Below are 57,671 nucleotides of genomic sequence, written 5' to 3' on the forward strand. Positions count from 1 at the left end.
CAAAGACCTCGTGGCCAACTCTCGTATCATCGACGAAAGCAAGCTCAACAACGAGGAAGTGCAGATTCTCAACCGTGTTAAAATCAAGAACACCGCCAACGGTATGATGATGGAATATACTATCGTCGCTGACTCCGAGGCCGACCTCAAGGACAAGAAAATCGGTTCGAGCACTCCCATCGCCCAAGGTCTTCTCGGTCACAAGCTCGGTGAGGTTGTCGAGATAAAAGTTCCTGCCGGCTTGATGAAATTTGAAATTGTTGAAATCAATTTCTAAAATACGCAGGTAATGTCGACAATCTTCAGTAAAATTGCAGCCGGCGAGATTCCGTCTTACCGTATTGCAGCCGACGAACGTCACTACGCATTTCTCGACATCAATCCGGTCGCTCCGGGGCATGTCCTTGTGATTCCGCGCGTGGAGGACGACTATATCTTCAATCTGTCGGATGATGACTATAGCGCGCTGACTCTTTTTGCAAAGCGAGTGGCCAAGGCTATGGAGCAGGCTGTTCCTTGCAAGCGTGTCGGAGTGGCTGTCATCGGTCTTGAAGTGCCTCATACCCATATCCATCTCATTCCCATAAATTCGGAATCCGACATGGATTTTCACAACAAGACCCAGCTCCCCGCTGATGAGATGGAGGCGATTGCAAAGGCTATATCGTCGAAATACGAAGAGCTTTATCCCGCGAAATAAGAAACGCATATAAAAGAAGATGGGCAGAAGTAAGGTTGCATGCTGGATTGAAGCGATGAGACTTCGGACACTTCCCGTGTCGCTTGCGGGGGTCATATATGCCGTCGGTCTCGGAATCAATACGGACCATTTCCGTCTCATGCCTGCGATGCTATGCCTGATATTTGCCCTTCTGGCTCAGATTGCGTCGAACTTTGCCAATGAATATTATGACTTCAAGAGCGGACTTGACCGTGTAGGTCGTGACGGTCCTCGACGTGGAGTCACCGAAGGTGATATTTCACCTGAATCAATGAAATATGCCACATTCGCAACCCTTGGCGTAGCATGCGTCACGGGTTGTGTTCTTGTGGCTGTTTTTGGTTATTGGTGGATGTTTATCGTCGGTATTCTCACGGCTCTTGGGGCTATGGCCTACAGTACCGGGCCATATCCTCTTTCACATCATGGTCTTGGCGAAGTCGCGGTTGTTTGTTTTTTCGGCATTATCCCTGTCTGCCTGACATATCTCCTGATGGGCGGAGAATGGGGTTGGTGGCTGGGTGTCGCCTCGGTCGGTATCGGACTGATGGGGGCGAATGTGCTCATTGTCAATAACTATCGCGATATTGACGACGACAGGGCTGTCGGAAAGCAGACTCTTGCAGTCAGACTTGGACGGCTGTCAATGAGAGTGATCTATTGTTCAAATGGCATCTATGCTCTTGCATTCACTTTGCCTGCGTGGCTGTCGACCGGCAGATTCTGGTGGATTGTACCTGCGGTCTATCTTCTCGGACATATATTCCTGTGTTTACGTCTGAAGCGGTTTTCGGGCCGTGAGCTCAATCCGCTGCTTGGAATGACGGCGGTACTTATGCTTGTCTATGCTGTAGGATTTCTTCTGACAGTTATAATCTCCTGACATTAAAAATCTCAATCCTCATACTATTCTCTTATGGCAATGAACAACTTTTATGCATGGTGTAAGCGCTATCTTTCTTTCACATTGCTCGCTTCGGTGACAGTGGCTGTGCTTGTGTTGTTTGTCAATGAAAACTCGTTGCTGCGCACTGTCGAGCAGGAGCGCCGCATAACCGAACTGGAAGCCGCCATCAGTGAATCGACTGATACTCTTGAATATTACCGCGGACTTAACCATTCGCTCGATACTGACAAGGAGACGATGGAACGTATAGTCCGTGAACAATACCACATGCAACATCCTGACGAAGACGTCTATATTTATGAGTGATAATAAAAAGAAATCATCAGGACGGGAAACCGTCTCTACCGTAATGGTGACAGTCGGACTGCTTTCGGTCATGATTGCCGCTTTTCTGCCGCTGATTCATGTGGCTCAGGACTGGATGCGCTATCTCTATGCGGCAGGAGCACTGATACTGCTGATAGGGCGTTTTGTCGCTCCGAGTGTCAAAGATGCGCCCTTGCGCCTGCGCCGTCTGTTGCATATGGAGATATGGACAGCGCTTATTTTTATCGTAGGAGCTGTATTCCTTTTCCTCCCTTCCGCCGGTGGTAAGGACTGGCTTGCGTTTACTCTGGCCGGTGGATTCCTGACGCTCTATACTTCAATAATGATTCCGCGTCAGAAGCTTAAATGATTGCGGCAAGAGGGGTGGCGTTTTAGCCTGATAGGTTTCTTGACGAAAGTAAAATGCCATCGCATAGTTCATCACTTGCACACGTTTGCAGTCAAATCGTTAAAAATCTTCTTATTTTGAGGTGAAATTACCGCAATTTGACTAATTTTGCCCCCAAATAATCAACAATGGCCAATTATTTAACCATCGATCAGGGAAATTCCGAAGCCAAGATTACATTTTGGAATGATACAGAGCTCGTTGACTCAGTCATCGAAGACCGTCTTACACCCTCGTCGGTTGAAAGTTTTGTGAATGGTCGCCCATTGTCGGGTGCTATATATTGTTCCGTAGTTCAGAATAACGGACCTGTCATAAATAAACTCAGCCATCTTTCACGCTGCGTCTATCGTCTCAGTCCATCGACACCTTTGCCGATAAAAATCGACTATGCCACGCCAAACACTCTTGGGAGCGACCGCGTCGCGGCGGCTGTCGGGGCATGGAGCGATTTCAAGGGTCGTGACATCCTTGTCATAGATGCAGGAACAGCGGTGACGTATGACTATGTGGATGCTTCCGGGACTTTCCGTGGTGGCAATATTGCGCCGGGTATCACGATGGAACTGAAGGCTCTCAATCAGTTTACAGCACGTCTCCCTCTTGTCCCTTTTCCTGAACAGATGGGTTTACTCCGCGACACAATCATAGGCCGCGATACAGCCGAAGCCATAACCTTGGGCGCGGTCTACAGTGTTGTCGCCTCAATAGGATATTATCGTAGCCGTCTCCCGAAGGATACAGTCGTTGTCCTTGGCGGAGGATGCGGCCATCATCTCGCATCTCTTTGCGACTTTGAAGTTCACGTCGATGAACATCTGGCCAGCAAGGGGTTAAACAGAATTTTGCTATACAATGAAAATTAAGTCACTTCTCATCCTCGCTCTTATTGCAGTAGCGACCGCCTCAGGGCTCTCAGCACAGAACACCTCAAGTCCGTATTCGAAGTTTGGCTATGGCCTTCTCCGTGACAATGCAACCTCTGCTCAGCGTCAGATGGGTGGAGTCGGCTACGCCATGCGTTCAGGCAGGCAAGTCAATGTAATGAACCCTGCCGCATATGCAGGAATGGACTCTCTGACATTCCTGTTCGATATGGGAACGGATGTGTCACTCTTCTGGCGCAAGGACAACACCGGCAGCAATCATGACTGGGGCGGTGGTCTTGACTATGTGACCATGCAGTTTCCTGTCGGTAAGATTGTCGGTGTGAGTGCCGGTCTTCTCCCTTATTCATCGGTCGGCTATTCGTTTGGTTCGGAGATTACTAACGGAGTTTCAACCCATCAGGGAACAGGCGGTCTTAACCAGCTTTACATCGGTGCAGGTGTGATGCCGTTGAAGAATCTCTCGCTCGGTGTCAACATCAGTTATCTGTTCGGAACCATCTACAATGACGTATATGCGAGCCAGACCGGATCGACATCCCAGTCTCTGTTCGAACAGATTATGGAGGTGAAGGACTATCATTTGCAGTTCGGTCTTCAATACACCTACCGTATTTCGCGCAAGAATGCTCTTACGCTCGGTGTGACATATTCGCCCTCCAAGTCTCTTCTTGGAAAAACTTATGTGCTGAAATATCACGATACAAGCTCCGGTACGCCCGACACTATCGCTCCGGGTGTGGTCAAGCTGCGCGACAAGTTCTCTCTTCCCGAGACATGGGGCGCGGGTCTTGCCTATGACTGGAACGACCGTCTGCAGGCCGAGGTCGATGTGACCTATCAGAACTGGTCGAAAGCGAAGTATCATCAGATTGAAAACTTCTCAGCCGGAAAATTTGACAACCGTTGGCGCATCGGCGCAGGTTTGAGCTATCGTCCTGATCCGCGTGGCGGATATTTCAAGCGTGTCACCTACCGTGCCGGTGGCTATTACAACCGTGACTATATCATGGTCGAAGGTAACCATGTCCGTGATTACGGTATTTCATGCGGTGTCGGATTGCCCGCCGCTTCAGAGAAGACTGTCATAAATCTCGGTTTCGAGTATATCAATCGGCAGGCGACTCCCAATCCATTGCTGAAGGAGCAGTATTTCCATGTGACACTTGGTATTAACTTCAATCAGGTCTGGTTCTTCCAGAGTAAGTTGCGTTGATGCGTGGCAGTCTCGTTCGGATAATGAAGAAACGTTCCGCTACACTTCGGACCATGCGTTCGCTCCCGGTCATAGCCGTGGCGTGTCTGCTGCTTGTCTCTGTCGTTGTGTCAGGATGTAAGGACAGCGACCCGGTAGGGATGGGCAACGTGGATGCCTCAAAGACTCCGACTATGCTCACACGCGATGTCGAGACTCTTATTTCGGATTCCGGGGTCACGCGCTTCCGCATCGTCACACCGATATGGTATGTCTACGATGAGGTTGATGAGCCTTACTGGAGTTTCCCTGAAGGACTGAATCTGGATAAATATGACAATTTCTTCCGTCGTGAGGCGACGGTCGAGGCCGATTCTGCTGTCTACTTCAAGAACAAGCAGCTTTGGCGTCTTGACGGGAATGTCAACATCACCAATGTGATGAACGAGAAGTTCCTCACCAATCAGCTTTATTGGGATCAACGTCAGCACAAGCTCTATTCCGATTCGTTCATCCATATAGAACGGCCTGACAAGGTGCTTGAGGGCTATGGATTTGATTCCAATGAGCAGCTGACCCGCTATACTATCCGGAAAGTGTCGGGAATCTTTCCTGCGGGAGCTTTCCGTCCGGGTGGCCGTGGAGCGGTATCAGCCTCTCAAAGTGAAGATAGTGAGCCCGAGGAGTCAGATGATGACAATCCGGTGCAAGATAATGACAGCATAACAAAAGCATCTGAAAAATGACACTTACAGCGTGGATTATCCTATCCGTAGTCTCTCTCTGTTTTTCGGCTCTCTTTTCGGGTGTCGAGATTGCCTATATCTCGGCTGACCGTGTGAGGGTCGGACTTGATACAAACAGAGGCGGACTGATCAACAATATCATAGGTCGCTACTATTCCCATTCCGATTTCTTTATATCCACCATACTCGTTGGCAACAATATTATGCTTGTCATCTACGGTATGGGGGCGGCTGCACTGCTCGAACCGTGGATTGAAGCAAATATATCCGACAATCAGGCTGTAATACTTGTGTTGCAGACCATAGTCTCCACTTTGGTGATTCTTTTTACGGGTGAGTTTCTTCCGAAATCCATTTTCCGCATCAATCCGAACACTTCGTTAAAAATATCCGCTTTGCCGGTTTATTTTTTCTACATCGTGCTCTATCCCGTCTCATGGTTCACTTCATGGCTGTCGAAGATGTTGATGAAGCTCGCCGGCATAAAGGCGGAGGACACGCGTCTCGGCGTGTTGTCAATAACCGATCTTAACGATTATCTTGAGACTAAAATCGACGACCTTGAGAATCCTCAGGAGGTGGAGGTTGAAAACGAAGTGAAGATTTTTCACAATGCGCTCGATTTCTCGACCACACAGCTTCGCGACTGTATGGCTCCGCGCAATGAGCTTGTGGCCGTCGACATCGACACCACGACACGCGAAGAACTCTCGGAACTATTCACCTCGTCCGGACGAAGCAAGATTCTGGTCTACAAGGAGGATATTGACAATGTCGTTGGCTATGTGCATGTGTCTGAGCTTTTCGATCCCGGGAGGAATTGGAAAGAGCATATAAAAGAAGTCCTTTATGCACCCGACACACTCCTTGCAAATACGATGATGCGCCGTCTGCTCAGTGAAAAGCGTTCGATGGCAGTTGTCGTCGATGAGTTCGGCGGGACAGCCGGTCTTGTGACGCTCGAGGATCTCGTCGAGGAAATCTTCGGTGATATTCAGGATGAGCACGACAAAACCAGATTTACGGCCACGGAAATCGAGCCCGGTGTGTTTGAATTTTCAGGCCGTATCGAAGTCCGTACTCTCCGCGACGAGTTCCGCTTGGATATTCCGGAAGATGATGAATATCAGACACTGGCAGGATATATCATCCATGAGACAGGCTCTCTTCCCGCTCAGGATGAGAGAATTGAGATTGACGGCATCACCTTCACCATCAAGGCCAGAAGTGCCACACGTCTTGACCTGATACGGGTAGAGACTGAGCAGCCGGCAGACAAGGAGTGAGACCGAATCTCTTTGATTGAAAAATCCCCCGTCCGCAGGATGGTGGTGGATAGTTGCGGGCGGAGGATAAAAATGTGTAAATTATGATATTAGAGAGAATCTAATCGAGTTTGTCGGCAAGATTGGAGGCGGTGTCTGCAATCGAGTTGAGTGCGCTTGCAGCCCCTGATTTGATTTTGTCCAGCAGAGGTGAGGCCTTCTCTTTGAGATCGTCAACCTTGTCAGAGATAGAATCCTTGGCATCCGACAGCTTGTCGGAGATAGAATCTTTCGCATCGGAAAGTTTGTCGGCAATGCTTTCCTTGGCATTATTGAGATTGGCTTTTGCCTGCGCTTTTGCGTCGGCGGCAGTCTCTTCGATCTTCTGTTTGTCAGCTTTGAACTGGGCTTTGGCAGCGACTTCTGCAGCCTCGGCGCTTACCTTTGCAGCCTGAGCCGAAAGCTTTCCGGCACTATCTGCTATGTTCTGTTGCATTGAGCTCATAATCTTTATTCATTTAATTAGTAAAACATACCCTTATAACATCCCTTTGCGGTTGTGGGTTGCCGGGGTGATTATTAAATCTAATTAAAGAATGTTAGAGCTGACACTGCCGTCGGGCAGTATGGTTTCGATGGTCATCCCTTTTTTTAGTTCAGATATGGAGGTGACGGCATGACCGCTGACACGGGTTATGGTGTAACCGCGCTTGAGTGTTGCGGTCGGCGACAGAACCTTGATGAGTTCTCCGATAGAATCAAGACGGTGTCTGCGGCGTTCGATGATTGATGCGGTAGCTGATTTCAACCGTTCTGCAAGCATGTCGAGCCGCGATACTTCAGGGCGTAGACGTGTCCGTGCGGTTTCGCTTAGCGCGAGCATGTCGCGGTCGAGACGTTTGCGAGCATTGTCGACGGCTGCCTGAGGCAGATAGGGCAGACGTGCGCTGATATATGCGAGTTGCTCGCGCGATGCGGAAATCATGGTGGAAGCACTGTGGTGGATTTCGGATGCCAGAGCCTCAAGGTGGTCGAGTGCGGCATTGCCGCGTGCAATAAGCCATTCGGCTGCGGCTGTCGGGGTTTTCACACGCATGTTGGCTACGTAGTCGAGCACTGTCACATCACGTTCATGGCCTATACCTATTATGACAGGCAATGGGAATTGTGCGATGTTGGCTGCGAGGTCGTAGTTTTCGAAGGCAGCAAGGTCGCTTGTCGCCCCTCCGCCTCTTATGATGACGACTCCGTCCCAGTTTTCCTCTTCTAAGGCTATGGCTTCGAGGGCTGAGATTATTGATAAAGGCGCTTGCTGGCCCTGCATCACTGCGGGAAAAAGCTGTGTCGAGAATCTTAGGTTGCGCGGATTGGTGTAGAGCTGATGGATGAAATCGCCATATCCCGCCGCTCCGGGAGCGGAGATTACGGCTATTCGGAGCGGGATTTCGGTCCATTCGAGTGAGCGGTTGAGGTCGATGATTCCGTCTTTCTGTAGCTTTGCGAGAATCTCAAGGCGGAGTCTCACAAGGTCGCCCATGGTGTAGACGGGGTCTATGTCGGTGATATTAAGTGAAAGTCCGTATGACGGATGATAGTTGACCGAAACGAGTACCCTGACCTTCATTCCGCTCGCCAGACGGCTACCGGTCGTGGCCATGAAATCACTTTCGATACGTGCGAGCGCCGAACGCCAGATTGTGGCGCGTACACGGGCTATAGGCTCGCCGGTGGCAGGGTTCTTCTGGATTAGTTCGAGATAGCAGTGCATGGCACGGCGCACATCGGATGTCTCGGCCGTAATCCATACGTTGCGTAACGAGGGTTCGGATGAGATGAGTGATGACAGGCGTGAAGTGAATTCTTCAAGGGTGAGGGTGTCTGTGGTCATTGGTGTTATCTTTTATCATGCAAAATTAATGGAATTTTGGTAGGTTTGAAGTTATAATTGGTAAAACATAACACAATCAGAAATGTTAATTTTGTAGTTGTATCCGCTATGGGCGGTAATGAAACCCAAATTGAATTATAATTTTACATTTATGGATATAAATCTTAAATCACTTAGTAGCCCCGCAGATATCAAGTCGCTGACAATTGATGAATTAAATGAACTGAGCGGGGAACTGCGTGCAAATCTGTTGAAAAAGCTTTCAGCCCACGGCGGTCATGTCGGACCTAATCTCGGTGTGGTAGAGGCTACTGTCGCACTTCATTATGTCTTTGACGCTCCGGCTGACAAAATCGTGTTTGATGTCAGCCATCAGAGCTATGTCCACAAGATGCTGACAGGGCGAATCGAAGCTTTCATTGATCCGGAGCATTATGATGATGTGACAGGCTACACTTGTCCGAGAGAAAGTGAATATGACCTTTTTGAGATAGGACACACTTCGACTTCGATAGCTCTTGCGTGTGGTCTTGCCAAGGCGCGTGATCTTGAAGGAGGTAAGGAAAATGTGGTTGCCTTTATCGGAGATGCGTCTCTCGGTGGAGGCGAGGCTCTTGAAGCATTGAATTTTGCACCTACGCTGGGGACAAATTTTGTAGTCATCCTTAATGACAACCAGATGTCGATTGCCGAAAATCACGGTGCGCTCTATGAGCATCTGGCAGAGCTGCGCAAGACAAACGGAGCTTCGGCCAACAACATCTTCCGTGCGCTTGGCTACCAGTATATCTACGTGGAGGATGGCAACAATATCCAGTCTCTGATAAAAGCATTCAAGGCGGCTCGTGATGCGGATCATGCTGTGCTCATCCACATCAACACCATGAAGGGTGAGGGTCTGCCTGTGGCTGAGGCCGACAAAGAGTCTTTTCACTACACCGCACCGTTTAATCTAAAGACCGGTGCTCCGCTTGTCGATGACGAAGAGGAGGATTATGGTGAGATTTTCGCTCGCTATATGCTTGAAAGAATGCAGGCCGACCCGAAAGTCGTGACAATCACAGCCGGCACTCCCGGTGCGATTAACTTTACTCCCCAACGGCGTATGGTGGCCGGAAGCCAGTTTGTTGATGTCGGTATCTGCGAGCAGGCGGCTACGGCTCTTGCCGCCGGACTTGCCAAGGGTGGCTGTCGGCCGGTATTCGGTGTGATGGCGACCTTCATACAGCGCTCCTATGACCAGCTGTCGCAAGACATCGCCATCAACGGTCTTCCTGCCGTAATTGTGGATTTTGCAGGTGGAGTGTGGGGCATACCCGACATGACGCATCTCGGATTTTTTGATATTCCTTTGATTTCAAATATTCCTGATTTTGTCTTCCTCGCTCCTGCCTATGCCGAGGAATATGTGGCTATGCTCGATTGGGCTGTCAGTCAGACGGAGCACCCGGTGTTGCTTCGCACCCCCTCTGGAGCTGTCGTTCATTCCGACCGTCCCGTAAATATGGACATCTTTAAGTATGACGTCGTAGCAGAAGGCGAAGATATTGCAATAATCGGTGCAGGCGATTTCTTTGGTATCGCAAGTGAGGCTGCGGATATTCTTCGTCGAGAAGGCAAGAATCCGACGCTTATTAATCCGCGCAATCTCTCTCAGCTTGACAGGGAATGTCTTGACAGGCTGAAGAGCTATAAGACTGTCGTCACTCTTGAGGACGGAATCCTTGACGGTGGTTTTGGCCAGAAAGTTGCTGCATATCTTGGCGAATCTCCTGTAAAGGTCGTGACGCTTGGTCTGCAAAAGGATTTTATTGACCGCTACAATGCCGATGAGGTATTAAAAGCCAACAATCTGACTCCTGAGCAAGTGGCTTCATTGGCAAAGGCTTGAACCATTGACTTTGCATGGTTTGAGTGTTGTAAAACGCTTGGCTTCAATAGTATATGCGCTATAGGATAAAATAAATTTGGAAATTCAGGTAAAAAGTCCTATCTTTGCATTCGGAAAATATTATCCGAATGTCGCGCATGTGGCGTAATTGGTAGCCGCGTTAGACTTAGGATCTAATGTCTCAGGACGTGGGGGTTCGAGTCCCTTCATGCGCACAGAGAAAACAGTCTGATTGATTAATAATTGTCAATCAGACTGTTTTCTCTTATAATCCGTAGGATATTCTCAGATTTTCGATTTCAGGAAGTCCGGTAGAGCGGGTGAGTTGAAATGGGGGACATCGTCATGGGTGATGGGGAAATTATTTTTCGAACAGGCTGCCCCACGGGTAGCTGCCGGGTTTCATGGTGACATGCGTTCCGTTGTTGGCACGCATGCGGATTACTCCGGGGGCTATCTCCTCGGTAATCGTGAATGAGTTCCAGCCCAGTCCGCTGAGGATGGCAAATGCGGTAGCTCCGCCTTCGATGACCAGCTCGGCAGGGCGGTGGCAGCTGACAAGTGTATCGCTTATCCGCGCCATTGTCTCGCGGAGATAGACGGCGATGTGCTTGCCGGTGCGGTGGCGGTCACGGACGGCGAGAATCAGTGCGTGGGAACTGTTGTAGGCATCGGTCAGCTCTGCAGTCCAGTCATCGGCGTTCTTTTCCTCGTCGTAGACTTCGGTCGGCATATAGGCGGTAGCGATTCCGCAGTCAATCGGCTTGCTTTGGGTGCTTCCGCAGATGATGAGGCAGTCGCTGAGATCGAAGGCGCATTTTTTGTCTGAAGTTTCCTTGCAGTCCGGGAATTTCAGGCGTAGGAAAGCTGTGAACAGGTCGGCTGCTCCGGCAAGTAGTATATTGTCGGCTGCCGTCGAGACGGCTTCGGCCACATCGCTCTCGCTCTCGGCATCGGTGTAGCTGATGCCTTTCGTCTCACATTCAGGGAGGCGCTCGCTCAATTTTGACGAGAATGCGGGAAACTCAGGGTCGAATGAAAAGTCGGTCTCATGGAGGGGCTTTTGACCGATGTAGTAGACTCCGTCGCGGATTACGCGCCCTTTCGACGGATTGGCGGGAAGATAGAGCGCCTTGCAGTAACGGGTGTTGGCAAGCAGGGCTTCAAGTTCGGACACCACGTGTCCGCGCAGGGCGGAGTCGGTTTTCTTGAATATAGCTTCCACTCCGGGGATAGTCCCGAGTGCTTTGGCTACACGTGCGCTTTCGGCAGCAGCATCTTCTTCCGACATTGAGCGTGTATCGGTGGCTATGACGAGCACATCGCAGTCCGGCGCGCTTTCGGGCTGCATGGTCAGTTTTACACGAAGGCCGAGACGGTGGGCTATGCCCGCCATCTCGGCTGCTCCGGTAATGTCGTCGGCAATAACGGCAATCATTGCGGATTGTTTATTCCTTTATTCCTAAACGATATTTTGCCATACGGGTGGCATAGTCGATGCTGAGCACCATTGCGTCGTCGCTTGCCACACCCTTGCCGGCAACGTCGAAGGCTGTGCCGTGGTCGACGCTGACGCGGATGATGGGCAATCCGAGAGTGATGTTGACACCGTTGGCGCTCTCCATCTTGCCTGTCTCCTTGTTCCAGTTGAAGGCGCAGACTTTCAGGGGGATGTGGCCTTGATCGTGGTACATGGCCACACATCCGTCATATTTGCCGCATTTTGCCTTGGCGAATATGGAGTCCGGTGGTACAGGGCCGTCGACGTTGAATCCGCGCGATTTCAGTTCCTCGATTGCCGGGATGATTTCCTCGGCTTCCTCGTAGCCAAACATGCCGTTCTCGCTGCTGTGGGGGTTGAGACCGGCGATGCCGATACATGGATTTTCAATGCCGAACTGCTTGCATGCGTCGGATATGAGTTCGGTCACTTCTATGATGCGGGCTTTCTTTACGAGGTCGCATGCTTTGCGCAAGGGGACGTGGGTCGACACGTGGATCACACGGATATTCTCGTCGGCGAGCATCATGGCATATTTCTTCGTATTGGTGAAGGTGGCATATAGCTCGGTGTGGCCGTCGTAGTGGTGTCCGGCGAGGTTGAGAGCCTCTTTGTTGAGAGGAGCGGTGACAGTTCCGTCGACTTCGTTGGCCATCGCAAGCTCGATGGCTTTCTTGATGCTGACGAAGGCTGCGTTGCCGCACTGCGACTGCACTTCTCCGAATTTGAAGGTGTCCATGTCGACGCAGTGGAGGTCAAACACGTCGATTGTCCCGTATTCGAACTTTGCATCGCTCACCTTGTCGACAGCGTTGATTTTGAAATCAAATCCGAGAAGTTTCACCGCTTCCTTCATCACGGCTGCGTCGCCTGTGACGATAGGGCGGCATTTTTCGTATGTCTCCTTATGACTGAGGGCGCGGACTACGATTTCCGGTCCGATACCGGCCGGATCGCCCATTGTTATCGCTAATATAGGCTTCATGATCAGTAGAGTGAGTTGTAGATGTCCTTGGCATCCTGTTCGGTTACTTCGCGTGGATTGTTTTTCAACAGACGCTGCACTTCCATTGCCGCTTTTGCCATTCTGTCGACAGCGCTCTGCGGGATGTTGAGTTCGGAAAGCTTCTGTGGTATGCCGACGGCTTTTGAAAGCTCGTAGATGAAATCAACACCGTTCTGTGCTGTTTCGTCGTCATCCTTGCCTTGGGGCGCTCCGCAGGCAATTGCGACTTCGGCATATTTTTTCAGGTTTGCCGGACGGTTGAATTTCATCACCGAAGGAAGAAGTATGGCATTCGACAGGCCGTGGGGAATATGGAACTCTCCGCCGAGCGGATAGCTGAGCGCGTGGACAGCTGCGGTGTTGACAGGGCCGAGCACGAGACCTCCGTAGAGTGAGCCGAGAGCAAGCGCCTCGCGGGCTTCGACATCGTTGCCGTCTTTGACTGCGCGGAGCAGATTGGCTGCGATGAGCTTTATGCCCTGAAGAGCATAGATGTCTGCTGCGGGGTGGGCAAATTTATTAGTGTAGGCCTCGATGCAGTGGGTGAGGGCATCCATGCCGGTGTCGGCCGTAACCTTCGATGGTACGGTCATTGTGAGCTTCGGGTCTACATAGGCTGCATCGGCGAGCAGATATTCGCTCACGATGCCTTTCTTGAGCTTGTCGCGCTCATCGAGCAGGATGGCATTGGGCGAGACTTCGCTTCCTGTGCCGGCAGTGGTGGGCAGACAAGCAAGCCAGAGTCCTTTTTTCTTGATGAAGCCTGTGCCGAAGCAGTCTTCGGCAAGCTGGTCGCTGTCGGCGAATGCGGCAACGAGCTTCGCAACGTCGAGGACTGAGCCTCCTCCGATTCCGGCAACGCTGTCAGCTCCGAATTCGCGTGCGAGTTTGAGGATTGCGTTGAAATCGTTGAGGGTGGGTTCGGCAAGTATATTCTGGAATACTTCCACGCTGACGCCGTTCTCCTTGAGCTGAGAGAGTGAAGGCTCGATAAGAGGTATGATGGGAGGTGCGGTGAGCACGAAGAGGCGTTTGTGGCCAAGTTTAAGATAATCTTCAACAAATTTCTGAATGCAGTCTGAACCGAATACGATTTTTTGTGGCTGCAGAAGTGTGATTGGTTTCATATCCTTTTATATAGTGATTGTTTATAGAGTTGGTTCGATATCGAGCTGTGCCTGTTTTTTCTTTTCTTCAAGATAGCCGTAGATTGTCAGCTCCTTGTCGGCAAGCGGTGCTGCAAACAGGTAGCTTGCGAGATATCCGACGACGAGAACGATGATGTGGCTGTAGACTCCAAGCATGTATTTATGATGGGTGAAGTTCCACGATCCGAGATCAAGTATGGTCTCTTTGACACCTGTGCCGTGCAAGTCGACCTTGGTAGAGGTCAGGACTGCATATGCGGTGAAAATCACGGCGGCAGCAATGCCGACGTAAAGCCCCTGTTTGTTGGCGCGACGGCTGAACAGTCCGAGCAGGAAGATGCCGACTATGCCGGCCGAGAATATGGCATAGAGCGAGAACAATGCTCCGAGGACACCCTCGCCACCCCAAGAGATGTAAAGTATGGCCACGCCTACAGCTCCGATGCCTGAAAGGACCACCATTGTGCGGCCGAAGCGAAGCTGCTGACGGTCGGTCACATTCTTTTTGAACCGGACATAGTAGTCCTGCACGGCGATAGCCGAGAGGCAGTTGAGGTCGGTGTCGAGGCTTGAGATTGCGGCGGCGGCCAGAGCTGCGATTATGAGACCGCGGATGCCGACCGGAAGTTCATTGCTTATGAAGTAAGGGAAAACTTCGTCGCCTTTGATTCCGTCGGGCAGAGCAGGTGCGCCGGCTGAGTGGTAGTAGGCGAACAGACATGTGCCGATAAACATGAACATAGCCCAGATGGGGACACTCATGAGCACACCGATGTAGGCGGCTTTCTTGGCGTCGCTGTCGTTTTTGGCTGCAAGATAGCGCTGCACTATGGTCTGGTCAGTGCCATATTTCTGAAGAGCATAGAAAATGCCGTTGAGAACCATTACGATAAATGTCAGCTGGGTAAGATCCCAGTCATATGGCCCGACATCGATTTTGTTGTATTCACCGGCTATGCGTAGCACTTCCGACGGTCCTCCTTCGGGCAGGAAGAGGAGGAGCACCACGCAGATGAGTCCTCCGCCGATGAGGAGTCCTCCCTGAGCCACGTCCATCCATACGATGGCTTCCATTCCGCCAAGGAGGGTGAGAATGATGATAGTGACTCCGAGGATGAGGACTATCGCGTAGATGTTGATGTCGAGGAATGTGGAGAGGGCCATCGAGACGAGGAAGAATACTGTCCCCGCCTTGGAGAAATGACCGAGAGTGAAGGCGAATGAGCTATACATTCGGGCGAACAGTCCGAAACGTCGCTCGAAGTATTCGTAGGTCGACAGTCGGACCACTTTTCTGAACAGAGGGACGATTACTCCGATAAGAGCGAGCAGCACCAGCGGGACCATAAGGCCCTGAACGAGCAGAATCCAGTTGTCGGCGTAGGCTGCGCCGGGATAGGCAAGGAACGTGACGCTTGAGATAAGGGTGGCGAATATCGACATGCCGACAGCCCACGCCGGGATTTTACCGCCGGCAGCGAAATATGTGCTTGTGTCTTTCTGACGGCGAGCGAAATATACACCGACTCCGATCGCCGCTGCTACTGAGCACAGGACAATCGCATAGTCAATCCAGTGGATGTCGTTCATAATTTCGCGATTATGGCTTGTTCCTCATCAGCTGAAAGTCTCGTCAACGGCATGAGCATCCAAGGTTCGCAGAGTCCTTTGGTCTGCATCATCACTTTGAGTGCAGTGAGTGACTGTCCGAGAGTGCGTCCTGCCTGATAGATTTTTGCAATCTCGTTTGTTTCGTCCTGCAGGCGGTTGGCTGTGTCCATGTCGCCTTTGACAGCTGCCTCATAAAGCTCATTGAACATTTCAGGCACGTAGTTGCCTGTGCTGGGGACAATGCCGTCGCCGCCGAGCGACAGAGAATATGCCGACTGAGCGGCCCATCCGCAGAAATATGCGAAGTCTTCACGGTCTTTTGAAATGGCGATACATTGCTTCATGCGCTCAAGGTCGCGTTCGGAGTCTTTCAGTCCGACGATGTTGGGGTGGTCGGCGAGGCGCTTGACGACATCGACGGGTATTGTCATGTGGGTTGTCGCGAGAATATTGTAGAGCATAAGCGGACCGGAGATATTGTCGGCAAGTGATTTGTAGTAGCCATACATCTGTTCCTCGGTCAGTGCGTAGTAGGATGGGAGTGTGGCAACGATGACGTCAGCTCCTGCTTTGGTGTAGGCCTCAGCTTGAGAAAGCTGCTCTGAGAAGCAGTTTCCGGTCAGACCGGCGTAGATTAATATGCGTCCCTTCGCTGTTTTTACGGCGGTCTCGACAAGAGCCAGTCCGTCGGATGCCGATACGCTGTTGCCTTCGCCTGTAGTTCCCATCAGAAGCGGGGCTACATTGTTGACGGCAAAAAATTCGATGATTCTTTCTACAGCGGGGATGTCAAGTTTTCCTGTTTCTGTGACCGGTGTCACCATGGGCACTACAACGCCACGATAGTTACAATTTTTCATAAGGTTGTTATGTTTTAGATTTTAGGATTTCAATAGTTGTCGTGATTGCCGGAAGTGAGGTTGAAAAGGCTTACCGGCTGTCTGTGATGAAGTGTGTGAAACAATATATGGCAAATGTAGTAAAAAAGATTGAGCCATGAAACTATTTGGCTCTCAAAATTTCATGACTCCTTTTCTGATTTGTTGCGAGTGTGGTAAAATACAATATCCCCCCCTGTTGGACAGGCCGATTTCAGTATAGGCCTATTTTTTTGATAATAAAAAAACTCACCGCTCAATGAACGGTGAGTTTAGGTAGCCCATAGGAGAATCGAACTCCTCTTTCAAGAATGAAAATCTTGCGTCCTAGCCGATAGACGAATGGGCCGTTCCTTAACCAAGATAGCTTGTCGGGAAAATCTTCAAGAAGCCTTTCGGATTAAGCGGCGAGCTTTGCGATATGATGAGCAAGCTTGCTCTTAAGATTTGCGGCTTTGTTCTTAGAGATTGACTTCTTAGATGCAAGACGGTCAAGCATTGCGCTAACTTTGCGGTAAGCTGCTTCAGCTTCTGCCTTGTCAGTCAATTTGCGAAGATTGCGCACAGCGTTGCGGGCAGTCTTTGCGTAGTAGCGATTACGAAGTCTGCGTGATTCGGTCTGACGAATTCTCTTAAGTGATGATTTATGATTTGCCATCGGTTAATTTAATTCTTTGTTTCTTGATTAAGTCTTGTTAGTAGCCCATAGGAGAATCGAACTCCTCTTTCAAGAATGAAAATCTTGCGTCCTAGCCGATAGACGAATGGGCCTTCCCAAAAGCGATTGCAAAGTTACGCACTAAGTTTTAATCAAACAAATTTTTTAAGATATTTTTAGAATTTAATCTAAAAAAAGATGCAATAAGCGCCATAGAGCCATTATATACCTTAATTATATAGGAATTATATAGGCGATTGCAGGATAAAAACCGCATGGATAAATTTCAATTTTCAGGATTGCGGATTGTCGGTCTTGCTGTTTCCCGATGGATTCTGACATGCGTTTGGATTTTAGGATTGAGTGTTAAAAATAAAGGGCTCGAAAAAGATTGTGATGATTTTATTTGACCAATATCCAAAAAAAGAATAATTTTGCAAAAAAGTGTAAACGCATTGTTTGCTTTATATTGTAAAAACGAGACCTTAAACAACCTTTTATTATCACGTAACAAATAAAAAAGTAATGATGAAAAAATTATTAGTTGCTTTTGTGCTTGGCCTTGCCTCTTTGGGCACGACTGTATCAGCTTCTGACAATTGCTGCATGGCTCCCGCATCTGTTCCCGGCGTGAAGTCGACTTTAGGAGTTTTTAACCATCTTGGACTTGGTGTCGGTGTTGGAACCAACGGTATCAGCGTTGAGGCTGCCACTCCGATCACTCGTTTCCTTGCATTGCGTGCAGGTGTGCATTTTATGCCCGATTTCAAATTTGGAACAGATGTCGATGCTTATTATAACCATCCTGTGACAGGCGAGTCTGTTAGCGAGACTATCGATGTGGACTGCGGACTCGGACGCACGCAGGGTTCTGTCATCCTTAATGTGTATCCCATACCTTCAAGCTCGTTTTTCATTGCTGCCGGAGCTTATTTCAGTGGCGACAAGCTTGTCAAGATTAAAGGTCACAGCGATGCAATGATGAACTACGGCGGTATGATTGAGGTCGGAGACTACAACATCCCTGTCGATAAAAACGGTGACGTGCGTGGCGGTCTTAAAGTGAAAGGCTTCCGTCCATATCTCGGCCTTGGCTGGGGACGTTCGATTCCGAAGCGTCTGTTGAGCTTTAATTTCGAACTTGGTGTGCAGTTTGAGGGCAAGCCTGAGGTTTATTCTGAAACAGGCGACCTTAAGGAAATCACAGACAATGAGGCTGCAAATGATTTTCAGGATATCATAAAGAATCTCAAGCTGTATCCTAACCTCACTTTCCGTCTCAGCGGTAAGATATTCTAAAGCCACGGAGAGGAAATGAATCTTCACCTTGTGGCGTTGAGAACCACAAAATATAGCGACACCCAGACCATCCTTACGGCCTATAGCCGTGAATTGGGCCGGGTGTCGCTTGCTATGCCTGCCGGTAAGGGTAAGTCATCAGTGAGAATGAAGGCGCTTGCAATGCCGTTGAGTGTCGTCGAGTGCGTGAGTGAGCCGCGTCCCGGACGTGAGATACTGCCAATGCGTCAGGCTTCGCAGGGCGTAGTGCTCAAATCGCTGCATTCCGATCCGGTAAAGCAGATAATAGCCATGTTTCTGTCAGAAGTGCTTGCGGTGACGCTTCAGGGCGGTGCTCCGGATGAGTCCATGTTTGATTTTCTTGTCTCAAGCATTGGAATTCTTGACAATGCCGACGCTGCCGCCACTGCAAATTTCCATATATGTTTCCTTTTCAATCTTGCCCGTCATCTCGGCATTGAGCCTGATGTGTCGACCTATGGGGGTGGGTCGTTATTTGACATGGCTGACGGTCGTTGGCGTCGGTCAATGCCTCTTCACAGGAATTTTCTATCAACCGCTGACTCGGAAATCGCCCATAAGCTGTCGCGCATGACATTCTCAAATATGCACCGTTTCCGCTTTAACCGCAATGAACGCAATGCTATAGTCGATGGCATTCTCGAATATTATTCGCTTCACTATGTGTCGATGCGCTATCTTCGTTCGCTTGACATAGTCAGGATGTTGCTGTGAGGATGTTTCGCAGCCTAATGTCCCGATATTTTCGGCAATGAGGCCATGCGTTCCTGTCTGAGCGATTCAAGCGCTCTGCGGTGGGCGCGATATGTTATGTAACGGTTGATGAGTAGGCCGGTTATCGAAACGATTACGACGAGTAAGACAATGCCGAGCCATAAGAGGAGTGTGCGTTCGTCAAGAGGAGCCATAGTGAAATGTTGTTTTAGGGGAAATATGAATATTTGGGTATTTGAAGTGATACTATTACAACATTACTGGTGTTTTTTCGGTTTACGGGAATCTTATGAAAAATTGAGTTTTTCGTGATATTATTTCACATGTGACGGGGGCGATGTCGATTCCCTGTGAGGGTTACAATGTTTGGAGTTGAGAATTGAGTGTCCGGTAAAGTGCTCTATTAGCCCCTGTTTTAAGGCCGTTTATGCTGTTCGAATGAAAAAAATGAGATTTTCATGCCTGAAATTTCACTTTTTTTTGGAGGTTAAAATAAAAGTTACTACCTTTGTGGTCGCGAAAACGCCATGTTACGCATTTAATTGTTCGGGGTGTAGCACAGTTGGCAGCGCGCCACGTTCGGGACGTGGAGGTCGGAAGTTCGAGTCTTCTCACCCCGACGAAAATTTGATAAATGGGCGTAACTCAGTGAGTTACGCCCATTTATCGAAAATAGCCGGAACATGCCGTTTTTGTTCTGAAGCTTAATGATTCAACATCTGTTTGATTTATAATGTTTTATTAATATATTTTGCAGATGTAAAAACGGAACGCCACATGAAAATCATTGAATTGAATATTGAAAAGATTATTGATCTTTGTAAAAAGTTCCACGTGCGCAAGCTGTGGGTCTTTGGTTCAATTCTCACAAATCGTTTTAACGATCAGAGTGATGTGGATTTATGCGTTGATTTCGATTGGAAAAATATACCACTCTTGGATGCTGCTGACAATTTTTTTGATTTTCAACATGCTCTTGAAGACCTTCTTGGCCGTAAGATTGACATAACAGACGATAGTGCTGTGCGCAACAAATACTTCCGCGAAGAATTAAACGAAAAACGTCGGCTTATTTATGGATAGGGTGATTAAGAAATATCTTGAGGATATTTTAGCTGCAATAGATGAAATTGAAGCATTTGTAGGACAATATCCACGGAGGTATGATGTATTCTGCCAAACTCCGATATTGTTAAGAGCTGTACAGATGAATATCGCTATTATCGGAGAGGCGACAAACCGCATACTTAAAATCAGGGATGATATATCAATTACCAATGCTCGTAAAATTGTGAATACCCGCAATTATGTAATACATGGTTATGATAGTTTGCGGTATGAAATTCTTTGGGCTATTGTAATCAAAGATTTGCCGCTTTTGAAAGCGGAAGTAAAAGCCATAATAGAATAGTTCTATCATGTTTAAAATAAGTTATGTATGATAATTTCTTAAGAATCAGGATTCTTGTTGCGGGAAGATGCGAGCTTGTCAAGTTGTTCGGGTGTGAGGACGGTGTGATTTTGCGAGAGACGGAGCCGGTTCATCTCGCTTGCGCTTAGGCGAGTGGCGCTTTTTAATTGCGGGCGGTTTATCTTTTTCATCTGAAATTACTGTTGGATGATCCGTGTGGATATGTATGAGTTTCATCGAAGATTGAAGCAGTCGCAGCCCGGTCAGCTTCGATTGACGCTGTCAGCACCGCCATTGCTGTCGTTGTCCGATTTGTCGATTAATGGTAAAAGGCGGTTGAGTCCGAGCATGGCTGTAAGATAGGTGATACAAAGGACAAAGAATTCAATCCGGAGCGGGAATATGCCCTTGAACCATCCTCCGCCGGCGTAGCAGAAAAACAGCAGCCAAAGTGATGCCTGTACGCTGACGCAAAGTGTGCACCATACCTTGGCACGGAATTTCTGATACCAAATGCTCCAGAAGGTGAATGGAAGGCAGCAGGCATTGCATAGGGCGAGATAACATATCCATCGGGGGAACATTAGCAGCGTCAGCAGGCTGACTGAAAAATATGAAAAGCCGACTTCACTCCAGCCGAATATGCCAAAAAACTTAGATGCCTTCAGTTCCAGCACGCTGTCACATCCACCTGACTGAAGGACTCCGCAGACTTTGTCGGCGGTAGCGTTCTTTATTCTGACTGATTTTTGTACGAGCATATATGTGAGCCATAGACCGACGATGTCAATAGCTGCAATGAGCCATGTTGAGACTGACAGATAGAGCCGGTTGGCGATAAAAAGATAAGCTGCGAGTGCGACAGCCCCTGCTATGAGGACATATGTTTTGGCTTTTCCGATAAACCTGTCGCGGGTGTGACGTGCATAGTCAGGCTCGATGGATTTTTCATCGGGATAAGCCAATAGGACGTTTCCTGACCATGCCTGTTTGAATTCGTCGAGAGGCATGGTCTCGGAAACGCCTTGTGTAATATATGAAATCGCATTCTTGTCAATGGCTGTGACTATGACAAAACCACCGGGTGTGTGGGCCAGAAATGGAGTCGGGAGAAGGGCAATTTCATCTTTATCGTCGATGCGCAATGCTTCATTGTCGATGTCGTAGCTTTCGAGTAGCTTTGTCAGTCCGAAGAGTGATTTGAACGGCATCTCGGCAAACCGGCGGTCTGAATAGTCGGCCGTATGCTTCACGCCGAGCTGTGTCAGAAAATCGCTAAACAGATTGATATCCGTGCCCATATAAGTCCCGATTGCCACAGATTAGAGGAATGATTCCACCTTGGTTAAAAGTATATCACCATCAATTTCGCCACTGTGACGCCATTCTTCCTTGCCGTCGAGATAGATGAGGAAGGTAGGGATTGATTTCACGCCTGCCTCGTCGGCTGCGTCGTTGTTTTCGTCGATATCATATTGATAGACGGGGGCTTTGTCGCCGAGCAGTTCTTTGACTTGCGCCACAACGGGCATCATGCGCTGGCAGTGGGGACACCATGAAGCGTAGAATTCCACCAGAACTACACGGGAACTTTTGATTGCATTATCGAAATTCATAATAATAGCGTTTTAGATACAGGATTAATAATTTCAGTATCTAAAACGCTACAAAATGACCTTGAGTTGAGGCTTTTTAAATTATTAACAGCTTATGGCAATGCCGTTCGGCCGGTAAATTAACAATTGTCAGACAGATCTGATGTGTTTGATTGCCTTTATAAGCGCGCGCGTGGTCGCCGACTCGATAATCCGCTGGCGTGTGCCGGCAAAATGGAATGTCTCTGCTCTGCCGAGAGTCCCTTTGGTTGTGATTACCGATGTGGAGATGCACACTGTCCCGACCGGCTTGGCCTCGCTCCCTCCTTTCGGTCCGGCTATTCCACTGGTAGCGATTGCAACTTTCGCTCCTGTGACCCGCAGTGCGCCCGCTGACATTTCGCGGACTACGGGGAGACTGACCGCTCCGTTGTCGGCCAATGTCTTTGCGCTGACACCAAGCACTCCTGTCTTTATGTCATTGCTATAGCTGACCACCGAACCGACAAACACATCCGACGAACCGGGGACAAGTGTGATTTCATGGGCGATGTTGCCTCCAGTGCAGCTTTCGGCTGTGGCGAGAGTGAGTCCGCGTTTCCTGCATTCCTGAAGCAGAATCTGTGAGGGTGTGAGGTCCTCGGTGGCGAGGATGGCATCGCCGAGTATCCTTTTGAGTTCCGCGACCGCTCGTCTGACCTCCGAGACGATGAAATTATTATCACTGTGTGCGCCGTCTATCCGAAGTCGTATCAGACCCGGTTTGGGCAGGTAGGCGAGATGGAGATGAGGCGGGAGCGAATCTTCCCACGGAGCTAATTTCTCGGCAAGCCCGCTCTCGGTGTAGTCGGTCACCATCAGTACGGCATGCTCGATGTCCACGTCAGTGTTGAATTTCTCGCGTAGTTGCGGAAACACTTCGCTCTGAAACATCTCGCGGGTCTCAAATGGCACTCCGGGCATTGCGACAAGCACTTTCCCGTCGCGTTCAAACCACATTATCGGAGCTGTCCCGACGAGGTTCTGTATCACACGGCAGGATGTGGGCACGATAGCCTGTGCCGCCGTGAGTTTGTTGAGTTTGAAACCTTTGGCATTGATGACCTTCATCACGTTTTCGAGAACGGAATGGTCTTCGACGAGTTCTCCTCCGAAATAGTCGCACAACACGCGTTTGGTTATGTCGTCTTTCGTCGGCCCGAGACCGCCTGTGGTGAGGATGACATCTGTCAGTTCAAAAGCTCGGTCGATGGCACGGCGTATTTCATGTGCTTCGTCGCCCACGGTTTGGACATCGTTGACTTCCCAGCCGTAAGGGGTTATATGGCGGGCGATTTCTCCTGAATTTGTGTCGGTTACCTGTCCGAGCAGGAGTTCATCGCCGATAACGATTACTGATACTTGCATTTCTTATGAATGAAAATTGGAAACCAAGGATTTGAGATAAAACGACGCTCTACACTTGGACGCGTGCATAGGGAACGGCATCGTATCTGCAGAAATCCTTGTCGAGATATTTATAATAGGCGGCTATTGCAACCATTGCCGCATTGTCGGTTGTGAAGACGCGTGGGGGGATGAAGGCTGTCAACCCGTTGCGTGCGCAGTAGTCGGCCACTGCGTCGCGTACGCCTGAATTTGCCGAGACTCCGCCTCCGATAGCCACAGTCTTGACACCTGTCTGCTTTACGGCCTTGTCGAGTTTTTGCATCAGAATGTCGATGATTGTTTTCTGTAGCGAGGCTGCAAGGTCGGCTTTGTTCTGCTCGATGAATTCGGGGTTGTTCTTGAGCTCGTCGCGGAGAGTGTAGAGAAATGAGGTCTTCAAACCGCTGAAACTGTAGTCAAGACCGGGGATATGAGGTTTGGCAAATTTGAATCGGTTAGCGTCGCCTTCGGCTGCAAGCCTGTCGATGTGAGGTCCGCCGGGATAGGGGAGGCCCATCACTTTAGCGCACTTGTCGAATGCCTCGCCTGCGGCATCGTCGATTGTCTGCCCGCGGATTTCCATGTCGTTGTAGTTCCTGACAAGGATTATCTGGCTGTTGCCACCTGAAACGAGCAGGCATATGAATGGATATTCAGGGACAGCATCCTCCTCTGTGCGGCGGATGAAATGGGAGAGTACATGGCCGTGGAGATGGTTGACATCGACGATGGGTATGCGCAGTCCCAGCGACATGCCTTTGGCAAAACTCGTCCCGACAAGCAGCGAGCCAAGCAGCCCCGGTCCGCGTGTGAAGCCGATTGCTGTAAGGTCTGATTTGCTTATCCCGGCGCGCTTAAGGGCGGTGTCGACCACCGGGACAATGTTTTGCTGATGGGCGCGTGATGCCAGTTCGGGGACAACTCCGCCAAACTCTGCGTGCACTTCCTGTGAGGCTATGACGTTGCTGAGCAACACGCCGTCGCGGATAACGGCAGCTGAGGTGTCGTCGCACGACGATTCGATTCCTAATATTACGATACTCATGGAGTGAAATTTCTACAAATTCAGCTGCAAAATTAGCAAATTCCACTGACAGAAAAAAGAATAGCTTTAAAATGAGCCATGTGTCACGACTCTCTCACATCGCAAATAATGCTTAAAGTGTCCACGTGCCTTCAGTCAGGCTAAGGGATAAAGTAAACGGCCCGGAAAGCCTTGATGGCAATCCGGGCCGCAAACGTCAATTATTGTTTTTTAGAATAGAAAAAACTCAAATTTAGTTTTTGGATGTCTGATTTTCCGTTCCGGCGATATCTTCATCGGCGACTCTTCGCCGTTTTGACCTCCGCCTCTGCGGATGATGATATCATGTTTTGCAGCTTTCGGGCAACTCTTTGCCTCCGGGTTGTGTGCCTCCGCACATCTGAGCTGTCAATGCCGGTTGACGGTGTGTCAGTTGAAGTTTATTCGGGGATAGCGAAGATTACGATGCGGTTCCAGTCGTTGGTGTCGTAAACCTGAGTGTTGCTGCCGGCAGCTTCGAGAACGAGGCGGTTGGGGTTGATGCCGTAGTCACCGGTGAGGATGTCAGCGACAGCCTGAGCACGGCGTTCTGAAAGCTTCATGTTGTATTCAGATGTGCCGGTGTCCTTGTCGGCGTAGCCGCGGATGACGATAGTAGCATCGGGATTGGCCTTCATGTATTCAGCCATGTTGTAGACATTGACCATTTCCTCTGAAGATACGTAAGCAGAGTTGAGCTTGAAGCGGACAGTCGGGAGAATGGTGGTTGATGATTCTACGACAGTTTCTGATACTTCGGGGCAGGGGAGCTGTGCTTCAGCGGCTGCAAGGGCAGCAGAAGTAGTGGCGAGAGCACCGCGGAGGTCGTTGATCTGGGCGTTGGCTTTGTTGAGGTAGTCAGTGTAGTCACACGGGTTGTAGCGCTGGAACTTCGAACCTGTGAAGTAGAATGTGAAACCGCCGATTGCCGAGAGATCGATGTCGATGGGACGGCCGAAGGCCTCGTTGTTGAAGTTGTCGCCATAGAACTGAGCGCGTCCTTCTGCGAAGAAGTCAACATAGTTGCTGAGGCGGAAGCGGAGCTGCAAACCTGCGGAAACAGGGAGAAGCCACTGATTTTTCTTGATTGAACCGTCGTGGTCCTTGATGTCGCCGAGTGACGGCTTGAAATCATAGACGAATGTGCCGCCGAGACCAATGAATGGAACGATTGAGAATACTCTGTCAGGATTATATCCTCCGATCGAGTTGAACATATCCCACATGAAGTCAACATTGAGGTTGGCTACGCGGGCTTTGGCTGTCACGCCCTGATTCCAGTGCATAGCGCCATAGTAGGCTGAGAAGCGGAATCCTAAATAGGGTGAAATCCATCGGCCGACACCGAGATTATAGATGGCGGTGATACGGCGGGCGTCGTCGCCCTTTACCTTTGAGTTCTCCATGAACGGAGAACGGATGCCGGCTCCAAGCTGGAGAAACCAATTGTCTTTCCATGAACCGGGGGTGTAATGGTCCTTGCACTCAACTTCCTGTACCAGAACCGGAGTCTCTTCGACTACAATACCCGACACTGTTTCCTGTGCCTTTGCGTCATTTGCGCTCCAGAGCATACCGCCTAAAGCCGCTACGATTAACAAATTTCTTTTCATTCTCTCATAAATTAAAAATGAAACACGTTTTTTAGTAAACTCTTTTTCTTTTTTGATTAAATTTCTTTGTGCTTTTTGTTTGGCAGAAAACCTGTTTTTCCGTGACTCTTCACGACGGGAGTCCTGTCCGATGTGTGTTGTTTCACCTTGATTTTACGGTAGGTTTGGTAACTTTTCAAATCTTAGTGAATGTGTTTTGAAGCGTTTTGATTTTATAACATTAATATATTTTTATTTGTTCATTGACCATCTTTTTACAATTGAATTTTAACATTTGAATGTTAAAATTGCAAATTAGAGACTGTTTGAAAATTCTTGTAAATTTGGGGTTGTGGTTTTTATGTTAAAATATTGTGTTTCATCGGTGTTTCTCGTCAAGCCCGAAAGCGTTACGCGATAGCATGATGCCCGCATCGCTCCTTCTCAAAACAAATATCTGTAATGTTGCTGCCGATAAAATGTTTTAAGCTGTCCGTAATATACTGATGCACAGTTGATTGCGTTTTGGTCCTTGACGGTGGCGCTTGCTTGTGATAATTTTAATTGGTAATCAGGTGTTTATACGCGCTTATCGGACACTAATAATATTTACCTTAGAAACACTCCACTCAAAATTAACTATAATTTTTTAACAGCCTATTGGAATCACAAACATTGAAAAATATTTTTAGTCATGTCAAATGGGATAGAAAATGTATTTATCTGAATAATACAATTATATAGATTAATCACTACAACTCTCTGTCTTTAGGGCGATAATGTGGGAATTTTAACACATGTCTTCTTGTATCTACGTGATTTTAACTAAAGAATATATAGCTTATCGCCTCAGTTTCATTTATTTAGTTAAAATATTTAGAAATCTTTGCACTTTATAAAAAATTTAATAATTTTGTCGCAAATTAGTATCACACCCCATGAATCACAAGAGTTATGTTTTAACCATAAATTTCTAATTGTTAGCCTTTTATGTTTATTATGACTCCACAATATATAGCGAAGTAGAAAAAAAGAATTGAAAAATAGCATGAAAGAAATCTTATTTATCATTTAACACAAACATGAAAGACTTAATCTCAAGTCGTAGTCAATGGCTGCGGCACTTTTCCTTTGCGACGCACTGGAAAACAATGCTACTCCTGTTGGTGCTTTGTGTCGGCTTCAATGCCAATGCACAGAATCTCACTGTTTCAGGAACAGTGGTCGACGGCACCGATGAACCCATGATTGGAGCTACCGTACAGGTCGACGGCACTAAAAATGTGGTCGTCACCGATATCGACGGTAACTTTACCCTTAAGAACGTTGCCAAGAATGCTACTATCGTAGTTTCTTACATCGGCTACAAGACAGAAAAAATCGCCGTAAACGGTCAGACCAACATTCGCGTGGTTCTTTCGGAAGACTCTGAATCGCTCGAAGAAGTAGTTGTGATCGGTTATGGTGGTACTCGTGCCCGCCGCGACCTCACCGGTTCTGTCGGCTCTGTTTCCGGCGCCAAACTCGCTGCTGTCCCCGTGACATCTGCTGCTGTTGCCCTTCAGGGTAAGGTGGCCGGTGTGCAGGTTACCACTGTCGACGGTCAGCCCGGTGCAGATATCAACATCCGCGTGCGTGGTGCGACATCTGTAACCCAGTCAAACGACCCCCTCTACATCGTCGACGGTTTCCAGGTTGAAAACATTAATGACATTCCGCCGAGCGACATCCAGTCAATCGACATCCTCAAAGATGCCTCTCTTACAGCAATCTATGGTGCGAAGGGTGGTAACGGCGTTGTCATCGTGACCACCAAGTCGGCTGCCGAAGGCAAGACTCAGGTCAATGTAAACTTCCAGGGATCTGTCTCTCATATCTCAAAGAAGCTCGACCTGATGGACGCATATGGTTTCGTTGATTATCAGTGGGACTTCGCTACCGGTCGTTCGAAATCATCATCATCTGCCAAGCTTTTCCGCTACAACTTCGGTAATATCCGTGACCTTGACCTCTATCGTTCAGCTCCTACACACGACTGGCAGGATGAGGTTATGGGAAATGATCCGTTCTCATACTCGACCAACGTGTCGGTTGGCGGCGGTAATGACAAGACCCGCTACAATATCTCGTTCACCCAGTCGGATGACCGTGGTATCATCATGGGATCTGGCGTACGTCGTACAAACATCCACACCAAGCTCCAGACCAAAATCCTCCCTAACCTTACCCTCCAGTACAATCCCAAAATCTCTTATCGCCGTGATGAAGGTGCGGGTGGTGACAACGTAGGTACAGGCGGTATCATTGACGTGCTCCGCTACCGTCCCTCAAATGGTATCCGTGAACTTGGCAACATCTTCTGGACACCCGGTGCGGCTGACCCGGATCAGGAAGCTCTCTTCGAGTACACCAATCCTGTCAACGATATTAAGACCAACGTCCGCAAGAAGCACTCTTACTCAATTGCAAATCAGGCTTCACTTGAATACAAGCCAATCGAAGGTCTGACACTCCGCACCGAGGGCAACTATACGTTCTCGTTCAATGACGACAACCGCTTCTGGGGCCCTCTCACAAACGAAGGCGCCAAGTATAACCACCAGCCCATCGCTCAGGTAAAGAAGTCCCAGACCAACCAGTACACATGGACCACTACCGCTTCTTATGATTGGAGCATCAAGGAAAAGAATAATTTCTATGCCCTTGTCGGTTTCGAACTTTACCACAAGCAGGCGGAAAACACCGAGCAGAAAAACCGCTATTTCCCGCGCGAAATTTCAGCTGACGATGCCATCCACAATCTTGGCCGAGGCAAGCCTTGGGTATCCACTTCATCTCTCGGCACTGCTGACCGCACCACTTCTTACTTCGGTCAGCTGAGCTACAACTACGACCACAAGTACCTGCTCTCAGGAACATTCCGTGCCGACGGTTCGACAATGTTCGCTCCCGGCCACCAGTGGGGCTACTTCCCCTCGGTTTCAGGTGCATGGGTTATGTCGAGCGAGGAATTCATGAAGGACATCACATGGCTTGACGAGCTCAAGCTCCGTGCCGCTATCGGTAAGGCCGGTAACAACCGTATCAAGGCCGACATGTGGCGCTATCTCTACACCACCAATTCATCAGGCGGTCCGAACTTCGGCGAAAGCTCAGAGAACCCCGACGGTGAGCTCTACTACGACACTTCCAATTATCTTCCCAACCCTGATATCAAGTGGGAGACTACCCTCACACGCAACTTCGCGCTTGACCTTTCGTTCTTTAACGGCCGTCTCCGCGTTTCTCCCGAATATTACTGGAATACTACTTCCGACCTTATCTACGAAGCCGACGTGCTGACCACTATCGGCTACGGTAAGCAGTTCCAGAACATCGGTCAGGTGACCAATCGTGGTTTTGAAATCTCGATCAACGGTGACATCCTCCGTGGCAAGGACTATGTCCTTTCAGCCAATTTCAATCTTGGTGCAAACAAGATGAAGGTCGACAAGCTTACAGGTGACGAGGATTTCCTCGAACTCCGCCACAGCCGTGCACATACGGATGCAGGCAACAACTATCGTCTTGAAGTAGGCGGTGAAGTAGGCTTGATTTACGGTTATGTCTATGATGGCCTCTATGGCTTTGATGAGTTCACATACAATAGCGTGAAGAATGTATATGATCCAAATCCTCAGGTGTTTGATGAAAACGGAAGACTGATTTCAGGCACTGTATTGATGGACAATATGTATAATTCCACCGACCAAGGTACACAGACCCAGCCCGGTAAGCCTAAATTTAAGGATCTCAACGGCGACGGTGTGATTGACCAGAACGACAAGACTATCATTGGTCGTACAACTCCTAAACTTCAGGGTGGTTTCGGCCTCAACGGACAGTGGAAGGGCTTTGACTTCACAGCCAACTTCACTTTCTTCCTTGATTTCGACGTTTACAACGCGACTGCCTACCGTCTGTCGTCTTCAATGAACAACAAGAACAACTTCTACAACGTTCTTTCATCGTTCAACAAGGGAACTCGCTGGACATACACAGATGTAGAATGGCGTTGGGAACACATGCTCGGCAACACTCAGGCTACATGGCCGAACTTCGAAGGTTCAGGAGTCCCGATGGATGTAAAAGCTGAACTCGACGGCTACCAGATGTATGAATACATCAACCGTAACCGCACAGAGTGGAATCCGGCTGATGTCACCAAGGAATACACCATCTCACGTTTCGTAGAGGACGGTTCATTCCTCCGTTGCACCGACATCACTCTCGGCTACTCGCTTCCGACCAACATCATCCAGAAGCTCGGCATGAGCAAGTGTCGTTTCTACGGTTCTGTCACCAACCCCTTCATCATCACCAAATATTCAGGTTTTGACCCCGAAATTGATGTGCAGAGTGGCCTGACTCCTTCATATGATATGAACCGTTATCCCCGCTCACGCAGCTACGTATTCGGCATCAATCTGTCATTCTAACCCAATTTTAATACCAATTACGGAATAAACACAATGAAATTTCGCAATATATTCATAGCAGGTCTCTCAGCCGTGGCTTTAGCCTCCTGCTCCGACTATCTGGAAGTCGATGCTCCTTCGTCGAACGACCCGGACTATGTCTTTTCGGACAAGACTGAGATGAACAACGCGCTCAACGGCATCTATGCCTCAATGATGAGCGGTGATACATATGGCGACAAGATGTTCTCGACCTATGTCCTGAACACCGATGTCGACTTCAAGACCAATTCAAGCCGCTTCCTGTCCGGATCCAACTGGTCACGCTACGATTCCGACCCCGATGGTGGTGCGATCAATTCGACATGGAAACAGCAATATACCACTATTGAGCTTGCCAACCTCTTTGTAGAGGGAGCTGAGGCTTCTAAACTTTACAATCCCGAAAATGAGGAAGACTACAAGGACATGCGCCAGATGGTGGGCGAGGCCAAAGTGATGCGAGCAATTGTTTACCACGACCTCACATGGATGTTCGGTGATCCCGCATTCTCGTTCAACTCATCGCGCACTGCCCCTGACAAGATTTATCCTCTGACAGACCGTGCTGAGATACTCGACAAGCTTATCGATGACCTCAAGGAAGTGGCCGATGACATGAAGTCGACCAGTGAGCTCGGAACAGTAGAGCGCATATCCAAGGAAATGGCATGGGCCATGATTGCACGTATCGCTCAGACCGCTGCCGGCTATACTCTCCGTCCCGATGGCGAAAGCTATGGCAAGATGGAACGTATGAACGAAAACTATCTGGACTACTATGCAATCGCACGCGATTATGCCCAGAAAGTAATCGATTCGCAGAAACATCGTCTTGGCAAGCCTTTCTATCAGGTGTTTTTTGACGAATGTAGAAATGTGGCCACTCCCGGCGACGATGTCATCTGGGAAATCCCGTTTGCAAAAACCGCAAACGGCAAGGTTGGTTACTCGCATGGTATAAGGCTCGACTCATATCAGAGTGAGGCTCCCCACGTTTACGGTGAAGCTAAGTCTGATGTCCGTCTTAATGGCGTTTATCGTTATCTGTTCAACGAAAACGATGTCCGTCGCGACTATATCAACCAGCTTACAAAATATGACGCTCCCGCAGGCGATGCCATGTTTGACAATAACTACACTGTGTCAAACGGTAAATGGTCAAAACTCTGGGTTCCCGGCGGTCTCGGAAGTCAGACTACTGACAAGACAGGTATCAACTTCCCCATCATGCGCTACACCGATGTGCTGCTCATGTATGCTGAAGCTGTCAATGAAATCGAGCAAGGCGTAAGTGGTCCTAACGGAGCGAAAGCGGTTGAGGCTCTTGCTCAGGTACGCCGCCGTGCATTCCCCAACAATGCAGAGCTCGTTGAGCCCTATATCGCAGCGCGCAGCTCGGAGGAGGCATTCCGTAAGGCAGTCCTTGACGAACGTAAGTTTGAATTTGCCGGTGAAAACATGCGCTGGCGCGACCTCGTCCGTCACAACCTCCTCTCTGAAAACGTCTACTGGACATTCTACCGTTATCTCTCGCTTGCTGAAAGTTCGGAAACAACTTCCACTAACCTTTCTTCTGTATCGGCCTACGATTTCGATGGCTATGATGAAGCCTACGATAAAGTGCCATTCACTATCCGCAACATCCGTTCTGTTGACAATACAATGAAGGACGAAGCCGGAAACGATGTGCCCATCTATCCCGAAAACGTATTCCCGAACCAGAACGTGAAGGTGTGCCGCATCCTCAACCCCTACAAGACAATGTCGTCGGCTGAGGCAAACGCATTGGGTCTCAGCAACGTTCGCGAGGACATTATCGAGTGGTCAAAAGAAGGTGTCATCCGCAACGAGATTCGCTTCTCGCTCCGTGGCTACATCTACATGACTCCTGACGAAGGCGACGAAAATGGCCCCGGCGGTGTAGTGGTGATCAACGACAATGGCCGTTACTCACTTGACTCACGTGACCTCTCAACCTTCCCAACCAGCAAGAATCTTCCTGTAATCCGCTACATTCTCCCCATCCCGCGTGCGGTTATCAGCCGTGCTCAGGGTAGATATGAGAATAAGTATGGTTACAAGTAATTATAATCCAAGTAACTATCCGAAAACGCAATGAAAAAATTCATATATGCTATTGCAGGTATCCTCGCACTTGGAATTACATCCTGTAGCGACGACGATACCAATTTCAGCCCGGCAGATCTGGAGCGCATGCCCAGAACCATGTTCCGCAGCGAAAACACCACTAATGTCAAGCCTGAAAACGATGATTATGCCTCAAAGGTAAAACCTCTGACACGCAACACCATTCAGCTTCATTGGTATGGAATCGAAGGTGCGGCTGGCTACGAAATCCGCTATGCCGAAAATCTTAACACCGGTCTTCTTGAAGACTGGAATGATCCCACAAAGATTGTCGAGTCATTCGTCGTAGGTCCTGAAGTGACCCATGTTGACATACCTAATCTCAACTATGGTACTGACTACCGTTTCATAATCCGTACACTCTCGCCAAAGGGTGAAGGACACCACTCTGAATGGTATGGTCTCGGTGGCGGTCGTGAATGGGAGGATTACCTCGGACTTAAGACTGACGACCGCTACACCACTCCCGGTATCTGCGGCCAGAAGAACAAGGGCTATAATGATGTGACGCTCACATTCCAGCTTCCGTTCGTTGAAAGCGACTATTCCAAGTCAGACCTTGCTGAAACTCTTGATGACGGTACTCCTAACCCCGACTACATCAAGACTCGTTTCGACGTTGACGACAACGGTAATTTCGTTGTGACAACTATTGTCTGCAAACCGGCGCCCTTCAATCCGACTGCAAAGATGCCCGACGGCTTTGTCAACGGCGTCCGTGCTCTCACCGATGCTGAAAAGGCAGCAGGCGAAGTTCACATCACAGGTCTTGACGAAAACTCAGGCTACTATATCACACTGCGCAACGATGCACGCATGTTCACTTACACAAACATGTCGGGTGAGGTTGTAAGCACCGATATTGATGCCGAATACAATCAGGTGTTTGTCCGCACAAAGGGTGATCCCGGTGATCCTATCATCATCGAGCCTATCGTTGACCCCAACGACACTATCCCCGGTGCTGTAGAGTTTAATGCAACACGTATCGATACCGTCATAACCAACTTCGTCAACTCGAACGAAATCGCCGAAGGTCAGGTTTACTATCTCCGTGGCGGTCATAACTACTACACAACAGGCAATCCTCTCGTACAGAAAGGCTTCACTCTTGCCACTCATCCCGATGACCTCGCTCAGGGCAAGCGTGCGGTAGTGTTCCTCGGCGGTATTTCGCTCAAGGGCGGTGCTCCTGTCACCGGCAACTGGGTACTCGGTAAGAACAAGGAAGCCGGCGACGTTGACGCTCCGATTGAAATCGGCGACGTTATCTTCGAAGGCATCGACTTCCAGTGTCCTCTTGCACGTAACTTCGGCGAAGGCGGTGCGACCGGCAACTATTTTGCAAGTATGTACTCAGGTGGTCTTGCTGTATCGTTTGAATCATTCCAGCTTAAGAACTGTACGTTCCAAGGCTTTATCCGTGGTTTCATCCGTGTACAGGGTCCTCGCCACAAAGTGTTCAAGAAGATACTTGTAGAAGACTGTCTCTTCTATAATCAGGGTTATTACGACAACAACGGTCGTGGCTACTCATGGTTTGCAGGCGACGGCAACAATGCCAAGTCAAATCTCTACAACGATTTCCAGATGCGTCGTTGTACATTCTATGACTCTCCGCGCCACGCTCTCCTTTCTGACAACAACAAGGACCTCCTCTGGGGTGATGACATCCACTTCAATATCGCTATTGAAAACTGTACATTCATCAACTTCTCGACCCGTTCAGGCAGCCGTTATCTCTTCGAATTCCGCTTCATGCCCAATGACTCTAAGATTACGTTCAAGAACAACCTTATCGTTCTTGCCGCCGATCCCAAGGATTCACGTGACCTCAACATGTCGGCCTGCGACTTCCGAAATATTGCCGGTGAAGCACGCGTGACATGGGACTTCAAGGACAACTACTCGCTCGGTAGCCGCGACGCACACATGAAGGATGATGGAATCTTCTCTTCAGCCGCATTCTCTGCCAAGAAGAACTCTGTAGGCGACAAGTGGGATTGGACTCCGGGTCTTGTTTCTGGTGATGCCGGCGACCTCGTTGTCAAGACAGGTGCAACTCCGCTCCGCGCCGATGAATTCTTCACAGCCCCCAACCCGCGCTACGTTGATTTCAACAAGGCTACTCCCAATAAGCTCGACCATGCAGCGCCCGACAATATCTTCGAGGCTCTCAAGGTCAAGAATGATGCAAAGGTAACCTCTCATGAAATCTATCAGAAGCGAATCGGTGACCCGCGCTGGTATTAATCTGAATAGTTCTCTGAAGAAGTCCGCTTGACTTCACAGATTTCGTCATAACGGCCGCAGGCCTGCTTTGTTCAGAAGCAGGCCTGCGGTGCTTTTTGTTGATTCCAATCATTAATATGTATAAGTATCCATATCAGGTATGGTATATGGTAAAGTATATTGATTTTTCATGAATGATTTTGATTATGTACTTAATTATGAATTGCGAATTATGAATTATTAAAATATTTTTCTTAATTTTGCACCGACTAATACCAATTTCAAAACTTATAATGAGCCAGCTTATCACCATTTCACCATCGCCCCATGCGCAGACTCCTGTCACGGTGAAGAAGCTGATGACCCACGTCATCATCGCTTTGCTTCCCGCTGTCGCACTTGCGCTCTACTGCTTCGGCATCGGCGCGGCAATCGTAATAGTCACCGCCATTGCCGGATGTGTAGTCACCGAATATCTTATTTCGCGTTTCATGCTCGGTCAGCGTCCGTCCATCGGCAACATGTCGGCAGTCCTGACCGGTCTTCTTCTCGCGCTCAACCTGCCGTCGAATCTTCCTGTATGGACAGTCCTCATCGGTTGCGTCATTGCCATCGGCATAGGCAAGATGACATTCGGGGGTCTCGGTTGCAACATTTTCAATCCGGCTCTTGTTGGCCGTGTGTTCCTCCTGCTCTCATTCCCCGTGCAGATGACCACTTGGCCGCTCCCGATGGAAAACCGCATGAACTACCTCGATGCGACCACCGGCGCTACGACTCTCGGTCAGCTCAAGATGGATCAGATCACAGGCGCTGATGTCGACCTGCTCAATCAGGCCCTCGGTTTCACCGGAGGCTCAATGGGTGAAATCGGTGCTATAGCCCTGCTTATCGGCTTCGTCTATCTTCTCTGCACACGTGTAATCACATGGCACATCCCTGTCGCCATCCTCGCCACCGTAGCGGTATTCTCGCTCTGTATCGGCGCTAACGTCGGAGTCCAGCTCCTCACCGGCGGTCTCATGCTCGGCGCTATCTTTATGGCTACCGACTATGTCACCTCGCCCATGAGCCATGCAGGCATGATAATCTACGGCATAATGATCGGCATAATCACCGTCGTCATCCGCCAGTGGGGCGCATATCCCGAAGGCGTTTCGTTTGCCATCCTGATAATGAACGGTGTGACACCCCTTATCAACCGCTATGTCAAACCCCGTAAGTTTGGAGAAAGGAAGGTAGCAGCATGAAATCATCACTCGTAAACATGGTGCTCTCGCTTGGCATCATCACCGTTGTAGCCGCCGCCGCTCTTGCCGGTGTCTACACAGCCACCAAAGAACCTATCGCACAGGCCAAGGCCGAAAAGCAGAAATCGGCCATCGGTCAGGTGCTCCCCGACATACAGTTCAACAACAACCCTGCCGAGGAGGCAGCCGAAGTGACTGTCGATGGAGAGACCGTCACCGTGTTCCCCGCACGTCAGGATGGAGAGCTTGTCGGCATGGCCGTCGAAAGCCATGACACCAACGGCTTCTCAGGTCTTATCACCGTGATGTATGGTTTCGACCCCGAAGGCAATATCACAGGCTTCGCCGTGATGCAGCATGCCGAGACCCCGGGCCTCGGATCGAAAATGGACGAATGGTTCAGCAATCCCGCCCATACCGTCATCGGTCTCAACGCCAACACAGCAAACCTTACAGTCAGCAAGGACGGAGGAGATGTCGACGCCATCACCGCCGCAACAATCTCGTCGCGCGCGTTCCTCCGTGCTCTCACACTTGCCAATCAGGCATCACAACAATTCGCCTCACGCCAATAATCCCCACCACATCAAGCCATGAATGATAAACTAAGAATACTTTTCAACGGTATTATCGCCGAAAACCCGACATTCGTATTGATGCTGGGTATGTGTCCCACTCTCGGCACAACCGGCAGCGCCATAAACGGTATGAGTATGGGACTCGCCACAATGGCCGTGCTCATCTGCTCGAATGTGGTGATATCCCTTATCAAGAACTTCGTCCCGTCCAAGGTGCGCATCCCTGCCTACATCGTGGTCATCGCAGCCTTCGTGTCGGTCCTTCAGCTCGTGATGGAAGCCTACGTTCCCTCGCTCTACGCCACACTCGGCATCTTCATTCCACTCATCGTGGTCAACTGTATCGTGCTTGGCCGTGCAGAGGCTTTTGCTTCGCGCCACAGCGTGTTTGACAGCTGCCTTGACGGTATCGGCATCGGTCTGGGATTCACCATCGCCCTCACCCTCCTCGGCGCGGTGCGCGAGTTTCTGGGAACAGGCAAGATTTTTGATCTCGCCATCTATCCCGAACATTTCGGCTCGCTCGTGTTCGTGCTTGCTCCCGGTGCATTCATCGCCCTCGGCCTGCTCATCGCCCTTTTCACCAAGCTCCGTGCGAAATCATGCTGAGCCACTCCGCATCACTTCACCCTTAATCCTTAAGACTTAATACTTAATTACAGATGCTCGAATATATTTCCATCATCATAACGGCGATATTTGTCAACAACATCGTCTTTGCCCAGTTCCTCGGAATCTGTCCATTTATCGGAGTGTCGCGCAAGCTTTCAAGCGCAGTCGGCATGGGTGCGGCCGTGACATTTGTCATGTTGCTCGCCACAGTCATCACATGGCTTCTTCAGGATCTTGTCCTGACTCCCTTCGGACTTGGCTTCATGCAGACCATTGTCTTTATCCTTGTCATCGCCGCTCTGGTGCAGATGCTTGAGATTGTGCTCAAAAAGATAGCCCCGGTGCTCTACAGCGCCCTCGGTGTCTTCCTCCCGCTCATCACAACAAACTGCGCCGTGCTTGGTGTGGCCATCACTGTGGTTCAGAAAGGCATGAATCTTGGCGAAAGCATTGTCTATGCCTTTGCTACTGCGGTCGGCTTCACTATGGCCATCGCTATCTTCGCCGGTATCCGTGAGCAGCTTGCCATGACAAATGTTCCCAAATCAATGCGCGGTGTGCCTATCGCAATGATTTGCGCCGGTCTTCTTGCTATGGCCTTCATGGGCTTCTCAGGCATCAAAATCGGTTAAAGAGACCTGAAACGACCGGCAGTCTCATCTCAGGCTGTCGCTGAAAATAACGCAGAGCCTTTCGACATGTTCCACGGACAATCGGAAGGCTCTGCGTCTGTCTGTATGGCATAGGGAAGCGACAACGTCGTGTTTCCCCCTTTCGAATGTCGCATCTTGGTGATTCGAGTTATCTGTAACCTTTACAAAACAAATATTATTGATGAGTACTGAAAAAGATAAAATGCTCCGTGGCGAGATTTATGACGCCAACTATGACCCGCAGTTGATTGAGGAGCGCATGAAATGCAAGATTATGTGCCGGAAATACAACGACCTCATGCCCGACCGGCTTGAGGAGCGAAAAGCCCTCTTGAAGATGCTTCTTGGCCATACAGGTGAAAACTTCTACATCGAGCAGCCGTTTTATTGCGATTACGGCTACAATATATCTGTAGGCGATAATTTCTATTCCAACGTCAATCTCGTCATTCTCGACGGCGCTAAAGTGACGTTTGGCGACAATGTGTTCATCGCTCCCGACTGCGGTTTCCATACGGCCGGCCATCCGCTTGATGTGGAGCGCCGTAACAAAGGCCTCGAATATGCCCGTCCGATTACGGTCGGAAACAACGTGTGGATAGGTGCAGGGGTTCATGTGCTCCCCGGGGTTACCATAGGCGACAACTGTGTAATCGGAGCCGGCAGTGTGGTCAACCGTGACATCCCTGCCAATTCACTTGCTGTCGGCAATCCATGCCGCGTGATCCGTTCGCTCGAAGAAATCAACGCTGCCGATTGACTCTGACGGCAACAGAAAATTATGAAAAGCAAAACCCACCATGCCTGACGGAAAAGCAGGCATGGTGGGTTTGGTGTTCTATTCTATGTTCTATTCGAAATGTCCGTTATCAGTGGATAAACAGTGTCTCGATGGCATAGGCTGCGATGCCGGCTAAGTAGCCGATGAATGCAATCCATGTGAATTTCTTTAGATACCATCCGAAGCTGATTTTTTCAAGTCCCATCACGACAACTCCGGCAGCCGAACCGATGATAAGCATTGAGCCTCCGACACCGGCACAGTAGGCGAGAAGCTGCCAGAAGAGGCCGTCGACACCATAGTCGCCCGAAGGAGCGATGGCATACATGTCCATACATCCGGCTACGAGGGGCACATTGTCGACGATGCTCGAAACCACACCGATTACGCCCGTCACGAGATAATGGTTGCCGTTTGAAGCCTCGTTAAGCCAGATGCCGAACGAGTTCAACACCCCTGTTTCCTGAAGCGTGGCCACAGCCATGAGGATGCCGAGGAAGAAGAGGATTGTGGCCATGTCGATTCGTGCGAGAAGGGATGTGACCTTAAGGTTGGAGTTCTCGCAGAACAGCGCGTTGCGGTTGCAGCGATATTCGCTGACAAGCCAGAGGATGCCGAGTGCGAGGAGTATGCCCATGAAAGGAGCGAGGCCGGTGAGCATTCTGAAGATAGGAACGAAGATGAGACCTCCTACGCCAAGGCAAAGGATGAGTGTGCGGTCGCCCGGGGTCTGGTTGCCGGGGAGCGATTCTTCACTGCGGTTGACCGGTGGGAGCGTGCCTTTGAGATAGTATTGAGCTGCGAAGCCTGACACAAGTACGGCTATGAGCGAGGGTAGGAACAATTCGGTGATTACGCCGCCTGTGGTGATCATGCCGCGTATCCAGAGCATGATGGTAGTGACATCGCCTATGGGCGAGAATGCACCGCCGGCGTTGGCTGCGATGATGATCATGCCTCCGTAGATCATACGGTCGTTATGGTCGTCGACGAGTTTGCGGAGCACCATGACCATGACGATTGAGGTTGTAAGATTGTCGAGTATCGCCGAAAGGACGAAGGCCATGAATGTGATGCGCCATAGTAGTTTCCGCTTGCTTGTGGTGGCCAAAGCGTCCTTGACAAAGAAAAATCCTCCGTTGGCATCCACAATCTCCACGATTGTCATTGCGCCCATCAGGAAGAATAGAATTTCACAAGTGTCGCCGAGGTGTTCGAGAAGTTGCTCTGATGTGTCAGCGCCATGTTCGGGCGCGTAGCCACAGGCGTAGAGAGTCCAGCAGACGACGCACATTAGAAGTGCGGGAACAGCTTTGTTGATTTTTAGCACGCTTTCAAGAGCGATGCACAGATAACCGAGGATAAAAAACGTGACGATAGCAGTTACCATTTTCCTAAATTTTTAAACAGATTTCATGGTTTTAATTAGAGTTGACTTAGATGATGCCGAAAACGGCTTGCGCCATACCGGCGACTTCCCTGAAGGAAAGTCCAATTTGACGCAAAGGTCGTAAATATCCATCGTAATGCAAAATTTAGAATAATGAAATATTTCTTTAATTAGCTTATCTGCAAATCGGTAGAGAAATTTGTTTTAACCATGACAGTCAGGCGAGGCCACGTCACATTCGTGTCACGCCTTGACTGCTAAAATTTAGAAGATGGATATATAGAGGTTAGATTTTGATTTGTCGACTGATGAGCGTATTATTCTTCCTCTCGATGTTCCGCTGCTTATGTCACAAAAACGGACTAAGGAGAGTGGGTTTTCCGACGAGCTATCCGATGATATGCCGGATGATTGACCTGACTCAGACTGACACCCGGTTGCCGGACAGTCTCAAAAAAGCTGTTTATGGAATAAGGATAGAGTTAAGACATAAGTGAATTTTATGCCTTAACTCTAAAGTGGTGTTTAAGAATCGAGCCTGTCGTTATTGTTGGATTTATTTGAATTAATTGAACGACATGCGCGATATGTCCCGATTGACCCTATGATAATAAGAAGGAATATAAAAACTACTGATGTCCATTCTGAATTAATTATCAAAGTGTAGACAGGATATACTAAAAGGATGATTGAAACAATAAGTATTCCGATATAGTTTGATTTGCTCATGTTTAGAGATTTATCTAAATCTAAGTTCTGCTATGAAAAGAGAATTTGATTTGATGGTATTGAGGAGTATTTGAAACCAGTCATGGGCCAGTATGTCCCTCAAAAACGACATTTTTGAGACTGAACATCATTCATTATGGATATATCTATAAGACATGATAAATTCATGACTCATAGAAATTGACCATATAAATACTAAACTCCAAATTACCATACAAATGGTTGAAGGAATAAGAAAATTGTTAATATTGGATAAAGAACCATATAGAGTTATAGATTCTATCACAAACAATGAGAACGCAAACAATTTTGTTATTCGAGCATTTAGGATTTTATGTCCTTTATATTTGGGAGTGACAATGAATGCTTTACTCCATAGGAATAAAATCATAGTTATACCCCAAAAGCAAATCCATGACTCTAACCATTCCTTTGCTTTAGGTAAATAAAGATCCAACCATTGAATTGTTAGAATTGATATGATTAAGATTGCGTTTATTGCAAAATTGCTTAAATAAACAAATTTGTATTTTTTCATTGTATATTGGTTTTAGTTGATTTTGATAATGCAAAATTATAATGGCAAACTTTCATTTTCCAAAACAAAACTTTCATATTTGGAAAAACATTATTGCTGTAATACGTTGTAAATAAAAGATATAAAATTTCAGAGCAGATTGATTTCTGAACAGATTAAGATGTAGTTTCATCAAATGGATGATTCTATAATTCTTTTAGAAGTTTACGCACGTAAATTCCAATGTTTGTCTCGTGCTTGTCTATGCCGAGTTTTTTGCGTATGCCACTGCTGATGTTTACATGGCTACGTTTCTTCATATAGTTACCGACTTCTTTTCCTCGTAAGCCAATTGCGTAAAGACAAACATAGTTGATTTCGCTGACGGTCAGGTCATGCTTCTCGAAATACTGGATAAATCGTGGATGGGAAGCCTGAAATGCCAGACGGTTACTGTTCATAAACTCCTCGGTATTGTCAGTGAGTTCTTTAATCCATGACTCGTAAGGCTTTTCGTATTGGTCATTATCGGTTATATAACCTGCCATTAGGGCATTTAGCATCTCGATGCGCACTTTTATGGCCTGTTGAACTTCAGAAGGCAGTTCCTCCTGTGAGTCCATCAGTTCTTTCAGACTCGCGCTCTCATTTTCGAGAGTCTCGACGCGGTGAGCCAGATTTTCAGCCTCCAATGCTTTTTTATCCCTTTCCAGCTGAAGATTTTTATTTTCGAGAGACAGTTTCTCTCGTTCAGATTTCAGCCTTTCATTTTCCAATTCGGTGATTTTAGATTGTTGGATAGCTTTATCCTTTTCAGCTTTGAGACTCTCATTTTCAAGTTCAGTCGTCTTTGCTCGTTCAAGAGCTAACTTTTTTTGAGCCTTATTGCTATAGAAAAGTAAGTATAAGATAATAATCACTAATATTAGAAATATAATCCCACCGATACACCCCCAAATGATTTTGGCTTTTTCTTTTGCATCGTGTTGGGCTTTAAGTTCTAATTTATGTTTATCTTCAACAGTTTGAGCTTTTTGTTTGAATTTAAATGTGTTTATTGAATCGATTGAGTGACTGAAATTTTTATAGACAGAGAGCGCTCCTTTGTAGTCCCCCATATTTTCAAGAATAGGAACTAATATTGCCTGATATTTAAGGGGGTCAAATTCATGACTGTTATTAATATTATCAAGTAAATGTTTTGCTTTAGTATTATTACCTACTTTATAATACGCTAAGGCTAGATTAAGTAGGCCATTTGTATCAAGGTTAGGATTCTCTTCTTGACGTTCAATCAGGTATTTAATTTTAGGAATATCTCCAAATTCCAAAACATGAGATAGTCTATATCCTGTTAAGATAAGTTTTTGAGCATTGTCTATGTCATAGAAATTATCACATAATGTTAGTATACTATCAGCTTTGGTCTGATTGCCCAATAATATTGCTCCATTCAGTGCATTAAGCAAGCAATCAAACTCATGCCATCTAAGAGATAATTTTTTGTATATTTTAGCTGCCTGTATGTGACAGTTGGTGTAGCTATAGAAGTCGTAGAATTCGTCGTACAATCCACCTTGGGCAACAAGGGTTCTTGCTATGCACAAAGAATCATTACTGTCGGAAGATATATCAATCCCTTTGATGAATGAGTTTAATGCTTTATCTAGCTCACCCTGATTTTGGAATATGCGCCCTTGATAGTAATATGTCCTGAGTTTTTCGTCAGGAGTTCCCTTTTTGATGTAATAGTCTATAGCCGGCTGGAGTACATCAAAAGCCGTGGTGTCGATATAGTTCTTATCGAGAGCCATAGACATGAGGAGGGCATATCGGGCCTGTTCTTTTTTTGAACCAAGCTCCGATTTTTCAATTTCATTAAGAATGATCAAGGCTGAATCAGGATGAGCCTCCATTAGGGATTCTGCACGGTCAAGAGCCTCCTGCTGCTTGTAATTAGAGCATGAAGCAATATAACAAGCTAATAATAATAGCATAAGGAGATGACGTATCGATCTCATGATATCGGTGAAGTTACTATGTGGCGAATTTGTTGAATCAGGATTGGTGATTGACAAAGATAGCATTAATTATTGATATAAAAAAGTCAATCTAATCGTTTAGTGGTGGCATGGAAGATTTCCGCACAAACTGTTACTGACCGTTGAAAATATTAGCTCCTCTGTTTTGCCGGATAGTAAGTAAGTCGGTGAATAATATCCGAATACACTATTAAATGGGTGGTATGGAGTTGAGAATAGGCATGGAAGCATCACGCTTCACCTTGGATTCTTGAATCAGAGATTGGGGTTGTATCGGATAAAGGTGCTACACACACTGCAAAAGTGTAGCGGAAAAATCAGTTATAAAATATCCACGCCTGAGATGATATTTCTGTCAGGGCTTCATTATGTCGCGTATAGCGAGTGATGCGAGAGTGATTCCGAAAATAGCTGTTATGTGCATCATAGCACCGTTTGTGGCTACCTTATTGTAGGTCATTGCTCCGGAGCGGTCAGTCATATCCTTTGCGTCCGGATGGTTGGCGACGAGTTCGTCGGAGTAGACACATTTGAATTTCTTAGCCGGGAAGAGTCCGCTCTTCTTGAATTTTCGCCTCAGGGCAGCCGCGAGCGGACATCCTTTGACTTTCCAGAATTCGGCCACGGCAATTCGTGACGGGTCGGTCTTGAGAGCAGCTCCCATTGATGAGTAGAAGTGTAGGCGACGGCCGTTTCCGGATGTATCGGTCATGGCTTTAGTCGCGTTGAGAATCAGCAGGGCTTTGTCGGAAAGAGAGTCAATGGCATCAATGACCACGTCGTAGTCAGTCAGGACGTAGTTGCTTTGGGTGGATTGGTTGTAGAAATCATGTATGGCCACAATTTGCGCGTCAGGATTTATTTCGAGTAGCCGTTGTTTCATGGCTTCCACCTTTACTTCGCCGACTGTCTTTGTTGTTGCGGGAAGCTGACGGTTGATGTTTGAGAGTGCTATACGGTCGGCATCTACGAGCGTCAGGTTTGCGAATCCGCTTCTGACGAGGGTTTCTGCAGCCCAGCTGCCTACGCCTCCGAGGCCGAATATGATTACCTTTGTCTCGCCAAACGAGTCAAGATTCCGGCGACCGGTAAGGAGAGCCGTGCGGTTGAAGATTTCTTCGCGGTTCACTGATGTTTTAATCATTAATATCGGGTTGTCGGTTATGTCAGCACGATTCGCTGACAGTGTCGCGTCTTTTTGCAAGCGACATTTTTAGGCGCGACCACACAGAGGGTTCATCCATGCGTATGTGCACGTTGACATCCGAATTGTGTTTGTTGAGGAAAATCATTGAGTTGCGCAACACGATGGCCAGACATGTCTCAAATTCGAGAATTTCGTGGATGTGGCGCAATGGGATGGCTGCAAACGGTGATTTCGGATCGACGCTACCGATATAAAGATCGTTTTCGTCAATCACGATCCCATGGTTTTCAAGCGCATGAGTGAAAAGCAGGCCGAGATTGAGCTCATCGGGCGACGCAGGGGGACGCTTGTATAGCTTATAGATTTTTTCGATGACTTGTTTTGTTACCATATCGTCTAAATATTCGTTAGCTAATGCCCTCGTGGCAGGCAATCTGATTGTAGAGCGTTCACTGTGTGGTAGGGAAAAATCTGTGATGAATTTTAGCTGTGCAAGTGAAAGTCTGCATCTTTAAAACAACCGTTTCATGCCTTGGGTTTAAAGCATGAGTGTTAAAATTGAGAATTTATGGTATCTTATAGTCGGATTCATCCGGCCATTGGTCGGTGAAGAACCTACAGGTATGGATATTGAGGGCTGTTACTATTGGTGGGTTTTAAAAAAGCGCAGGGGCATAATTAATTCAGGAAGTAATTAAAATTATGCCCCTGCGCGGGTGTATGAGACGAAATTAATCGTTGGCAGACATCAAGCGAGGAATCCGAGGAGGACACCTGCGGCTACGGCCGAACCAATCACACCGGCGACATTCGGGCCCATGGCGTGCATGAGCAGGTAGTTGCTGGGATCGTATTCAAGACCAAGGTTATTGGAAATGCGGGCAGACATCGGGACGGCCGATACGCCTGCGTTACCGATAAGCGGATTGATTTTCTTTGATTTCGGCAGGAAGAGGTTGAAGAACTTCACGAAGAGGACACCGCTGGCCGATGCGATGATGAAGGCCATGAAACCGAGAAGGAAGATGCGGATGGTCTCTGATGTGAGGAATTCCGAAGCCTGTGTCGATGCGCCGACTGTCATGCCGAGAAGGATGGTGACAATGTCGGTGAGGGCGTTGCTGGCAGTCTTGGCAAGACGGTTGGTCACGCCGCATTCACGCAGCAGGTTGCCGAAGAAGAGCATGCCGAGCAGCGGAAGGCCTGAGGGAACGACGAAGCAGGTGAGAATCATGCCGACAATCGGGAAGATGATTTTCTCGTTCTGCGACACGGCGCGGGCGGGCTTCATCTTGATGACACGCTCGTTCTTAGTGGTGAGCAGGCGCATCAGCGGCGGCTGAATCACCGGCACGAGGGCCATGTAGGAGTAAGCCGACACTGCGATTGCACCCATGAGGTTCGGCGCGAGTTTCGACGAAAGGAAGATGGCTGTAGGACCGTCAGCACCACCGATGGTGGCGATAGCTCCGGCCTGGTCGGGGGCGAATCCGAGCAGAAGTGCCACCATGTATGCTCCGAAGATACCGAACTGGGCGGCAGCACCGATGAGCATGAGCTTCGGGTTGGCGATGAGGGCCGAGAAGTCGGTCATAGCTCCGATGCCGAGGAAAATCAGCGGGGGATACCATCCGGCGCTTACACCATTGTAAAGAATGTTGAGCACCGAGCCTTCTTCATAGATGCCGATTTCAAGACCGGCGGTGGTGTTGAAGGGGACGTTGCCGATAAGTATACCGAAGCCGATGGGCACGAGGAGCATCGGTTCGAAATTCTTCTTAATAGCGAGCCAGATGAAGAACAAGCCGACAAGCAGCATCACCAAATGCTGCCATGTGGCGTTGTAAAAACCTGTCAGATGCCAGAACTCCTGAAGGTTTTGAAGTAAGAAATCGCTAAACATAATGTTTGATAGTTACTTAGATGTGAGGTTTTCAAAAAGTGTGATGCTTTGTAGACACTCACTCTATTTATTCGAGGGTAATGAGGGCTGTACCCTGAAGCACTGAGTCACCGGCATTGACATTGATTGAGGCGACCTTGCCGTCCTGACCGGCGTGGATGGCGTTTTCCATCTTCATTGCTTCAAGCACGGCAACAGTGTCGGAAGCCTTGACTGTGTCGCCGACTTTCACGTTGACCGAAATCACAACGCCGGGGAGGGGAGCTTCAACAGTGTAGCCGCCTGCTTTGACCTGAGGCTTGTTGATGACCTTGGCTCCGCTTTCGGTGCGTGGTGCTGCAGACGGGCGTGGCGCTGTAACGATGTTGACAGGCTTTTCGGTCTTCTGGAGTTCCACTTTGTAGGGAACGCCGTTGACCTCTACCTTAGCGAGATTGTTGTCGATATCGCCGATTTTCACCGTATAGAGGTTACCGTTGATTCTATATTTATACTCTTTCATTTCTGTTTTTGATGTTTCAGTGTTTGAATACTGGGAAATTAAAATTAACGATGCGGAAGCTCGCGAAGACTGTAGATCTTCGAGCTCCAGGGTGAGTATGCTCGGCGTACCTTATTGATCGTAAGGATTGTGCTTTCGCGGTCGTGGGCGTCGAGATGCTCGGCGAGGGCAGCTGAGATTGCTGCGATGACTTCGCCTGAATCCTGCTCGTGGTGGTGGTCCTCGATTTCGCTTTCATCGCTGGCAAGAGCTTTCACTTTGCGTTTGCGTGAGATTGAAGCTCCGATGCTGTTGATGATATAGAAGCAGATTGAGAGAATCACGAGAGCGGAGAACACGATACACATCGCCATGACGGCCATTGCGAAGCCGTGGGGGTCATGTTCGGCGAAGCTGTCCACCTTGTTGTTGGTGCTCTTGATGATGTTGTTGCTCGACGGAGTGATGTAGTGCGATTCCGAACCGTCGCGCACTTCCCAGTCATCAGGGTTGTTGATTCCGCCTTCACCGTCAGCCTTGCGGGCATATGACTGTCCCGGAAGGAGAGTGCCCGGAATGACGATTTCATCGATGAGGGTGAGCCCGTTGGCATCATAGATGGCAATGTAGTTGTCTTCGCCGGGTGTAAAGGTGAAGTTGGTGTGGAATGTGCCCTTGTTGGGTTCGCCGTCAGCCCAGAAAAGCACATGCTGACGCGAGGGAATCTCGGTGTTCACGTCACCGAGGGGAACGGGATAAAGCGTATTGTTGCTGCGGTCGTTGGTCAGAAAGACACTTGAGATTTCGAGCGGAGCGAAGGTCGAGTTGTAAAGCTCGATCCACGCCGGGTAGCGTCCGAAATCGTCGACCACGCTCGTGGAGTCGTTGACGATCATCACCTCGTTGATGCGCAGGCCGCGACGCCCTTGGGCGGATATGGCCGAGACGCATGCGAGAGTCACCAACAGCAGCGTTAAAAGTCTTTTTTTCATAACTTTTGTTGAGATGATTAGTAAGATTTACAGGCTGTCCGCATCGCGTATGGAAGATTGGTGTCTGCCACACGGATGCGAAAGTGACCCTCTTAGAGAGGTATGTTGCCGTGTTTCTTGGCCGGATTGACAACCTTCTTGGTCGCGAGCTGCTGAAGGGCGCGGATGATGCGGAAACGGGTGTTGCGCGGTTCGATCACATCGTCGATATAGCCGTAGCGGGCTGCGTTGTAGGGGTTGCAGAAGAGCTTGTTGTATTCATCTTCTTTCTCGCGGAGCACCTTGGCGGGATCGTCGGATGCCTTTGCTTCCTTGGCATAGAGAACCTCGACAGCACCTGCGCCACCCATAACGGCGATTTCGGCGGTAGGCCATGCGTAGTTCATGTCGCCACGGAGCTGCTTGCATGACATCACGATGTGTGAGCCACCGTAGCTCTTGCGGAGTGTCACAGTCACCTTGGGCACTGTTGCCTCGCCGTAGGCATAGAGAAGTTTCGCGCCGTGGAGGATTACACCGTTGTATTCCTGACCTGTTCCGGGGAGGAAGCCGGGAACGTCGACGAGTGTCACCAGAGGAATGTTGAACGCGTCGCAGAAACGGACGAAGCGAGCGCCCTTGCGCGATGCGTTGCTGTCGAGCACGCCGGCAAGATATTTGGGCTGGTTGGCCACAACGCCGACAGCCTGTCCGTTGAAGCGGGCGAAGCCGATGATGATGTTCTTGGCGAACTCGCGCTGGATTTCAAGGAACTCACCGTTGTCGACGATTGCGTTGATGACCTCATACATGTCATAAGGACGGTTGGCCGAATCGGGGATGATTTCGTTGAGAGAGTCTTCGAGACGGTCGATCGGGTCGTTGCATTCAACCAGCGGTGGCTCTTCGAGATTGTTCTGGGGAATGTAGCTGAAGAGTTTGCGGATGATGCGGAGTGTTTCTTCTCCGTCCTCAGCAGCAAAGTGTGCGACACCGCTCTTCTGTGAGTGTACGGTTGCACCGCCGAGGGCTTCCTGGCTCACGTCTTCGCCTGTCACGGTCTTGACAACCTTCGGGCCTGTGAGGAACATGTAGCTGATGCCCTTGGTCATGATAGTGAAGTCGGTGAGTGCTGGTGAATATACAGCACCGCCGGCACACGGACCGAGGATACCTGAAATCTGGGGAATGACACCTGATGCGAGGATGTTGCGCTGGAAAATTTCAGCGTAGCCTGCAAGCGCGTTGATGCCTTCCTGAATACGTGCACCGCCTGAGTCGTTGAGACCGATGACGGGGGCTCCCATCTTCATGGCCATATCCATGATTTTGCAGATCTTAAGAGCCATGGTTTCGCTGAGTGAGCCACCGAACACGGTGAAGTCCTGAGCGAATACATAAACGAGGCGGCCGTCGATTGTACCGTAGCCGGTCACGACGCCGTCGCCGAGATAGCTTTTCTTTTCCTGACCGAAGTTGTAGCAACGGTGGCGGACAAACATGTCGATTTCTTCAAAAGAACCTTCGTCGAGAAGTTGGGCAATACGCTCGCGGGCTGTGTATTTACCTCTTTCGTGCTGTTTCTGGATAGCTTTTTCGCCACCACCCAGACGAGCTTCTTCGCGAAGGGCGATAAGCTCTTTTACTTTTTCAAGCTGGTTACTCATCTGTTATGAGATTATGTAAAAGTGTTTTGGAAATTATGGTTTAAGTATGAGTTGCGTGTTTCCTCTTACTTTTTTGCCGGATCTTCGCAAAGTTCAATGAGAGTGCCGCAGGTCGATTTCGGATGGAGGAAAGCGATGTTGAGACCTTCAGCGCCTTTGCGGGGTGCTTTGTCGATGAGGGCACAGCCTTTTTCCGATACTTCAGCGAGAGCGTTGGCCACACCGTCCTCGATTGCGAATGCGATGTGCTGGATGCCGCCGCGGCCGCCGTTCTTTTCGATGAACTTTGAAATCGCGCTGTCAGGCGAAGTGCCTTCGAGAAGCTCGATCTTGGTCTGTCCGACCTTAAAGAATGCTGTGCGCACCTTCTGGTCCTCTACTTCTTCGATTGCAAAGCATTTGAGACCGAGGGTGTTTTCGTAAAATGCGATTGCTGCCTTGAGATCGGGTACTGCGATACCCACGTGTTCGATGTGTGAAATATCCATGATAGTGATGGTTAGAATTGGGGTTTCAGTAATACTTTTTTATTGGTGTCGGCATGCCCTCAAAGAGTGGAAGGGAGCTTTCACCGTTGCAAATTTAAGTATAAAAATCGGTGATAACAAACTTATAATTACCCAATAATTCGGCAATCCGACATAAATTTCGGCAGAAAAATGAAAAAGACCTCCACTCTGGCTGAAAACTCCTGTGCCCGTAATAAAATTAGGAGGCACAAAAAATTCAGAAATAACAAAAATGACAATCTCGGAAGTGTTGCGGTTCTGACGGAATTGAACGGTTGTATCATGAACGCTCCGCCGGAGTCCGGTGAGATATGTTATTTTTGTTATTTCTGAATCGATGTACCTCTCGTTATAAGAGTATTATGCTTTTGCTTGGGTTGCTGCGTGCTCTATGGCAAGACCGCGCTTATAGTTCTCGAGGTAAGCGTTGAAACCTTCCACTTCTTCTGATGTGGGGGCGATTTCTGTGCCTGCGTCTCCGAGGAACACACGGTCGTTGAGATAGCCTGCAAGCGACTGGTTCTTGGCGTTGTTGACAAGGTAGGATGCAAGAAGCGCTATGCCCCAAGCGCCGCCTTCGCCTGCGGTTTCCATGACGGAAATCGGAGAGTTGAGGGCTGCCGCAAGGATGCGCTGTCCGACTCCGGGAGTCTTGAAGAGGCCTCCATGACCGGTGATGCGGTCGACTTCCACTTTCTCGTCATTGAACAGGATATCGTTGCCGATTTTCAGTACGCAGACCGACGCATAGAGATTGGCTCGCATGAAATTAGCGAGATTGAATTTGTCGGATGCCGAGCGCACGAACAGCGGACGTCCTTCCTCAAGGCCGGTGATGGGTTCTCCCGAATAATAGTTATAGGAGATGAGGCCTCCACAATCGGTGTCGCCTTTGAGGGCGTTGTTGTAGAGAAGTCCGAACACCTGATTCATGTCGACAGGGACTCCTAGAAGTTCCTGATATTCCTTGAAGAGGTTGACCCATGCGTTGAGGTCGGAGGTGCAGTTGTTGCAGTGGACCATTGCGACGAGGCTGCCGTCGGGGGTTGTCACCATGTCGATCATCTCGTAGGGCTTCGAAAGTTCTTTTTCGAGCACTATCATTGAGAACGACGATGTTCCGGCCGACACGTTGCCAGTGCGCTGGAGCACGGCGTTGGTCGCAACCATGCCTGTTCCGGCGTCGCCTTCGGGCGGACAGAAGGGTATGCCAGCTTTGAGGTGGCCAGAAACGTCAAGACGCATAGCGCCTTCGGCTGTGAGGCAGCCTGATTTTTCTCCGGCTACGAGCACTTTAGGCATGATGTCGAGCAGTTTCCACGGGAAGCCCTTGGGGGCTACGAGATTGTCGAACTTTTCGACCATTTCGGCTGAATAGTCCTTGGTGGCCGGGTCAATGGGAAGCATGCCTGACGCGTCGCCGACTCCGAGCACCTTTTCGCCTGTCAGCTGCCAGTGGATATAGCCGGCAAGTGTGGTGAGATAGTCGATGTCCTTGACATGGGGCTCTTCGTTAAGGATTGCCTGATAGAGATGTGAGATGCTCCATCTCAGCGGGATGTTGTAGACGAAAAGCTCCGACAGTTCGGCTGCGGCCTTGCCGGTGTTGGTGTTGCGCCATGTGCGGAACGGGACAAGGATTTCGGCGTTTTTGTCAAACGGCATGTAGCCGTGCATCATCGCGCTGATTCCGATTGCGGCGAGGTTTTCAATCTCGATATCGTATTCCTTGCGGACATTTGCTCGCAAATTGGCGTAGCAGTCCTGAAGGCCATACCAGATGGCTTCGGTGCTATATGTCCAGAGTCCGTCTGATAGCTGGTTTTCCCATTCGTGCGAACCTTGGGCTATGGGCTTGTTTTCCTCGTCGATAAGTACGGCCTTGATTCTTGTCGAGCCGAATTCGATGCCGAGGATTGCCTTGCCTTGAGCGATGGTTGATTTAGGATCTGAATTCATATCTCAGTCTATCGCTGTGGTTAGAGGTAGAGTGATTTGTTGAGCATGTAGTAGACTTCACCCATGCGGAGTGAGTTCTTGAAATTCTCGATGGTGGTATCCTTGTCGATATGTACCATTTCGATTCCTGCGATTTCGGCATAGTCTTCCCAGAATTCGGGAGTGATTGCATATGAGAAGCAGGAGTGGTGTGTGCCGCCGGCGAGAATCCATGCTGTCGCGCCTGTCTCGAAGTCGGGCTGCGGAATCCAGAGAGCCGATGCCACGGGGAGTTTGGGCAGCGGTTTTGACTTGATGCAGTCAACGTCGTTGACGATGAGGCGGAAGCGGTTGCCCATGTCGACTACGGTTGCGGTCACGCCCTTGCCGGGTTTCGAAGTGAAGACGAGGCGTGCGGTCTGCGACTTGCGGATGCCGATACCGAGGAAGTGTACTTCCAGACGGGGACGCTCTTCGGCGATGAGGGGACATACTTCGAGCATGTGGGCCTGAAGGATTGAGCTTTCCTTTCCGTTGAAGTTGAGGGTGTAGTCCTCAAGGAACGAGCAACCGCCTTCCATGCCGCGGGTCATCACCCACAGTGTGCGGTAGAGAGCTGCCGATTTCCAGTCGCCTTCAGCTCCGAAACCATAGCCTTCGGCCATGAGACGCTGTGATGCGAGACCGGGAATCTGGTCGAATCCACGGCCTGTCACGTCGATGTTTGCGTCGCCGAGGTCATCGAAGTTGGTTGTGAAGCCCTTTGCTCCCTTGTCCTTCAGCATGGCGCGGAGTGTGAGTTCGGCCTTGGCGGCGTTCCACACTTTTGTATATGCTTCGCTGTTTTTGTCTTCAAGAGAGGCGTCGTGGGCGTAGAGAGTGAAATATTCGGCTACGAGGGCATCGACGTCGGCATCCTTGATTTCGTCGAAATACTTCATGAGCGAGCTGAAGGGCATATAGTCCACGTGATAGCCGAGGCGGATTTCAGCTTCCACCTTGTCGCCATCGGTAACAGCAACGTTGTTCATCTGGTCGCCGAGACGGATGATGAGCATGTCCTGCGAGTCGGCCCAGCCGATGCAGACGCGCTGCCATACGGCGATGCGTTCGAGGGTCTTGGGGTCTTTCCAGTAGCCGGTGACAACTTTGCGGCGCACACGCATGCGGGCGCAGATGTGTCCGAACTCGCGGTCTCCGTGAGCACTCTGGTTGAGGTTCATGAAGTCCATGTCCATTGTATCCCATGGAATTTCGGCGTTATACTGGGTGTGGAAGTGGAGCAGGGGCTTTGAGAGAACCTTGAGGCCGTGGATCCACATCTTGGCTGGAGAGAATGTGTGCATCCATGTGATGATACCGGCACAACGGGGATCATTGTTGGCGGCCTTCATGATATCCTCGACTTCGTGTGAGGAATTGGCGGTTCCTTTATATACGACTTTGACAGGCAGGAGGCCGGAATTGTTTAGACCGTCGACCATTTCTTTTGAATGTGCGTCGACACTGACAACGGCATCGCCTCCGTAGAGGAGCTGAGCGCCGGTTACCCACCATATTTCATAGTTTGAATACATAGCTGTAATGGTTTTAAAGAGTTGTTTGTTATTGGATTTTTTAGATTTTAAATTTGGGATGGGAGAGATAGACGTGGTCGTTGAAGCGGTAGAGCGAAGCTCCGCGCCGCGAGCCCGTCTTGTCGATATACTCGGTCTTTTCAATGCAATGAGTTTCGGCCACGCGCTTGCGGAAGTTGCGTTTGTCGAGCGGCTCTCCGAGTATGGTCTCATAGAGAGACTGAAGCTGTGATAATGTGAACATGGCCGGAAGCAGATTGAATCCGATTGGTTCGTGGGAGCACTTGGCCCTTATGAGATCGAGTGTCTTTTTGACCATTTCGGGATGGTCGAAACCGAGGGGAGGCAATTTGTCGATTTCAATCCAGACGGCTTCGTGCTTTTCGAGGAGTTCGATGTTGTATTCATCCGGACCGAGTAGCGCATAGTAGGCGACGGAGATTACACGTTCGCCCGGGTCACGGTTGATTGCACCGAAAGCATGGACCTGTTCCATATAGATGTCTTCAAGACCGGTGAGATGTCGCAGCACACGCCGGGCAGCGTCGTCGACGCTTTCGTTTTCCTGAACGAAACCGCCCATGACAGACCATTTGCCCTTTTCCGGTTCGAAACGGCGTTTAGTGAGCAGCAGACACAGTTTTCCGTCGACAAGACCGAATATAATGCAGTCGACGGAGACGAAAAAACGGGGATTGTTTGAGTAGAACATCTTTTGGAACGTATGTTATAACGTGAAAGAGCAGGATAAATGTGTGCCGGAATTCACTCCGGCACACTTCGAGATTTCAATTGTATTACCAGAAATAGATATAGAATGCAACTGTGATGCCGAGGATGATCACGGAGTTGATGACATCCCACATGTTCCAGCTTGCACGTGTGGCGGCGCGTTGTTCGGCTGTCGATGTTCCGAACACGAGACCTTGGATTTTTTCAGGTTCAGGCGCTTTGGTGCAGAGTGAGACGATGACACCTACAGCGAGGCAGAACACAAGCATCCATCCGCAGAAGAAGAGCCAGTTGCAGTCATAGAAAATGTATTGGAACCAGCTGCCTTCGCTGCCGGGAATCACTTCGGCGTTGCTGTAGTAGACCTTCGCGCCAAGACGGGTGAGACCGATGATGAGACCTGAGAGAAGCGCCCACATGCCGCCTTGAGCCGAAGCACGCTTCCAGAGGATACCGATGAGGAAGGCTGCGGCGATGCCGGGTGCGAGGACTGACTGCACGTCTTGGAGATAGAGATAGAGCACGTCGCCCACAGAGCGCATCACCGGAATCCAGAGGATGCCGAGAATCACGATGACAACTGTGGCTGCCTGACCGATGCGGACGAGTTTCTTCGGGTCGGTGTTGGGGCGGAAACGCTGATAGAAGTCAATGGTGAAGAGGGCTGCCGATGAGTTGAACAGCGATGCGAGCGATGACATGAGCGCTGCGAGGATACCGCAGACGATGAGACCCTTGACACCGGCGGGGAGCAGCTTGGCCACGAGTGTGGGGAAGGCTGCGTCGGAGTTCACATTGCCGTTGGCAAGCATGGGGAGGAAGCCTTCACCGCCGGCAGCGACAGAGTTCTGATGGATTGCGAAAGCAATCATGCCGGGGATGAGGAAGAGGAACACGGGGAGCAGTTTGAGGTATGCTCCGAAGATTGTACCGCGACGGGCTTCTTTTTCATCTTTGCCTGAAAGTACGCGCTGTACGATGAACTGGTCGGTACACCAGTACCAGAAACCGATTACAGCCGAGCCGATGAGAGCGCCGAGCCAAGGATACTGGCTGTCGTTGTTGTCGCGGATGAGGTTGACCATGGTGTCGCCATATTCATTGACCTTCACGTTCGAACAGATTCTCATCATTTCGTCCCATCCGCCGAGTTCCTTCAGACCGAGGACAAGGATGATGAGCGAACCGAGAAGGAGAATGGGGGTCTGGAGCACGGAGGTGTAGAGCACTGATTTCATACCTCCGAAGATTGTATAGAGGGCTGTGATGAGTACGAGACCGATTGCGGCAATCCAGAAGAAGTCGATGCCCCACAGCTGTTCGATGCCGAACACCTGCTGGAACACGAGGCCGCCGGCATAGACTGTCACGGCAACTTTTGTGAGCACATAGCTGATAAGTGAGATGGTCGCAAGGATGGTGCGCGACTGTGGGTTGAAACGTTTTTCAAGGAACTCGGGCATGGTGTAGACCATAGAGCGGGTGTAGAAGGGAACGAATACCCAGCCGAGAAGAAGAATCATCCAGCCCTGTATTTCCCAGTGGGCCATCGCCATGCCTGACGAAGCGCCTGAACCGGCGAGGCCGATGAGGTGTTCAGAACCGATGTTTGAAGCGAAGATTGAGGCTCCGATTGCAATCCATGTTGCGTCTTTGCCTCCAAGAAAGTAGTCAGCGGCATTGTTTTGCTTCTGTCGCATCACCCACACGATGACGCCGACAAGAGCCAAGGCGAAAATACCGATGACAATCCAGTCAAGTAATGCCATAGTTTTCTAAGATATTAAGTTTGTTAAATTTAAGTAAGTCTGATTTTGATGACAACGGCCGTTATTTCTTGTCGGTTGAAAACGCGAATACGGTGTGGCTCTTGTAGGTCTCGCCGGGACGGAGGACTGTTGAGGGCCATTCGGGTTTGTTGGGGCTGTCGGGATAGTGCTGGGTTTCAAGGCAGATGCCTGTGCGCTGGTTGTAGACTTTGTCGTTTTTGCCTGTCACAGTGCCGTCGAGGAAGTTGCCTGAGTAGACTTGGATTCCGGGTTCGTCGGTGTAGACATCGAGTACGATACCTGTCGACGGTGACTGGAGAGTGGCTGCGGGGACAGAGATGTCGCCCTTTGTATCGAGAACCCAGTTGTGGTCATAGCCGTTACCGTTACGGATTTGTTCGAAATCGGTTTCGTTGATTCGCTCGCCGATGACACGCAGCGAGGTGAAGTCCATGGGAGTTCCGGCGACAGGGAGGATTTCTCCGGTGGTCATGTATGTTGAGTCGACAGGGGTGAAGGTCGCAGCGTTTACATAAAGCTCGTTGTCGGTAATCGGTTGCGATGGGTCGCCGTTGAGGTTGAAATATGCGTGGTTTGTCATGTTGATGACCGTAGGTTTGTCGGTCACGGCCTCATAGGCGATGTCAAGACGGTTGTCGGATGTCAGGGTGTAGGTGACTTTGGCTGTCACGTTACCGGGAAAATTGTTGTCGCCGTCGGGCGAGTGCATTGTGAGGACTACAGTCGAGTCGTTGGGCTGTTCGGCTTCGTAGACCTGATATTGCCAGCCTGTCGGACCTCCGTGGAGACAGTGTCCGAAATTGTTGGTCGGGAGCTGGATGGTGTCACCGTCGATTACGAAACGGCCCTGATTGATGCGGTTGGCATAGCGCCCGATGGCAGCGCTGAAGTCAGTCTGGTTGTTTTCGGGAAAATAGGCTGCGATGCTGTCGAATCCGAGGACGACATCGCGCAGCTGGCCGTCGCGGTCGGGAACCATCAGCGATACGATGCGGCCACCGAAATTAGTAATGCAGGCTTCCATACCGTTTGAGTTGGCAAGTGTGTAGAGCGCGGTCGGTTTGCCGTTATACTCCCCGGCGAATTTAGCGGGGTCGAGGCCTGATTTTGTAATCGTGGCTTCATTCTGATGGTTGCATGAGCTGGCGATTATCATAAGCCCTGCGCCTAAGGCTGCAACGTGAGGTAACATCCGTTTCATGGTGTGTGAATTGAGAGTTTTTTGAGAGTTTTATATTGTCTAAGTGTTTGGTTCATGGTTGAAACCGAATAAGTGTAAAAAACACACTTATTTCAGTCTACAAATATACAACCACTCTGTAATGTGACAAAAAAAATACTTATGTTCTACAACATAAAAACCTCCGTATCCCTGTCGGTGATAC

The 57,671-nt window shown here is 49.3% G+C and carries 52 protein-coding genes and 4 tRNA genes (1 of these 56 cut by a window edge); 24 read left to right on the forward strand and 32 right to left on the reverse strand.

What is annotated here, in order from left to right; genetic code table 11:
- The 9 genes from greA to QZ311_RS02175 form a co-directional block, all read left to right on the forward strand.
- Nucleotides 1-277, forward strand: the 3' portion of a protein-coding gene (greA, locus tag QZ311_RS02135; protein WP_297063389.1) for a transcription elongation factor GreA. Its footprint begins 194 nt before the window's first position; 277 of the gene's 471 nt are visible here — the last part of the coding sequence; its start codon lies beyond the left edge, outside the window; the stop codon is at nt 275-277.
- Nucleotides 278-289: 12 nt separating this feature from the next.
- The gene (locus QZ311_RS02140; RefSeq protein WP_297063391.1) at nt 290-700 is read left to right on the forward strand and encodes an HIT family protein; all 411 of its coding nucleotides are present in this window, start codon (nt 290-292) and stop codon (nt 698-700) included.
- Between the two features lie 19 nt (nt 701-719).
- Nucleotides 720-1,604 carry a 1,4-dihydroxy-2-naphthoate octaprenyltransferase gene (menA, locus tag QZ311_RS02145; RefSeq protein ID WP_297063393.1) on the forward strand — a complete coding sequence of 295 codons (885 nt, stop codon included), beginning with the start codon at nt 720-722 and terminating at the stop codon, nt 1,602-1,604.
- A 39-nt stretch (nt 1,605-1,643) separates the two neighbouring features.
- Nucleotides 1,644-1,934, forward strand: coding sequence for a septum formation initiator family protein (locus tag QZ311_RS02150; protein ID WP_297063395.1), 291 nt, complete (start codon nt 1,644-1,646; stop codon nt 1,932-1,934).
- Nucleotides 1,927-2,304 carry a hypothetical protein gene (locus tag QZ311_RS02155; RefSeq protein ID WP_297063397.1) on the forward strand — a complete coding sequence of 126 codons (378 nt, stop codon included), beginning with the start codon at nt 1,927-1,929 and terminating at the stop codon, nt 2,302-2,304. Before QZ311_RS02150 ends, QZ311_RS02155 begins: the two co-directional genes overlap by 8 nt.
- 167 nt (nt 2,305-2,471) lie before the next feature.
- Nucleotides 2,472-3,209: a type III pantothenate kinase gene (locus QZ311_RS02160; RefSeq protein WP_297063399.1), complete on the forward strand. Its 738-nt coding sequence runs from the start codon at nt 2,472-2,474 to the stop codon at nt 3,207-3,209.
- Nucleotides 3,199-4,446 carry a hypothetical protein gene (locus tag QZ311_RS02165; protein ID WP_297063402.1) on the forward strand — a complete coding sequence of 416 codons (1,248 nt, stop codon included), beginning with the start codon at nt 3,199-3,201 and terminating at the stop codon, nt 4,444-4,446. Before QZ311_RS02160 ends, QZ311_RS02165 begins: the two co-directional genes overlap by 11 nt.
- Nucleotides 4,447-4,469: 23 nt before the next feature.
- Entirely contained in the window at nt 4,470-5,171 is a 702-nt protein-coding gene (lptC, locus tag QZ311_RS02170; RefSeq protein ID WP_297063404.1) for an LPS export ABC transporter periplasmic protein LptC, read from the forward strand.
- Entirely contained in the window at nt 5,168-6,457 is a 1,290-nt protein-coding gene (locus QZ311_RS02175) for a hemolysin family protein (RefSeq protein WP_297063406.1), read from the forward strand. Before lptC ends, QZ311_RS02175 begins: the two co-directional genes overlap by 4 nt.
- 100 nt (nt 6,458-6,557) lie before the next feature.
- On the opposite strand, the gene QZ311_RS02180 is transcribed toward QZ311_RS02175, so the two are convergent.
- A complete protein-coding gene (locus QZ311_RS02180; RefSeq protein ID WP_297063408.1) occupies nt 6,558-6,941 on the reverse strand; it encodes a hypothetical protein in 384 nt (127 codons plus the stop codon).
- Between the two features lie 84 nt (nt 6,942-7,025).
- A complete protein-coding gene (gene xseA, locus QZ311_RS02185) occupies nt 7,026-8,324 on the reverse strand; it encodes an exodeoxyribonuclease VII large subunit (protein ID WP_297063410.1) in 1,299 nt (432 codons plus the stop codon).
- A gap of 157 nt (nt 8,325-8,481) precedes the next feature.
- Between xseA and QZ311_RS02190 the strand changes: the two genes are divergently transcribed.
- Both QZ311_RS02190 and QZ311_RS02195 read left to right on the forward strand, forming a co-directional pair.
- Nucleotides 8,482-10,215, forward strand: coding sequence for a 1-deoxy-D-xylulose-5-phosphate synthase (locus QZ311_RS02190; protein WP_297063526.1), 1,734 nt, complete (start codon nt 8,482-8,484; stop codon nt 10,213-10,215).
- A 133-nt stretch (nt 10,216-10,348) separates the two neighbouring features.
- Nucleotides 10,349-10,430: transfer RNA gene (locus QZ311_RS02195), tRNA-Leu, on the forward strand.
- Between the two features lie 146 nt (nt 10,431-10,576).
- On the opposite strand, the gene QZ311_RS02200 is transcribed toward QZ311_RS02195, so the two are convergent.
- The 8 genes from QZ311_RS02200 to QZ311_RS02235 form a co-directional block, all read right to left on the reverse strand.
- Entirely contained in the window at nt 10,577-11,653 is a 1,077-nt protein-coding gene (locus QZ311_RS02200; protein ID WP_297063413.1) for a four-carbon acid sugar kinase family protein, read from the reverse strand.
- 10 nt (nt 11,654-11,663) lie between these two features.
- A complete protein-coding gene (gene pdxA / locus QZ311_RS02205; protein WP_297063415.1) occupies nt 11,664-12,701 on the reverse strand; it encodes a 4-hydroxythreonine-4-phosphate dehydrogenase PdxA in 1,038 nt (345 codons plus the stop codon).
- Nucleotides 12,702-12,703: 2 nt separating this feature from the next.
- Complete coding sequence (locus QZ311_RS02210; protein ID WP_297063417.1) at nt 12,704-13,849, reverse strand: iron-containing alcohol dehydrogenase; 1,146 nt, start codon at nt 13,847-13,849, stop codon at nt 12,704-12,706.
- Nucleotides 13,850-13,870: 21 nt separating this feature from the next.
- On the reverse strand, nt 13,871-15,460 hold the full coding sequence (locus tag QZ311_RS02215) for a sodium:solute symporter (RefSeq protein ID WP_297063419.1): 1,590 nt from the start codon (nt 15,458-15,460) through the stop codon (nt 13,871-13,873).
- On the reverse strand, nt 15,457-16,341 hold the full coding sequence (locus tag QZ311_RS02220; protein ID WP_297063421.1) for a dihydrodipicolinate synthase family protein: 885 nt from the start codon (nt 16,339-16,341) through the stop codon (nt 15,457-15,459). The genes QZ311_RS02215 and QZ311_RS02220 overlap by 4 nt, the downstream gene beginning before the upstream one ends.
- A gap of 295 nt (nt 16,342-16,636) precedes the next feature.
- A tRNA-Glu gene (locus tag QZ311_RS02225) sits at nt 16,637-16,708 on the reverse strand.
- A gap of 51 nt (nt 16,709-16,759) precedes the next feature.
- Complete coding sequence (gene rpsT / locus QZ311_RS02230) at nt 16,760-17,017, reverse strand: 30S ribosomal protein S20 (protein ID WP_123613379.1); 258 nt, start codon at nt 17,015-17,017, stop codon at nt 16,760-16,762.
- Nucleotides 17,018-17,058: 41 nt separating this feature from the next.
- A tRNA-Glu gene (locus tag QZ311_RS02235) sits at nt 17,059-17,130 on the reverse strand.
- A gap of 412 nt (nt 17,131-17,542) precedes the next feature.
- On the opposite strand from QZ311_RS02235, the gene QZ311_RS02240 reads away from it, so the two are divergent.
- Nucleotides 17,543-18,316, forward strand: coding sequence for a hypothetical protein (locus tag QZ311_RS02240; RefSeq protein WP_297063425.1), 774 nt, complete (start codon nt 17,543-17,545; stop codon nt 18,314-18,316).
- A 15-nt stretch (nt 18,317-18,331) separates the two neighbouring features.
- Nucleotides 18,332-19,051: a DNA repair protein RecO C-terminal domain-containing protein gene (locus tag QZ311_RS02245; RefSeq protein ID WP_297063428.1), complete on the forward strand. Its 720-nt coding sequence runs from the start codon at nt 18,332-18,334 to the stop codon at nt 19,049-19,051.
- A 14-nt stretch (nt 19,052-19,065) separates the two neighbouring features.
- On the opposite strand, the gene QZ311_RS02250 is transcribed toward QZ311_RS02245, so the two are convergent.
- Complete coding sequence (locus QZ311_RS02250; protein ID WP_297063431.1) at nt 19,066-19,245, reverse strand: hypothetical protein; 180 nt, start codon at nt 19,243-19,245, stop codon at nt 19,066-19,068.
- Nucleotides 19,246-19,598: 353 nt separating this feature from the next.
- Between QZ311_RS02250 and QZ311_RS02255 the strand changes: the two genes are divergently transcribed.
- The 3 genes from QZ311_RS02255 (at nt 19,599) to QZ311_RS02265 (ending at nt 20,462) form a co-directional block, all read left to right on the forward strand.
- Nucleotides 19,599-19,671: transfer RNA gene (locus tag QZ311_RS02255), tRNA-Pro, on the forward strand.
- A 157-nt stretch (nt 19,672-19,828) separates the two neighbouring features.
- Nucleotides 19,829-20,134 carry a nucleotidyltransferase domain-containing protein gene (locus QZ311_RS02260; RefSeq protein WP_297063433.1) on the forward strand — a complete coding sequence of 102 codons (306 nt, stop codon included), beginning with the start codon at nt 19,829-19,831 and terminating at the stop codon, nt 20,132-20,134.
- Nucleotides 20,127-20,462, forward strand: coding sequence for a HepT-like ribonuclease domain-containing protein (locus QZ311_RS02265; protein ID WP_297063437.1), 336 nt, complete (start codon nt 20,127-20,129; stop codon nt 20,460-20,462). Before QZ311_RS02260 ends, QZ311_RS02265 begins: the two co-directional genes overlap by 8 nt.
- A 38-nt stretch (nt 20,463-20,500) precedes the next feature.
- Here QZ311_RS02265 and QZ311_RS02270 read toward each other — a convergent pair whose 3' ends face one another.
- The 6 genes from QZ311_RS02270 to QZ311_RS02295 form a co-directional block, all read right to left on the reverse strand.
- Nucleotides 20,501-20,653 carry a hypothetical protein gene (locus QZ311_RS02270; protein WP_297063439.1) on the reverse strand — a complete coding sequence of 51 codons (153 nt, stop codon included), beginning with the start codon at nt 20,651-20,653 and terminating at the stop codon, nt 20,501-20,503.
- A gap of 72 nt (nt 20,654-20,725) precedes the next feature.
- Nucleotides 20,726-21,781: a vitamin K epoxide reductase family protein gene (locus QZ311_RS02275; RefSeq protein WP_297063442.1), complete on the reverse strand. Its 1,056-nt coding sequence runs from the start codon at nt 21,779-21,781 to the stop codon at nt 20,726-20,728.
- A gap of 3 nt (nt 21,782-21,784) precedes the next feature.
- On the reverse strand, nt 21,785-22,078 hold the full coding sequence (locus QZ311_RS02280; RefSeq protein WP_297063445.1) for a thioredoxin family protein: 294 nt from the start codon (nt 22,076-22,078) through the stop codon (nt 21,785-21,787).
- A 129-nt stretch (nt 22,079-22,207) separates the two neighbouring features.
- Nucleotides 22,208-23,464: a CinA family nicotinamide mononucleotide deamidase-related protein gene (locus QZ311_RS02285; protein ID WP_297063448.1), complete on the reverse strand. Its 1,257-nt coding sequence runs from the start codon at nt 23,462-23,464 to the stop codon at nt 22,208-22,210.
- Between the two features lie 49 nt (nt 23,465-23,513).
- Nucleotides 23,514-24,530: a tRNA (adenosine(37)-N6)-threonylcarbamoyltransferase complex transferase subunit TsaD gene (tsaD, locus tag QZ311_RS02290; RefSeq protein ID WP_297063450.1), complete on the reverse strand. Its 1,017-nt coding sequence runs from the start codon at nt 24,528-24,530 to the stop codon at nt 23,514-23,516.
- 419 nt (nt 24,531-24,949) lie between these two features.
- Complete coding sequence (locus tag QZ311_RS02295) at nt 24,950-26,161, reverse strand: OmpA family protein (protein WP_297063452.1); 1,212 nt, start codon at nt 26,159-26,161, stop codon at nt 24,950-24,952.
- A gap of 1,130 nt (nt 26,162-27,291) precedes the next feature.
- Between QZ311_RS02295 and QZ311_RS02300 the strand changes: the two genes are divergently transcribed.
- The 7 genes from QZ311_RS02300 (at nt 27,292) to QZ311_RS02330 (ending at nt 38,091) form a co-directional block, all read left to right on the forward strand.
- On the forward strand, nt 27,292-30,618 hold the full coding sequence (locus QZ311_RS02300) for a TonB-dependent receptor (RefSeq protein ID WP_297063454.1): 3,327 nt from the start codon (nt 27,292-27,294) through the stop codon (nt 30,616-30,618).
- Between the two features lie 33 nt (nt 30,619-30,651).
- Nucleotides 30,652-32,724, forward strand: a complete 2,073-nt coding sequence (locus QZ311_RS02305; RefSeq protein ID WP_297063456.1) for a RagB/SusD family nutrient uptake outer membrane protein — start codon at nt 30,652-30,654, stop codon at nt 32,722-32,724.
- 30 nt (nt 32,725-32,754) lie between these two features.
- Nucleotides 32,755-35,040: a fibronectin type III domain-containing protein gene (locus QZ311_RS02310; protein ID WP_297063457.1), complete on the forward strand. Its 2,286-nt coding sequence runs from the start codon at nt 32,755-32,757 to the stop codon at nt 35,038-35,040.
- Nucleotides 35,041-35,312: 272 nt separating this feature from the next.
- A complete protein-coding gene (locus QZ311_RS02315; protein ID WP_297063459.1) occupies nt 35,313-36,269 on the forward strand; it encodes an RnfABCDGE type electron transport complex subunit D in 957 nt (318 codons plus the stop codon).
- The gene (locus tag QZ311_RS02320; RefSeq protein WP_297063460.1) at nt 36,266-36,844 is read left to right on the forward strand and encodes an RnfABCDGE type electron transport complex subunit G; all 579 of its coding nucleotides are present in this window, start codon (nt 36,266-36,268) and stop codon (nt 36,842-36,844) included. The genes QZ311_RS02315 and QZ311_RS02320 overlap by 4 nt, the downstream gene beginning before the upstream one ends.
- 18 nt (nt 36,845-36,862) lie before the next feature.
- The gene (locus tag QZ311_RS02325; RefSeq protein WP_297063462.1) at nt 36,863-37,456 is read left to right on the forward strand and encodes an electron transport complex subunit E; all 594 of its coding nucleotides are present in this window, start codon (nt 36,863-36,865) and stop codon (nt 37,454-37,456) included.
- Between the two features lie 53 nt (nt 37,457-37,509).
- The gene (locus QZ311_RS02330; protein ID WP_289741818.1) at nt 37,510-38,091 is read left to right on the forward strand and encodes an electron transport complex protein RnfA; all 582 of its coding nucleotides are present in this window, start codon (nt 37,510-37,512) and stop codon (nt 38,089-38,091) included.
- 29 nt (nt 38,092-38,120) lie between these two features.
- On the opposite strand, the gene QZ311_RS02335 is transcribed toward QZ311_RS02330, so the two are convergent.
- Nucleotides 38,121-38,246, reverse strand: coding sequence for a hypothetical protein (locus QZ311_RS02335; RefSeq protein ID WP_297063466.1), 126 nt, complete (start codon nt 38,244-38,246; stop codon nt 38,121-38,123).
- A gap of 47 nt (nt 38,247-38,293) precedes the next feature.
- On the opposite strand from QZ311_RS02335, the gene QZ311_RS02340 reads away from it, so the two are divergent.
- Complete coding sequence (locus QZ311_RS02340; protein ID WP_297063469.1) at nt 38,294-38,872, forward strand: sugar O-acetyltransferase; 579 nt, start codon at nt 38,294-38,296, stop codon at nt 38,870-38,872.
- 109 nt (nt 38,873-38,981) lie between these two features.
- Here QZ311_RS02340 and nhaD read toward each other — a convergent pair whose 3' ends face one another.
- From nhaD to QZ311_RS02410, 14 genes are all read right to left on the reverse strand, one after another.
- The gene (nhaD, locus tag QZ311_RS02345) at nt 38,982-40,283 is read right to left on the reverse strand and encodes a sodium:proton antiporter NhaD (RefSeq protein WP_297063471.1); all 1,302 of its coding nucleotides are present in this window, start codon (nt 40,281-40,283) and stop codon (nt 38,982-38,984) included.
- Between the two features lie 1,452 nt (nt 40,284-41,735).
- The gene (locus tag QZ311_RS02350) at nt 41,736-43,550 is read right to left on the reverse strand and encodes a hypothetical protein (protein WP_297063474.1); all 1,815 of its coding nucleotides are present in this window, start codon (nt 43,548-43,550) and stop codon (nt 41,736-41,738) included.
- A gap of 376 nt (nt 43,551-43,926) precedes the next feature.
- A complete protein-coding gene (locus tag QZ311_RS02355) occupies nt 43,927-44,715 on the reverse strand; it encodes a tRNA threonylcarbamoyladenosine dehydratase (protein ID WP_297063476.1) in 789 nt (262 codons plus the stop codon).
- Nucleotides 44,716-44,737: 22 nt separating this feature from the next.
- Complete coding sequence (locus tag QZ311_RS02360; RefSeq protein WP_297063478.1) at nt 44,738-45,109, reverse strand: hypothetical protein; 372 nt, start codon at nt 45,107-45,109, stop codon at nt 44,738-44,740.
- A 357-nt stretch (nt 45,110-45,466) separates the two neighbouring features.
- Nucleotides 45,467-46,621, reverse strand: a complete 1,155-nt coding sequence (locus QZ311_RS02365) for a sodium ion-translocating decarboxylase subunit beta (protein ID WP_297063480.1) — start codon at nt 46,619-46,621, stop codon at nt 45,467-45,469.
- Nucleotides 46,622-46,688: 67 nt separating this feature from the next.
- On the reverse strand, nt 46,689-47,123 hold the full coding sequence (locus QZ311_RS02370; protein ID WP_297063482.1) for a biotin/lipoyl-containing protein: 435 nt from the start codon (nt 47,121-47,123) through the stop codon (nt 46,689-46,691).
- Between the two features lie 44 nt (nt 47,124-47,167).
- The gene (locus QZ311_RS02375; RefSeq protein ID WP_297063483.1) at nt 47,168-48,094 is read right to left on the reverse strand and encodes an OadG family transporter subunit; all 927 of its coding nucleotides are present in this window, start codon (nt 48,092-48,094) and stop codon (nt 47,168-47,170) included.
- Between the two features lie 92 nt (nt 48,095-48,186).
- Entirely contained in the window at nt 48,187-49,740 is a 1,554-nt protein-coding gene (locus QZ311_RS02380) for an acyl-CoA carboxylase subunit beta (RefSeq protein WP_297063486.1), read from the reverse strand.
- 65 nt (nt 49,741-49,805) lie between these two features.
- Nucleotides 49,806-50,228 carry a methylmalonyl-CoA epimerase gene (gene mce / locus QZ311_RS02385; protein ID WP_123615181.1) on the reverse strand — a complete coding sequence of 141 codons (423 nt, stop codon included), beginning with the start codon at nt 50,226-50,228 and terminating at the stop codon, nt 49,806-49,808.
- 381 nt (nt 50,229-50,609) lie between these two features.
- Nucleotides 50,610-52,208, reverse strand: a complete 1,599-nt coding sequence (locus QZ311_RS02390) for an FGGY-family carbohydrate kinase (protein ID WP_297063489.1) — start codon at nt 52,206-52,208, stop codon at nt 50,610-50,612.
- Nucleotides 52,209-52,228: 20 nt separating this feature from the next.
- Complete coding sequence (gene araA, locus QZ311_RS02395; RefSeq protein WP_297063491.1) at nt 52,229-53,764, reverse strand: L-arabinose isomerase; 1,536 nt, start codon at nt 53,762-53,764, stop codon at nt 52,229-52,231.
- A 40-nt stretch (nt 53,765-53,804) separates the two neighbouring features.
- A complete protein-coding gene (locus QZ311_RS02400; RefSeq protein WP_297063493.1) occupies nt 53,805-54,476 on the reverse strand; it encodes an NUDIX domain-containing protein in 672 nt (223 codons plus the stop codon).
- An 85-nt stretch (nt 54,477-54,561) separates the two neighbouring features.
- The gene (locus QZ311_RS02405) at nt 54,562-56,265 is read right to left on the reverse strand and encodes a sodium:solute symporter (protein WP_297063495.1); all 1,704 of its coding nucleotides are present in this window, start codon (nt 56,263-56,265) and stop codon (nt 54,562-54,564) included.
- Nucleotides 56,266-56,326: 61 nt separating this feature from the next.
- Complete coding sequence (locus QZ311_RS02410) at nt 56,327-57,487, reverse strand: aldose epimerase family protein (RefSeq protein WP_297063497.1); 1,161 nt, start codon at nt 57,485-57,487, stop codon at nt 56,327-56,329.
- Nucleotides 57,488-57,671 lie beyond the last annotated feature (184 nt).

Source organism: uncultured Duncaniella sp. (genome assembly GCF_910578445.1).
Lineage (GTDB): Bacteria > Bacteroidota > Bacteroidia > Bacteroidales > Muribaculaceae > Duncaniella.

Bases quoted from the DNA above. Each gene is read 5' to 3' on its own strand.
- QZ311_RS02140 (WP_297063391.1), top strand. From the start codon at position 290: ATGTCGACAATCTTCAGTAAAATTGCAGCCGGCGAGATTCCGTCTTAC.
- menA (WP_297063393.1), top strand. From the start codon at position 720: ATGGGCAGAAGTAAGGTTGCATGCTGGATTGAAGCGATGAGACTTCGG.
- QZ311_RS02150 (WP_297063395.1), top strand. From the start codon at position 1,644: ATGAACAACTTTTATGCATGGTGTAAGCGCTATCTTTCTTTCACATTG.
- QZ311_RS02155 (WP_297063397.1), top strand. From the start codon at position 1,927: ATGAGTGATAATAAAAAGAAATCATCAGGACGGGAAACCGTCTCTACC.
- QZ311_RS02160 (WP_297063399.1), top strand. From the start codon at position 2,472: ATGGCCAATTATTTAACCATCGATCAGGGAAATTCCGAAGCCAAGATT.
- QZ311_RS02165 (WP_297063402.1), top strand. From the start codon at position 3,199: ATGAAAATTAAGTCACTTCTCATCCTCGCTCTTATTGCAGTAGCGACC.
- lptC (WP_297063404.1), top strand. From the start codon at position 4,470: ATGAAGAAACGTTCCGCTACACTTCGGACCATGCGTTCGCTCCCGGTC.
- QZ311_RS02175 (WP_297063406.1), top strand. From the start codon at position 5,168: ATGACACTTACAGCGTGGATTATCCTATCCGTAGTCTCTCTCTGTTTT.
- QZ311_RS02180 (WP_297063408.1), bottom strand. From the start codon at position 6,941: ATGAGCTCAATGCAACAGAACATAGCAGATAGTGCCGGAAAGCTTTCG.
- xseA (WP_297063410.1), bottom strand. From the start codon at position 8,324: ATGACCACAGACACCCTCACCCTTGAAGAATTCACTTCACGCCTGTCA.
- QZ311_RS02200 (WP_297063413.1), bottom strand. From the start codon at position 11,653: ATGATTGCCGTTATTGCCGACGACATTACCGGAGCAGCCGAGATGGCG.
- pdxA (WP_297063415.1), bottom strand. From the start codon at position 12,701: ATGAAGCCTATATTAGCGATAACAATGGGCGATCCGGCCGGTATCGGA.
- QZ311_RS02210 (WP_297063417.1), bottom strand. From the start codon at position 13,849: ATGAAACCAATCACACTTCTGCAGCCACAAAAAATCGTATTCGGTTCA.
- QZ311_RS02215 (WP_297063419.1), bottom strand. From the start codon at position 15,460: ATGAACGACATCCACTGGATTGACTATGCGATTGTCCTGTGCTCAGTA.
- QZ311_RS02220 (WP_297063421.1), bottom strand. From the start codon at position 16,341: ATGAAAAATTGTAACTATCGTGGCGTTGTAGTGCCCATGGTGACACCG.
- rpsT (WP_123613379.1), bottom strand. From the start codon at position 17,017: ATGGCAAATCATAAATCATCACTTAAGAGAATTCGTCAGACCGAATCA.
- QZ311_RS02240 (WP_297063425.1), top strand. From the start codon at position 17,543: ATGATGAAAAAATTATTAGTTGCTTTTGTGCTTGGCCTTGCCTCTTTG.
- QZ311_RS02245 (WP_297063428.1), top strand. From the start codon at position 18,332: ATGAATCTTCACCTTGTGGCGTTGAGAACCACAAAATATAGCGACACC.
- QZ311_RS02250 (WP_297063431.1), bottom strand. From the start codon at position 19,245: ATGGCTCCTCTTGACGAACGCACACTCCTCTTATGGCTCGGCATTGTC.
- QZ311_RS02260 (WP_297063433.1), top strand. From the start codon at position 19,829: ATGAAAATCATTGAATTGAATATTGAAAAGATTATTGATCTTTGTAAA.
- QZ311_RS02265 (WP_297063437.1), top strand. From the start codon at position 20,127: ATGGATAGGGTGATTAAGAAATATCTTGAGGATATTTTAGCTGCAATA.
- QZ311_RS02270 (WP_297063439.1), bottom strand. From the start codon at position 20,653: ATGAAAAAGATAAACCGCCCGCAATTAAAAAGCGCCACTCGCCTAAGC.
- QZ311_RS02280 (WP_297063445.1), bottom strand. From the start codon at position 22,078: ATGAATTTCGATAATGCAATCAAAAGTTCCCGTGTAGTTCTGGTGGAA.
- QZ311_RS02285 (WP_297063448.1), bottom strand. From the start codon at position 23,464: ATGCAAGTATCAGTAATCGTTATCGGCGATGAACTCCTGCTCGGACAG.
- tsaD (WP_297063450.1), bottom strand. From the start codon at position 24,530: ATGAGTATCGTAATATTAGGAATCGAATCGTCGTGCGACGACACCTCA.
- QZ311_RS02295 (WP_297063452.1), bottom strand. From the start codon at position 26,161: ATGAAAAGAAATTTGTTAATCGTAGCGGCTTTAGGCGGTATGCTCTGG.
- QZ311_RS02300 (WP_297063454.1), top strand. From the start codon at position 27,292: ATGCTACTCCTGTTGGTGCTTTGTGTCGGCTTCAATGCCAATGCACAG.
- QZ311_RS02305 (WP_297063456.1), top strand. From the start codon at position 30,652: ATGAAATTTCGCAATATATTCATAGCAGGTCTCTCAGCCGTGGCTTTA.
- QZ311_RS02310 (WP_297063457.1), top strand. From the start codon at position 32,755: ATGAAAAAATTCATATATGCTATTGCAGGTATCCTCGCACTTGGAATT.
- QZ311_RS02315 (WP_297063459.1), top strand. From the start codon at position 35,313: ATGAGCCAGCTTATCACCATTTCACCATCGCCCCATGCGCAGACTCCT.
- QZ311_RS02320 (WP_297063460.1), top strand. From the start codon at position 36,266: ATGAAATCATCACTCGTAAACATGGTGCTCTCGCTTGGCATCATCACC.
- QZ311_RS02325 (WP_297063462.1), top strand. From the start codon at position 36,863: ATGAATGATAAACTAAGAATACTTTTCAACGGTATTATCGCCGAAAAC.
- QZ311_RS02330 (WP_289741818.1), top strand. From the start codon at position 37,510: ATGCTCGAATATATTTCCATCATCATAACGGCGATATTTGTCAACAAC.
- QZ311_RS02335 (WP_297063466.1), bottom strand. From the start codon at position 38,246: ATGCGACATTCGAAAGGGGGAAACACGACGTTGTCGCTTCCCTATGCC.
- QZ311_RS02340 (WP_297063469.1), top strand. From the start codon at position 38,294: ATGAGTACTGAAAAAGATAAAATGCTCCGTGGCGAGATTTATGACGCC.
- nhaD (WP_297063471.1), bottom strand. From the start codon at position 40,283: ATGGTAACTGCTATCGTCACGTTTTTTATCCTCGGTTATCTGTGCATC.
- QZ311_RS02350 (WP_297063474.1), bottom strand. From the start codon at position 43,550: ATGAGATCGATACGTCATCTCCTTATGCTATTATTATTAGCTTGTTAT.
- QZ311_RS02355 (WP_297063476.1), bottom strand. From the start codon at position 44,715: ATGATTAAAACATCAGTGAACCGCGAAGAAATCTTCAACCGCACGGCT.
- QZ311_RS02360 (WP_297063478.1), bottom strand. From the start codon at position 45,109: ATGGTAACAAAACAAGTCATCGAAAAAATCTATAAGCTATACAAGCGT.
- QZ311_RS02365 (WP_297063480.1), bottom strand. From the start codon at position 46,621: ATGTTTAGCGATTTCTTACTTCAAAACCTTCAGGAGTTCTGGCATCTG.
- QZ311_RS02370 (WP_297063482.1), bottom strand. From the start codon at position 47,123: ATGAAAGAGTATAAATATAGAATCAACGGTAACCTCTATACGGTGAAA.
- QZ311_RS02375 (WP_297063483.1), bottom strand. From the start codon at position 48,094: ATGAAAAAAAGACTTTTAACGCTGCTGTTGGTGACTCTCGCATGCGTC.
- QZ311_RS02380 (WP_297063486.1), bottom strand. From the start codon at position 49,740: ATGAGTAACCAGCTTGAAAAAGTAAAAGAGCTTATCGCCCTTCGCGAA.
- mce (WP_123615181.1), bottom strand. From the start codon at position 50,228: ATGGATATTTCACACATCGAACACGTGGGTATCGCAGTACCCGATCTC.
- QZ311_RS02390 (WP_297063489.1), bottom strand. From the start codon at position 52,208: ATGAATTCAGATCCTAAATCAACCATCGCTCAAGGCAAGGCAATCCTC.
- araA (WP_297063491.1), bottom strand. From the start codon at position 53,764: ATGTATTCAAACTATGAAATATGGTGGGTAACCGGCGCTCAGCTCCTC.
- QZ311_RS02400 (WP_297063493.1), bottom strand. From the start codon at position 54,476: ATGTTCTACTCAAACAATCCCCGTTTTTTCGTCTCCGTCGACTGCATT.
- QZ311_RS02405 (WP_297063495.1), bottom strand. From the start codon at position 56,265: ATGGCATTACTTGACTGGATTGTCATCGGTATTTTCGCCTTGGCTCTT.
- QZ311_RS02410 (WP_297063497.1), bottom strand. From the start codon at position 57,487: ATGAAACGGATGTTACCTCACGTTGCAGCCTTAGGCGCAGGGCTTATG.